The sequence below is a fragment of the Sphingomonas sp. genome (assembly GCF_013816785.1).
GTDB lineage: Bacteria > Pseudomonadota > Alphaproteobacteria > Sphingomonadales > Sphingomonadaceae > Sphingomicrobium.
In genome coordinates this window covers 1-56,833 of the sequence record NZ_JACDDV010000001.1, presented here as the reverse complement: position 1 = coordinate 56,833, position 56,833 = coordinate 1, and the positions used below count along the sequence as shown (strand labels likewise).

General features: G+C 64.6%; 55 protein-coding genes (1 of these 55 cut by a window edge). 28 read left to right on the top strand and 27 right to left on the bottom strand.

The features are described 5' to 3' along the window. A protein-coding gene (locus H0W65_RS00275) for a dicarboxylate/amino acid:cation symporter (RefSeq protein ID WP_294002613.1) crosses the window boundary here: on the top strand, positions 1–1,205 show its 3' portion. The gene continues 103 nt to the left of window position 1, outside the view; 1,205 of the gene's 1,308 nt are visible here — the last part of the coding sequence; the start codon falls outside the window, past its left edge; it ends in the stop codon at positions 1,203–1,205. A 3-nt stretch (positions 1,206–1,208) separates the two neighbouring features. Here the strand turns inward: H0W65_RS00275 and H0W65_RS00270 are convergent, their stop codons facing one another. Further along, entirely contained in the window at positions 1,209–2,459 is a 1,251-nt protein-coding gene (locus tag H0W65_RS00270; protein WP_294002611.1) for a Xaa-Pro peptidase family protein, read from the bottom strand. 72 nt (positions 2,460–2,531) lie between these two features. On the opposite strand from H0W65_RS00270, the gene H0W65_RS00265 reads away from it, so the two are divergent. After that, positions 2,532–3,776 carry a multidrug effflux MFS transporter gene (locus H0W65_RS00265; RefSeq protein WP_294002609.1) on the top strand — a complete coding sequence of 415 codons (1,245 nt, stop codon included), beginning with the start codon at positions 2,532–2,534 and terminating at the stop codon, positions 3,774–3,776. 57 nt (positions 3,777–3,833) lie between these two features. Here H0W65_RS00265 and recA read toward each other — a convergent pair whose 3' ends face one another. The 6 genes from recA to dapA form a co-directional block, all read right to left on the bottom strand. After that, on the bottom strand, positions 3,834–4,907 hold the full coding sequence (recA, locus tag H0W65_RS00260) for a recombinase RecA (protein ID WP_294002607.1): 1,074 nt from the start codon (positions 4,905–4,907) through the stop codon (positions 3,834–3,836). 109 nt (positions 4,908–5,016) lie between these two features. Continuing rightward, entirely contained in the window at positions 5,017–5,388 is a 372-nt protein-coding gene (locus tag H0W65_RS00255) for a response regulator (RefSeq protein ID WP_294002604.1), read from the bottom strand. A gap of 39 nt (positions 5,389–5,427) precedes the next feature. Next, positions 5,428–7,767 carry a response regulator gene (locus H0W65_RS00250; protein ID WP_294002601.1) on the bottom strand — a complete coding sequence of 780 codons (2,340 nt, stop codon included), beginning with the start codon at positions 7,765–7,767 and terminating at the stop codon, positions 5,428–5,430. A 147-nt stretch (positions 7,768–7,914) separates the two neighbouring features. Beyond that, on the bottom strand, positions 7,915–8,472 hold the full coding sequence (locus tag H0W65_RS00245; protein ID WP_294002598.1) for a DUF2062 domain-containing protein: 558 nt from the start codon (positions 8,470–8,472) through the stop codon (positions 7,915–7,917). Then, positions 8,465–8,950 (bottom strand): SsrA-binding protein SmpB, encoded by a 486-nt coding sequence (gene smpB / locus H0W65_RS00240; protein WP_294002595.1) that lies wholly within the window; start codon positions 8,948–8,950, stop codon positions 8,465–8,467. Before smpB ends, H0W65_RS00245 begins: the two co-directional genes overlap by 8 nt. Positions 8,951–8,996: 46 nt before the next feature. Further along, positions 8,997–9,869 (bottom strand): 4-hydroxy-tetrahydrodipicolinate synthase, encoded by an 873-nt coding sequence (gene dapA, locus H0W65_RS00235; protein ID WP_294002777.1) that lies wholly within the window; start codon positions 9,867–9,869, stop codon positions 8,997–8,999. Between the two features lie 88 nt (positions 9,870–9,957). On the opposite strand from dapA, the gene H0W65_RS00230 reads away from it, so the two are divergent. After that, complete coding sequence (locus tag H0W65_RS00230; RefSeq protein WP_294002592.1) at positions 9,958–11,949, top strand: lytic transglycosylase domain-containing protein; 1,992 nt, start codon at positions 9,958–9,960, stop codon at positions 11,947–11,949. Continuing rightward, entirely contained in the window at positions 11,949–12,443 is a 495-nt protein-coding gene (gene greB / locus H0W65_RS00225) for a transcription elongation factor GreB (protein ID WP_294002589.1), read from the top strand. Before H0W65_RS00230 ends, greB begins: the two co-directional genes overlap by 1 nt. A 4-nt stretch (positions 12,444–12,447) precedes the next feature. Here the strand turns inward: greB and H0W65_RS00220 are convergent, their stop codons facing one another. Further along, the gene (locus H0W65_RS00220) at positions 12,448–13,218 is read right to left on the bottom strand and encodes a polyphosphate kinase (protein WP_294002586.1); all 771 of its coding nucleotides are present in this window, start codon (positions 13,216–13,218) and stop codon (positions 12,448–12,450) included. Positions 13,219–13,307: 89 nt separating this feature from the next. Next, positions 13,308–15,095 carry an aspartate--tRNA ligase gene (aspS, locus tag H0W65_RS00215; RefSeq protein WP_294002583.1) on the bottom strand — a complete coding sequence of 596 codons (1,788 nt, stop codon included), beginning with the start codon at positions 15,093–15,095 and terminating at the stop codon, positions 13,308–13,310. 116 nt (positions 15,096–15,211) lie between these two features. Here aspS and rnd point away from each other — a divergent pair, with 116 nt between their 5' ends. Both rnd and H0W65_RS00205 read left to right on the top strand, forming a co-directional pair. Beyond that, positions 15,212–16,381: a ribonuclease D gene (gene rnd / locus H0W65_RS00210; protein ID WP_294002580.1), complete on the top strand. Its 1,170-nt coding sequence runs from the start codon at positions 15,212–15,214 to the stop codon at positions 16,379–16,381. A gap of 52 nt (positions 16,382–16,433) precedes the next feature. Continuing rightward, positions 16,434–16,721: an I78 family peptidase inhibitor gene (locus tag H0W65_RS00205; protein WP_294002577.1), complete on the top strand. Its 288-nt coding sequence runs from the start codon at positions 16,434–16,436 to the stop codon at positions 16,719–16,721. Here the strand turns inward: H0W65_RS00205 and H0W65_RS00200 are convergent. From H0W65_RS00200 to H0W65_RS00185, 4 genes are read right to left on the bottom strand one after another with little or no spacing between them, the layout of a single operon-like run. Beyond that, positions 16,718–18,181: a Ppx/GppA family phosphatase gene (locus tag H0W65_RS00200; RefSeq protein ID WP_294002574.1), complete on the bottom strand. Its 1,464-nt coding sequence runs from the start codon at positions 18,179–18,181 to the stop codon at positions 16,718–16,720. The genes H0W65_RS00205 and H0W65_RS00200 overlap by 4 nt on opposite strands. 1 nt (position 18,182) lies before the next feature. After that, a complete protein-coding gene (locus H0W65_RS00195) occupies positions 18,183–20,315 on the bottom strand; it encodes an RNA degradosome polyphosphate kinase (RefSeq protein WP_294002571.1) in 2,133 nt (710 codons plus the stop codon). Then, positions 20,312–20,941 carry a DnaA/Hda family protein gene (locus H0W65_RS00190; protein ID WP_294002568.1) on the bottom strand — a complete coding sequence of 210 codons (630 nt, stop codon included), beginning with the start codon at positions 20,939–20,941 and terminating at the stop codon, positions 20,312–20,314. The genes H0W65_RS00195 and H0W65_RS00190 overlap by 4 nt, the downstream gene beginning before the upstream one ends. Continuing rightward, the gene (locus H0W65_RS00185; RefSeq protein WP_294002566.1) at positions 20,938–22,191 is read right to left on the bottom strand and encodes a heavy-metal-associated domain-containing protein; all 1,254 of its coding nucleotides are present in this window, start codon (positions 22,189–22,191) and stop codon (positions 20,938–20,940) included. The genes H0W65_RS00190 and H0W65_RS00185 overlap by 4 nt, the downstream gene beginning before the upstream one ends. A gap of 26 nt (positions 22,192–22,217) precedes the next feature. On the opposite strand from H0W65_RS00185, the gene purM reads away from it, so the two are divergent. The 3 genes from purM to H0W65_RS00170 all read left to right on the top strand — a co-directional run bounded on the left by purM (position 22,218) and on the right by H0W65_RS00170 (position 24,975). Then, positions 22,218–23,321 carry a phosphoribosylformylglycinamidine cyclo-ligase gene (gene purM, locus H0W65_RS00180; protein ID WP_294002563.1) on the top strand — a complete coding sequence of 368 codons (1,104 nt, stop codon included), beginning with the start codon at positions 22,218–22,220 and terminating at the stop codon, positions 23,319–23,321. Continuing rightward, positions 23,314–24,276: a phosphoribosylglycinamide formyltransferase gene (gene purN, locus H0W65_RS00175; RefSeq protein WP_294002560.1), complete on the top strand. Its 963-nt coding sequence runs from the start codon at positions 23,314–23,316 to the stop codon at positions 24,274–24,276. The genes purM and purN overlap by 8 nt, the downstream gene beginning before the upstream one ends. A gap of 267 nt (positions 24,277–24,543) precedes the next feature. Continuing rightward, positions 24,544–24,975, top strand: a complete 432-nt coding sequence (locus tag H0W65_RS00170) for an SEL1-like repeat protein (protein WP_294002557.1) — start codon at positions 24,544–24,546, stop codon at positions 24,973–24,975. 120 nt (positions 24,976–25,095) lie between these two features. Here the strand turns inward: H0W65_RS00170 and ndk are convergent, their stop codons facing one another. The 3 genes from ndk to H0W65_RS00155 form a co-directional block, all read right to left on the bottom strand. After that, positions 25,096–25,518 (bottom strand): nucleoside-diphosphate kinase, encoded by a 423-nt coding sequence (ndk, locus tag H0W65_RS00165; protein ID WP_294002554.1) that lies wholly within the window; start codon positions 25,516–25,518, stop codon positions 25,096–25,098. Between the two features lie 71 nt (positions 25,519–25,589). Beyond that, positions 25,590–26,027 (bottom strand): DNA polymerase III subunit chi, encoded by a 438-nt coding sequence (locus H0W65_RS00160; RefSeq protein WP_294002551.1) that lies wholly within the window; start codon positions 26,025–26,027, stop codon positions 25,590–25,592. 13 nt (positions 26,028–26,040) lie between these two features. After that, positions 26,041–27,510 (bottom strand): leucyl aminopeptidase, encoded by a 1,470-nt coding sequence (locus H0W65_RS00155; protein ID WP_294002548.1) that lies wholly within the window; start codon positions 27,508–27,510, stop codon positions 26,041–26,043. A 91-nt stretch (positions 27,511–27,601) separates the two neighbouring features. On the opposite strand from H0W65_RS00155, the gene H0W65_RS00150 reads away from it, so the two are divergent. From H0W65_RS00150 to rsmA, 4 genes are all read left to right on the top strand, one after another. After that, positions 27,602–29,896, top strand: a complete 2,295-nt coding sequence (locus H0W65_RS00150) for an LPS assembly protein LptD (RefSeq protein WP_294002545.1) — start codon at positions 27,602–27,604, stop codon at positions 29,894–29,896. Between the two features lie 118 nt (positions 29,897–30,014). Continuing rightward, positions 30,015–31,340 (top strand): peptidylprolyl isomerase, encoded by a 1,326-nt coding sequence (locus H0W65_RS00145; RefSeq protein WP_294002543.1) that lies wholly within the window; start codon positions 30,015–30,017, stop codon positions 31,338–31,340. Between the two features lie 13 nt (positions 31,341–31,353). Beyond that, positions 31,354–32,358 carry a 4-hydroxythreonine-4-phosphate dehydrogenase PdxA gene (gene pdxA / locus H0W65_RS00140; protein ID WP_294002541.1) on the top strand — a complete coding sequence of 335 codons (1,005 nt, stop codon included), beginning with the start codon at positions 31,354–31,356 and terminating at the stop codon, positions 32,356–32,358. Beyond that, entirely contained in the window at positions 32,355–33,173 is an 819-nt protein-coding gene (gene rsmA / locus H0W65_RS00135) for a 16S rRNA (adenine(1518)-N(6)/adenine(1519)-N(6))-dimethyltransferase RsmA (RefSeq protein WP_294002538.1), read from the top strand. Before pdxA ends, rsmA begins: the two co-directional genes overlap by 4 nt. Before the next feature lie 4 nt (positions 33,174–33,177). On the opposite strand, the gene H0W65_RS00130 is transcribed toward rsmA, so the two are convergent. The 4 genes from H0W65_RS00130 to H0W65_RS00115 are packed head-to-tail and all read right to left on the bottom strand — an operon-like array spanning position 33,178 to position 37,220. Continuing rightward, the gene (locus H0W65_RS00130) at positions 33,178–33,675 is read right to left on the bottom strand and encodes a tetratricopeptide repeat protein (RefSeq protein WP_294002536.1); all 498 of its coding nucleotides are present in this window, start codon (positions 33,673–33,675) and stop codon (positions 33,178–33,180) included. Positions 33,676–33,701: 26 nt separating this feature from the next. After that, positions 33,702–34,886 (bottom strand): RsmB/NOP family class I SAM-dependent RNA methyltransferase, encoded by a 1,185-nt coding sequence (locus H0W65_RS00125; protein ID WP_294002533.1) that lies wholly within the window; start codon positions 34,884–34,886, stop codon positions 33,702–33,704. A 3-nt stretch (positions 34,887–34,889) separates the two neighbouring features. Continuing rightward, entirely contained in the window at positions 34,890–36,365 is a 1,476-nt protein-coding gene (gene guaB / locus H0W65_RS00120; RefSeq protein ID WP_294002530.1) for an IMP dehydrogenase, read from the bottom strand. A gap of 39 nt (positions 36,366–36,404) precedes the next feature. Further along, positions 36,405–37,220 (bottom strand): CoA ester lyase, encoded by an 816-nt coding sequence (locus H0W65_RS00115; RefSeq protein WP_294002527.1) that lies wholly within the window; start codon positions 37,218–37,220, stop codon positions 36,405–36,407. 65 nt (positions 37,221–37,285) lie between these two features. Here H0W65_RS00115 and H0W65_RS00110 point away from each other — a divergent pair, with 65 nt between their 5' ends. The 3 genes from H0W65_RS00110 to H0W65_RS00100 are packed head-to-tail and all read left to right on the top strand — an operon-like array spanning position 37,286 to position 40,590. Continuing rightward, a complete protein-coding gene (locus tag H0W65_RS00110; RefSeq protein ID WP_294002524.1) occupies positions 37,286–38,260 on the top strand; it encodes an SPFH domain-containing protein in 975 nt (324 codons plus the stop codon). Continuing rightward, positions 38,260–38,715 (top strand): NfeD family protein, encoded by a 456-nt coding sequence (locus H0W65_RS00105; RefSeq protein ID WP_294002521.1) that lies wholly within the window; start codon positions 38,260–38,262, stop codon positions 38,713–38,715. The genes H0W65_RS00110 and H0W65_RS00105 overlap by 1 nt, the downstream gene beginning before the upstream one ends. A 15-nt stretch (positions 38,716–38,730) precedes the next feature. After that, positions 38,731–40,590, top strand: coding sequence for a DUF885 family protein (locus H0W65_RS00100; RefSeq protein WP_294002518.1), 1,860 nt, complete (start codon positions 38,731–38,733; stop codon positions 40,588–40,590). Here H0W65_RS00100 and H0W65_RS00095 read toward each other — a convergent pair. Both H0W65_RS00095 and H0W65_RS00090 read right to left on the bottom strand, forming a co-directional pair. After that, complete coding sequence (locus H0W65_RS00095) at positions 40,587–41,009, bottom strand: hypothetical protein (RefSeq protein WP_294002515.1); 423 nt, start codon at positions 41,007–41,009, stop codon at positions 40,587–40,589. The genes H0W65_RS00100 and H0W65_RS00095 overlap by 4 nt on opposite strands. A gap of 63 nt (positions 41,010–41,072) precedes the next feature. Next, a complete protein-coding gene (locus H0W65_RS00090; protein ID WP_294002513.1) occupies positions 41,073–42,707 on the bottom strand; it encodes a phosphoenolpyruvate carboxykinase in 1,635 nt (544 codons plus the stop codon). Between the two features lie 167 nt (positions 42,708–42,874). Here H0W65_RS00090 and H0W65_RS00085 point away from each other — a divergent pair, with 167 nt between their 5' ends. The 9 genes from H0W65_RS00085 to H0W65_RS00045 are packed head-to-tail and all read left to right on the top strand — an operon-like array spanning position 42,875 to position 49,266. After that, positions 42,875–43,603: a response regulator transcription factor gene (locus H0W65_RS00085; RefSeq protein ID WP_294002511.1), complete on the top strand. Its 729-nt coding sequence runs from the start codon at positions 42,875–42,877 to the stop codon at positions 43,601–43,603. Beyond that, positions 43,572–45,146, top strand: a complete 1,575-nt coding sequence (locus H0W65_RS00080) for a HAMP domain-containing sensor histidine kinase (RefSeq protein WP_294002508.1) — start codon at positions 43,572–43,574, stop codon at positions 45,144–45,146. Before H0W65_RS00085 ends, H0W65_RS00080 begins: the two co-directional genes overlap by 32 nt. Further along, positions 45,143–45,583, top strand: coding sequence for an HPr kinase/phosphorylase (locus H0W65_RS00075; RefSeq protein ID WP_294002506.1), 441 nt, complete (start codon positions 45,143–45,145; stop codon positions 45,581–45,583). The genes H0W65_RS00080 and H0W65_RS00075 overlap by 4 nt, the downstream gene beginning before the upstream one ends. 2 nt (positions 45,584–45,585) lie before the next feature. Continuing rightward, a complete protein-coding gene (rapZ, locus tag H0W65_RS00070) occupies positions 45,586–46,533 on the top strand; it encodes an RNase adapter RapZ (RefSeq protein WP_294002504.1) in 948 nt (315 codons plus the stop codon). Beyond that, positions 46,534–46,941, top strand: coding sequence for a PTS sugar transporter subunit IIA (locus H0W65_RS00065; protein ID WP_294002501.1), 408 nt, complete (start codon positions 46,534–46,536; stop codon positions 46,939–46,941). Next, positions 46,938–47,210 carry an HPr family phosphocarrier protein gene (locus H0W65_RS00060; protein ID WP_294002498.1) on the top strand — a complete coding sequence of 91 codons (273 nt, stop codon included), beginning with the start codon at positions 46,938–46,940 and terminating at the stop codon, positions 47,208–47,210. Before H0W65_RS00065 ends, H0W65_RS00060 begins: the two co-directional genes overlap by 4 nt. Next, positions 47,210–48,013: an RNA methyltransferase gene (locus tag H0W65_RS00055; protein ID WP_294002775.1), complete on the top strand. Its 804-nt coding sequence runs from the start codon at positions 47,210–47,212 to the stop codon at positions 48,011–48,013. Before H0W65_RS00060 ends, H0W65_RS00055 begins: the two co-directional genes overlap by 1 nt. 23 nt (positions 48,014–48,036) lie before the next feature. Next, entirely contained in the window at positions 48,037–48,852 is an 816-nt protein-coding gene (locus tag H0W65_RS00050) for an META domain-containing protein (RefSeq protein WP_294002495.1), read from the top strand. Next, the gene (locus H0W65_RS00045; RefSeq protein ID WP_294002492.1) at positions 48,853–49,266 is read left to right on the top strand and encodes an META domain-containing protein; all 414 of its coding nucleotides are present in this window, start codon (positions 48,853–48,855) and stop codon (positions 49,264–49,266) included. A gap of 88 nt (positions 49,267–49,354) precedes the next feature. On the opposite strand, the gene H0W65_RS00040 is transcribed toward H0W65_RS00045, so the two are convergent. Continuing rightward, complete coding sequence (locus H0W65_RS00040; protein WP_294002490.1) at positions 49,355–50,737, bottom strand: DNA recombination protein RmuC; 1,383 nt, start codon at positions 50,735–50,737, stop codon at positions 49,355–49,357. Positions 50,738–50,842: 105 nt separating this feature from the next. Here H0W65_RS00040 and H0W65_RS00035 point away from each other — a divergent pair, with 105 nt between their 5' ends. Beyond that, positions 50,843–51,226: a four-helix bundle copper-binding protein gene (locus tag H0W65_RS00035; protein WP_294002487.1), complete on the top strand. Its 384-nt coding sequence runs from the start codon at positions 50,843–50,845 to the stop codon at positions 51,224–51,226. On the opposite strand, the gene def is transcribed toward H0W65_RS00035, so the two are convergent. Together def and recR are read right to left on the bottom strand one after the other, a co-directional pair. Then, positions 51,223–51,765 (bottom strand): peptide deformylase, encoded by a 543-nt coding sequence (gene def, locus H0W65_RS00030; RefSeq protein ID WP_294002485.1) that lies wholly within the window; start codon positions 51,763–51,765, stop codon positions 51,223–51,225. The genes H0W65_RS00035 and def overlap by 4 nt on opposite strands. Before the next feature lie 45 nt (positions 51,766–51,810). Next, positions 51,811–52,407, bottom strand: coding sequence for a recombination mediator RecR (gene recR, locus H0W65_RS00025; protein ID WP_294002482.1), 597 nt, complete (start codon positions 52,405–52,407; stop codon positions 51,811–51,813). Positions 52,408–52,460: 53 nt separating this feature from the next. Here recR and fmt point away from each other — a divergent pair, with 53 nt between their 5' ends. Both fmt and truA read left to right on the top strand, forming a co-directional pair. Continuing rightward, the gene (fmt, locus tag H0W65_RS00020; RefSeq protein WP_294002479.1) at positions 52,461–53,360 is read left to right on the top strand and encodes a methionyl-tRNA formyltransferase; all 900 of its coding nucleotides are present in this window, start codon (positions 52,461–52,463) and stop codon (positions 53,358–53,360) included. Beyond that, complete coding sequence (gene truA / locus H0W65_RS00015; RefSeq protein ID WP_294002477.1) at positions 53,357–54,097, top strand: tRNA pseudouridine(38-40) synthase TruA; 741 nt, start codon at positions 53,357–53,359, stop codon at positions 54,095–54,097. Before fmt ends, truA begins: the two co-directional genes overlap by 4 nt. On the opposite strand, the gene H0W65_RS00010 is transcribed toward truA, so the two are convergent. Next, positions 54,094–55,311 (bottom strand): pyridoxal-dependent decarboxylase, exosortase A system-associated, encoded by a 1,218-nt coding sequence (locus H0W65_RS00010; protein ID WP_294002474.1) that lies wholly within the window; start codon positions 55,309–55,311, stop codon positions 54,094–54,096. The genes truA and H0W65_RS00010 overlap by 4 nt on opposite strands. Further along, positions 55,308–56,780 (bottom strand): AMP-binding protein, encoded by a 1,473-nt coding sequence (locus H0W65_RS00005; protein WP_294002472.1) that lies wholly within the window; start codon positions 56,778–56,780, stop codon positions 55,308–55,310. The genes H0W65_RS00010 and H0W65_RS00005 overlap by 4 nt, the downstream gene beginning before the upstream one ends. Between the last annotated feature and the right edge of the window lie 53 nt (positions 56,781–56,833).

The following is a 56,833-nucleotide window of genomic DNA, read 5'->3' as shown; positions in this document are numbered from 1 at the left end:
CCGAGCGGTTGAAGCAAATCGCCGAGTATCTGAGCATCGTCACCACGTTGTTCCTCCGCCTGATCAAGATGATCATCGCACCGCTGGTCTTCTCGACGCTCGTCGCCGGCATCGCCCATATGGGCGACATCGCCGCGCTCGGCCGTGTCGGCCTGCGCTCGCTCGGCTGGTTCATCGGCGCGACCTTTGTCTCGCTCAGTCTGGGCCTGGTGCTCGTCAACCTCCTCCAACCCGGTGTCGGCCTCGGCCTGCCGATCCCGCCCGTGACAGCGGCCAGCGGCATTGAAACGGCCGCGTTCAACCTCAAGGATTTCGTCAGCCACCTCGTTCCCGCGTCGATCTTCGAGGCGATGAGCAGCAACGAAATCCTGCCGATCGTCATCTTCTCGATCTTCTTCGGGGTCGCGCTGACCGCCGTTGGCGAGCGGGGCAAGCCGATCGTCCGCGGAGTCGAGTCGCTTGTGCAGGTGATGCTCCAACTGACCAATTACGTCATGCGCTTCGCGCCCTTCGCGGTGTTCACCGCGGTTGCCAGCGCGATTGCCGAGCGTGGACCGGAAATCATCGCGACCTTCGGCAAGTTCGTCGGCAGCTTCTACCTCGGCCTGGCCCTCCTGTGGGCGATCCTGATCGGTGCCGCCTTCGTCATCGTCGGCTCGCGGACGCGGCACCTCGTCCGCTACATCCGCGATCCTGTCGTGCTCGCCTTTTCGACCGCGTCGAGCGAGGCCGCCTACCCGCGGACACTCGAAGCCCTCGACCGGTTTGGAGTGCCGTCGCGGATCGCCAGCTTCGTCCTGCCGCTCGGTTATTCGTTCAACCTCGATGGCTCGATGATGTACATGACCTTCGCGTCGATCTTCATCGCCCAGGCCTACGGTATCGACCTGACGTTGGGGCAGCAAATCACCATGCTGCTAGTGCTGATGATCACCTCCAAGGGCATGGCCGGCGTACCACGCGCATCGCTGGTGGTGATCGCCGCTACCCTGTCGATGTTCAAGATCCCCGAGGCCGGCCTGCTGCTGATCCTAGCCGTCGACCACTTCCTCGACATGGGCCGATCGGCGACCAACGTTGTTGGCAACGCCGTGGCGTCCGTGGTCGTGGCCCGCTGGGAAGGAACGCTCGACTCCGAAGAGCCAGTCGACATCGAGCCGCCGCACGCGCCGTCGCATCGTCCAGCCCCGGCGCCGGAAACCTGATCGTCAGCCGAACGGCTGATCGATCGACGGCGGCGGGACGCTGAACCACTTCGGCGCCGCGTCGGTCATGTGGAAACAATCCTCGAGCCGGATGCCGAATTTGCCTGGAGTATAGATGCCCGGCTCGTTGGAAAAGCACATGCCGGCGGCGAGCGGGGTCGTCTCTCCATGGACCAGATTGACCGGCTCGTGCACTTCCATGCCGATGCCGTGGCCGGTGCGGTGCGACGTGCCGGGCAGTTTGTAGCGCGGCCCGTATCCCCAGCTTTCGTAGGCGCGGCGCACCGAATCGTCGACGCTGCCCGCCGGCGTGCCGAGTTTGGCCGCCGCCAATGCGATCTGCTGCCCGCGATGTACCTGATCCCAAACTTTCCGCTGCGCGGCGCTAGCATCGCCAAACACGAAGCTGCGTGAGATATCCGCCTGATAGCCGTGAACCGAGCAGGTACAATCCAACAGCACCACCTCGCCGCGCCTGACGACTTGCGGTTTATGGCTGCCGTGCGGATAGGCCGACGCTTCGCCGATCAAGACCAGGCCGCCGTCATAAGCCGATCCCATCGCCTCATGCGCGGCTGCGATCATCGCATCGATGTCGGCCGGGATCATGCCCTCGCGCGTGCGCTCGCCCGCATAACGGAGCGCCGTCACCATGATGTCCGCGGCGGTCTGCATCAAGGCCAGCTCGGCGGGCGACTTGATCATCCGTAGCGCGCGCACGACGGGGTTGGCACTAACGATCACCGCCGAGGGCATCGCCTGCTTCAGGCGGTCCATCAGGAAGAATCGGTTGGTCTCCTCGAATGCGACTGGCAGATCAGCAATCTTTCGCTCTCTCAAAAAGTCCGCGACCAGCTTCAGCGGCTCGTCATCCTCCTGCCAGACGCGGATTTCGGCGGGCACGCCGAGCATTTCCTTGATCGACGGCTGTTCGAAAAAAGGCGTGACGACGATCGGATCGCCGTCAACGGGGATGACTACGCCGGTCAGCCGCTCGCTGCGCCGCCACTGGATCCCCGTGAAATAATCGAGGCTAGGCCCGGCTTCGACGAGGATCGCACCGAGGCCGTGACGTTTCATTAGACTGCGCGCGCGGGCGAGGCGGTCGAGCCGCTCGCCGCGGCCGATTGGCGGCGGCAAGGCAACTGGCTTCAGGTCCGACGCACCCTGTGTCGCCGCGCGGGCGAGTCCGGTAAGGGGCGTGGCGGCGAGGGTGGCGCTGGCGGCGAGGAAATGACGGCGGGCAAGTCGCATGGCAGCTCCCTTTTGTCGGCTTTCGTGCCGTCATGTGTTGCATGATGAAACTCATTCCGCCAGCAGGCGCGGATGATCGAACACCACCCCGCATCCGGCAAGCGCCGCCTGAGCGAACGAGAAAGTGTCGCCCTCCTGGCTGGGCTAATGGCGCTCAATGCCTTCGCCATTGACGCGATGATCCCGGCATTGCCGGCAATCGGCGCGGATTTGGGCGTGGTCGCGGAAAATCAACGGCAATTGGTAGTCGTCGCCTATTTCTTCGGGTTCGGGGCAACCCAGCTGATATGGGGCCCGCTCGCCGATCGGTTCGGACGAAAGCCGGTGCTGGCCGCCGGCATCAGCCTTTACGCGGTATTCGCTCTGCTGTGCTCGCTAGCTACAACCTTCCCACTGCTAATCGCCGGGCGAGTTTTGATGGGCGCCTCGGCGGCGGTCACGCGGGTGCTGGTCGTGGCGATGGTGCGCGACTTGTTCGAAGGCGAGGCGATGGCGCGAGTGATGAGCCTAGTGTTCATGACCTTTATGCTGGTGCCGGTGCTGGCGCCGAGCCTCGGCCAGGCGATCCTGCTGATTGCGCCGTGGCGCGCAATCTTCGGCGTCCTTACCGCGTACGGGATTGCGATGCTGATCTGGTCGTGGCGACGACTACCCGAGACGCTACACTCGGAATATCGGCGTTCGCTCAATTGGCGGGAGATTGGGTCGGCAATCGGCGCGACGCTGAACGAGCGCCAATCGCTCGGCTATACGATCGGGTTGACCGCCGTGTTCGGCGGGCTGACCGCCTATATCGCGTCGATCCAGCAGATTGTGTTCGACGTGTTTCACGCACCCGATATGATCGCGCTTGTCTTTGCCGGCGTCGCAGCGCCGATGGCGGTCGCAAGTTACGCCAATTCGCGGGTGGTCGGGCGGTTTGGACTGAGGCGGGTCGGGCATAGCGGGCTGATCGCGTTCGCCGTGCTCACGGCCGGTCACGCATTGATCGCATCCACCGTCGGCGAAGATTTGATTGTCTTTTCCCTGATGCAGGGGCTGGTGATGGCCGCCTTCGCCTTCACATCGGCCAATTTGGGAACGTTGGCGATGGCCCATATGGGTCCCATTGCCGGAACCGCATCGTCGGTTCAGGGCGTGATCGGGACGATTGGCGGCGCCGTTATCGGCCTGGCGATCGGCCAGAGCTTCGACGGGTCTCAAATTCCATTTGTCGCCGGGCTCGCGGGGTGCGGGGTGACGGCGTTGCTGTGCGTGCTGGTGACCGAGCGCGGACGGCTGTTCGGCGCGAAAGATGCGCCGTTGGACCAAGGCTAGAAAAAGGGCGCCCCGTTCGGAGCGCCCTCAATATTTGTCGAAAGATCGAACCGCGGCCTATTCCGCGTCGACCTCGTCGGGGCCGACCATCAGCGCTTCGCCGACTTCCTCGGTCTTGCCGCGAATGGCGTTTTCGATCCGCTGCGCCATCTCAGGGTTTTCCTTGAGATAGGTCTTGGCGTTCTCTCGGCCCTGACCGATGCGGATCGAATCATAGCTGAACCAGGCGCCCGACTTGTCGATCAGCCCGGCCTTGACGCCGAGGTCGAGAATTTCGCCCATCTTGCTGACGCCCTCGCCATACATGATGTCGAATTCGACCTGCTTGAACGGCGGCGCGACCTTGTTCTTGACGACCTTGACCCGCGTCGAGTTGCCGACAATGTCATCGCGGTCCTTGATCTGACCGGTACGGCGGATGTCGAGCCGCACACTGGCATAGAATTTGAGTGCATTGCCGCCGGTGGTGGTTTCGGGATTGCCGTACATCACGCCGATTTTCATGCGCAGCTGGTTGATGAAGATGACGATGCACTTGGACCGGCTGATCGAGCCGGTCAGCTTGCGCAGCGACTGGCTCATCAGCCGCGCCTGAAGGCCGACATGGCTGTCGCCCATCTCGCCCTCGATTTCGGCGCGCGGAACCAGCGCGGCGACCGAGTCGATTACCAGCACGTCGATCGCGTTGGAACGCACCAGCGTGTCGACGATCTCGAGCGCCTGCTCGCCGGTATCGGGCTGAGACACGATCAGATTGTCGATGTCGACGCCCAATTTCTTGGCATAGCCCGGGTCTAGCGCATGTTCGGCGTCGACGAAGGCGGCGGTCCCGCCGACCTTCTGTGCCTCGGCGATAACGTGGAGCGCGAGGGTGGTCTTGCCCGAGCTTTCGGGTCCATAGACCTCGATCACCCGGCCACGAGGGAGGCCCCCGACGCCAAGCGCGATGTCGAGCCCGAGCGAACCGGTAGAGATGGTCTCGATCTCGATCTTTTCGCGACTGCCAAGCTTCATCGCCGAGCCCTTGCCGAACGCGCGGTCGATCTGCGCTAGCGCCGCTTCCAATGCCTTTTCCCGATCAGTACTCACGCTGTCTCCACCTGTGCCGACGACCTTTAGCTGCGCTGCCATGCCCTTCATCCTCTCGTCAATGGGAAGGCGTCCCGCCCCCTTGGATGAGCTAGGCGTATCCTATTTGTTCCTTGGGAACAAGAAGAGAACAGTTGGCGATTGAAGAATGTTATGCCGCTGCGTTGGGCCTGGCCAGCGCAGCCGCGATGATCGGCGTCACCCGGTCGATCGTATAGGGTTTTTCGATCATCGGCACGTCGGCGAATTCGGGCGGCGGCGGGTCGACATGACCGCCGCTGGCGAGGACGAACGGTATTCCCTGACTGCGCAGGGCGGTAGCCACCGGCCAGACGCTCTTCCCCTTCAAATTGACATCGAGGATGGCAAGATCGAATCCGCCCTTCGCGACCTCGTCGAGCGCGGACGCGACGCTGTCGCAGGTACCGCTGACTCCGTGCCCCAGCGAGAGAATGAAATCTTCCAGCATCATCGCGATGAGCGGTTCGTCTTCGACGATCAAGATGTTACGCGACCCCGACATGCGTTCTGCAGATAGCAGCCGTTTCGGCTAAGAAAAGAGTTATTTGTCGGCCAGGGCCGCGCGGACCGCCTCGGCCAGTTCCTTTACCGAGAAGGGCTTGGGCAGGAACGCGACGTTGGCGATGTCGATCGATTTTCGCAATTGCTCCTCGGCGTAGCCCGACATGAACAATATCGGCAGCTCGGGCCGCGACTTGCGCGCTTCGCGAACCATGGTCGGCCCATCCATCAACGGCATCACCACGTCGGAAATGAGCAATGCAATGTCATCACCCCGCTCGACGATCTCCAGCGCCTCCTCGCCGTTGGCGGCGGTCAGCACATGATAGCCGTGGCGCGTCAGCGCGCGCTCGGCGACGGTGCGGACCATCGGCTCGTCCTCGACCAGCAGGATGGTCCCGGTCCCCCACAATTCACTCTCGGCCTCGGCTCGAGCGGGGCGGCGCACCGCCCGTTCCTTTTCGATGGCGTGGACCGGCAGGTAGATGGTGAAGCGGGTCCCCTCCCCGACCTTGGAGTCAGCAAAGATGAAACCGCCCGATTGTTTGACGATGCCATAGACGGTCGACAGGCCCAGCCCGGTGCCCTTGCCGACTTCCTTGGTGGTGAAAAACGGCTCGAACACCTTGCCCAGAATCGAAGGCGGAATACCGCTGCCGCTGTCGGCGATCGATAGCGCCGTATAGTCGGCGACCGGCAGAATGTCGCTGCCGAGGTCGGCGACCTGGTCGGCGCGGATCGAATAGGTCTGAATCGTCAGCGTCCCGCCGCCGTTGCCGAGCATGGCGTCGCGCGCATTGACGGCCAGGTTGACGATCACCTGCTCAAGCTGGCCCGGGTCGGCGCGGATCGCGCCGAGGTCACGGCCGTGCTTGACCGAGAGATTGACGGTCTCACCGAGCAGGCGCTTCAACAAATGCGACACTTCGCTCACAACATCGGGCAATTGGAGCAGTTGGGGCCGCAGCGTCTGCTGGCGGGAGAAGGCGAGTAGCTGGCGGGTCAAGCCCGCAGCGCGGTTCGAGTTCGACTTAACCTGTTGGATATCGTCATAATCGCTGTCGCCGGGGGTGTGCCGCATCAGCATCAGGTCGCAATGGCCGAGGATCGCCGTCAGGATATTGTTGAAGTCATGAGCCACGCCGCCGGCAAGTTGGCCAACCGCCTGCATCTTGGTCGCCTGCGCGACCTGGCGCTTGAGCTTGGCCTCCTCGCTATTGTCCTTGAGCAGCAGCAGTACCGCGGCGTCACCCAGCCCGCGCAGCCCGGCAACGGTCAGCGCGACCGGCTCCGCCGGCTGGTGGCGGAGGCGGACCGGAATGTCGCCCGACATCGACGGGCCACGCGCATTGCGCCGGATAGCATCGGCGACCGGCCCCTTGTCCTCCTTGACGACCAGGTCGCCGGGATAGGCCGGCATTTCCGCTCCGCCGAGGCCGCCGGCGACGTGGAATGCCTTGTTCATGGTCAGGAAACGACCGTCGCGATCAACCAAGGCCAGCCCGATCGGCAGCATTTCCAACAGCACCTGGACGTTGGTCGAACTGGCCAGTCCGGCGCCTTCGTGGAAGTCGAACATCAGGAGCGTGCCTGCACCGTCTTCGCGGCCGGCATCGAGCGGGACATGAACCCCGCGAAGATCACGCGCTCCCTCGCCCTCGGCAATCAGGCGAAGGTGGCCGTCGGCGGTCGTGTCGACCAGGTCGGTGAACAGCGGCGACCGGTCATGGCCGTGGTCGCCGGCGAGCGCGCGGTCGGCAAATAGCTTGTTGGCGGCCAGCAGCCGCCCATCCGAATCGATCAACGCGGCAAGCACCCCGGCCGACGCGAACCGTTCGCCGGTGGCACCAGCAATCCGCTTGGCGGCGACCAGCAACGGGTCGGGCGCGTCGGCATTGCCCAACCGCCACAGCAGGAGGTCGTTGCCGGCCCCAACGCGTTCGACCCGTATCGACATCGGGCTATTGTCGATCACAAGCCCCTGCGCCTCCGCTTCCCCGTCGCGCCAGGCGGTGCTGCGCAACTCGGCGACGGCGGCCCGGGCGCCTGGTTCGGCGAATATCTCGAGCGGAGTGACGCTGGCGCCGAAGCGCGTCCTATATGCTGGGTTGATCGACTTCAGCGATCCGTCAGGGTCGGTCAGCGCGACCGGATCGCTGGCAAGGGCAAGTGACGATCCGATCAGCTGCAAATCGGGCAGAACGATCGGCGCCATCTCGACCGGCGTCCCGCCGCGGCGGTCGATGACGAACACCGCGACCAGCATTGCTACAAAACTGGCGAAAAACAGCCCGGCATAGATCGGCTGAGCCAGCAGGTAGAACAGCAGCGCCCCGCTGGCGGCCGCCGCGGCGACCAACGCCGGCAACAGCCAGCGCATGTCGCCGTCGAGCGACTGCGTTTCAGCGAGATCGAGCTGTTTGTAGAGCAAAGCTCACCACATTCGGACCGGCAGCGCGGAACCCGCCAAAAGTCCAGCCATCCAACTATTCATCAACATTTTCCAATCCCAAAGCCTCAGCGCCACTCAAGTCGCGCGCGCATATCGCTGCCGCCATTTGCGGCCGACCCACCAGCGCCATCCAACGAGCGACACAATATAGCCCACTAGCGCCACGCCAAGCCCGATCAGAAACAATCCCGAGATCAGCGCCGGCGCAGCGTCGGACAGCAGCCAGCGAAGCCACGCGCCGATGCTGGCGTGATGAGTGCGCAGATACTCGAACGCCGCCAGATCCGCGTGAAAACCGAGCCGGTTGCCGACTTCGATCGCCGCGACCAGAAAGAACGGTGTTGTCAGCGGGTTCGACAGGAAGGTCATTGCCGCCGCAATCGGGATATTGGCCCGCATCGGGATCGACATCAGCGCCGCGCCGACGATCTGCAGCCCCGGCACCATCAGGAAAATGCCGACAAACAGCCCGGCGAACACCCCGCGCGGCACCGACCGGCGGGTGAAACGCCACAGGTCGGAGCGCTTGACCCGCTCGCCGAACGGACGCAGCCAGCGGCTCTCCATCACTTCCTCGCGCGACGGCGCGTGGCGCTCCATGAAGCGCGACCAGAAACCGGCGTTTTCAACCATTATTGTGCCTCAACAAGCGGCCCTGTTCCCGTTTCCACTCGCGTTCTTTGATCGTCTCGCGCTTGTCATGGACCTTCTTGCCGCGCGCCAGCGCCAGCTCGATCTTGGCCCGGCCGCGGGTGTTGAAATAAATCGACAGCGGAATGAGGGTCAGCCCCTGCCGGGTGATCGCGCCGTGCAGCTTGGCGATTTCCCGCCCGCGCATCAGCAGGCGGCGTCGGCGGCGAGGTTCATGGTTCATGCGGTTGCCGTGGCTATATTCGGGGATCGACGAGTTGATCAGAAATACTTCGTCGCCGTCGACCAGCGCATAGCTTTCGGCGATCGACCCCTCGCCGCCGCGCAGCGCCTTGACCTCGGTGCCCATCAGCTCGATCCCTGCCTCGAACCGTTCCTCGACGAAATAATCATAGCGCGCGCGCCGGTTCTCGGCGACGATCTTGGCTTTGTCGAAAGGGGACACGGGGGGCTTGGACACTCGGGTGCCTTAGACGGTGCGCAGTGCCCTGCAAAGCATAGAGCGCTTAGGCCAGCCCGGCATGCACCAATGCCGCGTCGACCGCCGCCCTCGACGAGGTAGACGGTTCGGTCATCGGCAGGCGAAGCTCGGTCGGGAAGCCGGGGCGAACCTTCGACAGCGCATGTTTGGCCGGACCGGGCGAGGCATCGCTGAACAATGCGGCGTGGAGCGGGTAGAGTTTGTCCTGAAGCGCCAGCGCGTCGTCCCAGCGGCCTTGCCGCATGGCCGCCTGAAACTCGGCGCACAGCTTGGGCGCGACGTTGGCGGTGACCGAGATGCACCCCACCCCGCCCATCGCGTTGAAGCCCAGCGCCATATCGTCGTTGCCGCTCAGCTGAATGAACTCCTCGCCGCAGGCGAGCCGCTGGGCGGTGACGCGGGCGAGGTTGCCGGTCGCGTCCTTGACGCCGATCACGCCCGGCAGGCGCGACAGCCGCCCCATCGTTTCGACCGAGATGTCGGTGATTGTCCGCGACGGCACATTATAGAGGATGATCGGAATATCGAGATCGGCGACCGCCGCGAGGTGAGCATAAGTGCCCCCCTGGTTGGGCCGGTTGTAATAGGGGGGCACATGGAGCGCCGCGTCGGCCCCCGCATCTTTCGCGCTTCTCGTCAGCTCGATCGCATGGGCGGTATTATTCGATCCGCAGCCCGCGATGACCGGCACGCGGCCGCGCGTGACCTCGACCGTAAGGGCGATCACTCGGCGATGCTCGTCGGTCGACAGGGTGGCCGCCTCGCCCGTCGTGCCGCACGGAACCAGCGCCGAAGAGCCCTCGTCGATCTGCCAGTCGACCAGGACTCGGAACGCCGCTTCATCCACTCGTCCTGCCGCAAAAGGAGTCACAAGCGCCGGTATCGACCCGAAAAACATAGATTTTTCCTTCACCCGGACTCATGGAAAGGGTTAACGCCCGCACGATGCGGCGAGTTGTTCAGCGATTGATAAGGACCGAGGCGGCATGAAGTCCAGCATGAGGCGGATCGGGATTTTCATTCCATTGTTCTTGGCCACGTCGGCGAGCGCGGCGGTGCAGCAGTGGACGCCTGCGGCCCCGCCGTCCTACGCTGCGCAGCCATCGGTCCAGCCCGCCTATTCCGACGTCGGCTACGCGCTCAACGACTGGCGCCGCCTTAGGCAGAGTGAGGGCTATGCGTTCGCCGATTATGCCCGTTTCGTCACTGCCTATCCTGGCTGGCCGGGCGAGAGCGGCCTGAGAAAAAGTGCCGAGAAAGCCATGCGGCCAGGTGAAAATCCGCAAACGGTGATCGCATTCTATCGAACCTCCAAACCGGCTACGGGCAACGGCTGGGCGCGGCTGGCCGAATCCTATGCGGCGTCAAGCCGGCAAACCGAGGCGCTGGCGGCGGCGCGCAGTGCCTGGGCCTCTGGCGATCTGTCGGCCTATGACGAGGCGGCGCTGTTTTCGCGCTTTGGCAGCCAGTTCACGCCGCAAGATCATGACAAGAGGGTCGACGCGCTGCTGTTCGCCAAGAAGGCGACCGACGCGCAGCGGATGATGCCATGGTCCAGCGGGGCACGCCGTCCTTCCCTGTCCGCGCGGATCGCCATGCAGACCCGCTCGCCCGAGGGCAACGCCCTCTACAATACGGTCGCGTCGCAGGTTGCCACCGATGCCGGTTTGTTGATGGATCGGGCTCGTTACCTCAACGATTATGGCAGCGACAGTGCGGCTCGGCAGCTGTTCGCCCGCCCCCATTCGTTCGTCGAACAGCCGGCCAGCCCCGAACGATTCGTCGAGATGCTGCTCGTGTTGACGCGAAGCGCGATGGCCGACCGCCAATATCAGGCCGCCTATGATATCGCCCGCCAGGTCGACGATGCATTCGCGCCGGGGACGGACATTTCCGCCCAAAGCTATTCGCTGCGCGATAATTATACGTCGCTGACCTGGACCGCCGGACTGATCGCCTATGAGCGGCTCGGCCGCTACGGCGACGCGATGGTCCTGTTCGACAAATATGCCCGCGGCGGCAAATCGCTGCAGGTGGCGACTAAAGGCTGGTACTGGGCCGGGCGCGCGGCGCTCCAGGCCCGCAACCTCGGCGCAGCCAACAGTCATTTCGAGCAGGCAGCGCGCACGCCGGAACTGTTCTACGGCCAACTCGCGCTGGAACGGCTCGGCCGCACCGTCCCGACGCCGCCCGGAATGCCGTCGTCGCAGGTGACCGACGTGCAACGGCAGGCGTTTCAGCGAAAATCGATGGTCCGCGCGATCCGCACGCTTGGGTCGCAAGGCCGGCGCGACGAGCAGACGTTGTTTGTGCGGGCGCTGGCCGAGGCGCTCGATAATGACGGCGACCGGCTCCTCGCGACCGAGCTTGCGCCCAATGTCTACCGGCAGGATTTGGCGGTGTGGACCGCCCGCGCCGCGCGCAACAACGGGTCGGCCTTTTACTACAAGTCAGCCTTCCCGACCCATGTCGGCTATGCCGGATCGGGGCGGCTGTGGTCGCTGGTCAACGGCATCACCCGGCAGGAGTCGAGCTTCGACCGCGCCGCCATCTCGGGCGCGGGGGCGCGCGGTCTGATGCAGCTGATGCCCGGAACGGCGCGCGAGCAGGCGGACAAGATGGGCATCGGCTACGACTATGCCCGGCTGACGACCGAACCGAGCTACAACGTCATGCTTGGCAGCGCGTATTTCCAGCGGCTGCTCAATAACTGGGACGGCAGCTATCCGCTGGCGGTCGCCAGCTACAACGCCGGTTCGGGCAATGTCCGCAAGTGGATCAACGCCTATGGCGATCCGCGTACATCGAGCATCGACATGATTACCTGGATCGAGCGCATCCCGTTCACCGAGACGCGCGGCTACGTCCAGCGGGTGCTCGAGAATAGCGTCGTCTATGACCGACTCAACCCGTCGCTGCCCGGCCCGCAGCCGGTGCATATTTCGGCCTATCTCGGCAAGACGTCGCGCCCCGGCTGATGGCCGACGCGGACGGCCGGCGCTCGCCACGGTTCATCACGCCCGAGGGATTCGCGCGCGTCCGCGCCGAATATGAGCAATTATTCTCCATCGAGCGGCCCGGCCTGGTCGACACCATTTCATGGGCGGCGGGCAATGGCGACCGCTCGGAAAACGGCGACTATATCTACGGCCGCAAGCGATTGCGCGAGATCGACCGGCGACTGTCCTATCTCTCCACGGTGATGAAACAGGCCAAAATAGTCGACTCGGCCGCCCAGGTCGAGCGCGACTCGGTCCGCTTTGGCGCGACGGTCGAGCTGGCCGACGAGGAGGACGCGCGGCGCATTCTGACATTGGTCGGCGAAGACGAGGCCGACGCCACTGCCGGGCGAATCAGCTGGGTCGCGCCGATCGCCCGGGCACTGGTCGGGGCGCGGGTCGGCGACGAGCGGGCCGTGCGGCTGCCCGCGGGCGAGAAAAGCTCCGAGGTGATCGCGATCAGCTACCCCTGATAGGTTAGCCGCGCCTCAAATTGGGAAATTGGAGGACGGTTTCGCCCTCGACTGGCGGCTGGGCCGGCATGGCTTTCTCAAACGCCCCGGCGATCGCGGTCAGCGCGGCGACGGTGCCCGAAACCTCGTCATTGCCGTCGATCACCTGCCACGGCGCCCAGCGGGTGTCGGTCAGATTGAACATGCCATGCAAAACCTCGATCGTCCGCTCGCGCTGGCCGAGGCCGGCGAAATCCTCTTCGGACAAGAGATGGCGGCGCCATTCATCCTGTTGCCTCTCGCGCAAGGTAGCCAGCTGCCGGTCAGCGGCGACATGGAAGAATAGTTTCACGACCAGCGTGCCATGGTCGCGCTGCTGGGCTTCGAATTCGTTGATCTCGTCGCAGGCGCGCGCCCAGCGCTTATCGTCCATGCGGCCAGCGACCCGTTCCTCCACGATCCGGCGGTACCAGCTGCGATAAAAGACGCTGGTCTCGCCCGCCGACGGCAGGCTGCTCCAAAATGGAGCGAGCCAGTGGCGCTCGTCGTCCGCTCCCTCGGCACCATCGACGCTGATGACTTGGACATGGGACGGGTCCCACGCGCCGACCAGGCGGCGCAGAGCGGCCTTCTTGCCCGCCCCGATCCAGCCTTCGAGCAGGACGATGGCGCGGCGGCGATGGACGATCTGCGCGACCTGAAAGCGCGCCAAGCGGTCTTGCAACGCCCCCAGCGCCGCATCCGCATCTCCGTCGAACGAGCCTCCCCGTTCAAATTTCGTTAAATCGATCGGCACCCGCGAGGCGTATCCGAATCGGGTGAACCCCGCAATTGGCTTGCCGCGACGGCTCGTCCTGTTGTGGCACGGGTGCCGCGAGCCGTTGATCAGGCCTTGGGCGCCCCGTCGGCGATGATGCGGATCGACAGTTCCTGCAATTGCTGGGGCAAGACCCCGGCGGGAGCGTTCATCATCAAATCCTCTGCCTTCTGGTTCATCGGGAAGACGATGACTTCGCGGATGTTGGGCTCGTCGGCCAGCAGCATGACGATGCGGTCGATGCCCGGCGCCGAGCCACCGTGCGGCGGCGCGCCGAATTTGAATGCGCCGATCATGCCAGGGAAGTTGGAATCGACTTCCTCGCGCGTATAGCCGGCGATCTCGAACGCCTTGTACATGATGTCGGGACGATGGTTACGGATCGCGCCCGAGCTCAGCTCAACGCCGTTGCAGACGATGTCGTACTGCCACGCCAATATGTCGAGCGGGGCTTTGGTTTCGAGCGCTTCCATGCCCCCCTGCGGCATCGAGAAGGGGTTGTGGCTGAAGTCGATCTTCTTCTGGGCGTCATCATATTCGAACATCGGGAAATCGACGATCCAGCAGAAACGGAACGCATTTTTCTCGATCAGGTCGAGGCTCTCGGCGACGCGGGTGCGGGCCGCGCCGGCGAGCTTGGCAGCGTCGCATTCCGGCCCGGCTGCAAAGAAAATGCCGCCGTCGGGGCCGAGACCCATCGCGTCGGCGAGCTTGTTCATGCCTTCGATACCGTGGTTCTTGGCTATCGGACCGCCCCATTCGCCACCCTTGCGGGTGGCATAGCCGAGGCCGGCAAAGCCCTCGCTCCTCGCCCAGTCGTTCATCTCGTCAAAGAATTTGCGGCTCTTGTCCGCGGTGTTCGGTGCCGGGACTGCGCGGACCACCATGCCCTTGTCGACCAGCCCTGCGAACAAGCCGAATCCCGATCCCTTGAAATGATCGCCGACGTCATGGACCAGCAGGGGATTGCGCAGGTCGGGCTTGTCGGTGCCGTATTTGAGTAGCGATTGCTTGTAGGGAATGCGCACGAACTCACCCGCGGGCGTGACCGATTTGCCGTTAGCGAATTCCTCGAACAGACCGGCGAGCACCGGCTCGATCGCCGCGAACACATCGTCCTGGGTAACGAAGCTCATCTCGAAATCGAGTTGGTAGAATTCGCCTGGGCTGCGGTCGGCCCGGGCGTCCTCGTCGCGGAAGCAGGGTGCAATTTGGAAATAGCGGTCGAAGCCGGCGACCATCAGCAATTGTTTGAACATCTGCGGCGCCTGCGGGAGCGCGTAGAATTTGCCCGGGTGAACCCGGCTGGGGACGAGATAGTCGCGCGCGCCCTCGGGGCTCGAGGCGGTCAGGATCGGAGTCTGGAACTCGGTGAAGCCCTGGTCGATCATGCGCCCCCGGATCGAGGCTATGACCTTCGAACGGAGCATGATGTTGGCGTGCAAACGTTCGCGGCGGAGGTCGAGGTAACGGTACTTGAGGCGGATGTCCTCGGGATAATCGGCCTCACCGGCGACCGGCATGGGCAGTTCGGCCGCCGAGGATTGGACCTCGACCGACGCGGCGACGACCTCGATGTCGCCGGTGGCGAGCTTGGCATTGACTGCCCCGCCCTCGCGACCGACGACCTCGCCGGTGATCGTCACCACGGATTCCGCGCGCAGCGAATCGAGAATCCGCAGCGCCTCGCTGCCGGTGCGCGCAACGATCTGGGTCAGGCCGTAATGATCGCGCAGATCGACGAACAGCACCCCGCCATGGTCGCGCTTGCGGTGAATCCAGCCCGACAGGCGGACAGTCGATCCGACATCGGCGGCGGACAAGTCGGCGCAAGTGTGCGTGCGGTAGGCGTGCATGGATAATAAGCTCGCTGAGGAAAAGGCAGTTCGCAGGTGCGAAATTACGTGCCGCCGCTTCGCCTTTCGGGAAGCTCTTTGTCAAGGAGCGCGGACCTCGCTATGGCGCGCGTCACATGAAGATTCATCCGCTGATCACCAAGTCCGACGATCTCGCCGCCCTGATGTCCCGCATGTCCGCCCACGACTTCGTCGCGGTCGATACCGAGTTCATGCGCGAGAATACCTATTGGCCGATTCTGTGCCTGCTGCAGATCGCGACCCCCGATGAAGCCGCGGCGATCGATCCGATGGCCGAAGGCCTCGACCTTGCCCCGTTGTTCGATCTGCTGGTGCGCAATCATGACGTGCTCAAGGTGTTTCACGCCGGCGGACAAGACCTCGAGATCATCCACAATCTGACAGGCAAAATTCCCAACCCGCTGTTCGACACCCAAATCGCGGCGATGGCCTTGGGCTACGGCGAGCAGATCGGCTATTCGAACTTGGTCGAGAGCATTCTCGGGCATAACCTCGACAAGGGTGCGCGCTTTACCGACTGGTCGCGGCGCCCGCTCGACAAGCGCCAGATCGACTATGCCATCGCCGACGTCACCCATCTGGCGACGATATTCCCCATGCTGGTCAACAAGCTGATGAAAACCGGGCGCGGTGCGTGGCTCGACGAAGAGATGGAGCGGCTCGCCGATCCCTCGAGCTTCGCGTTCGAGCCGGCAGATGCGTGGAAGCGCCTGAAACTGCCGAGCCGCAACCCGCAGGTGCTCGGTCGGCTGAAAGCGCTCGCCGGTTGGCGCGAGAGTGAGGCGCGGTCGAAGAATCTTCCGCGCGGTCGCATCGTCAAGGATGACACGCTCAACGACCTCGCCGGCCACCCACCCAAAACCCAGGAGGATCTGGGCAAGGTTCGCGGGCTGTCGTCGGGATGGCGCAACAACGACATCGGCGCGCGGATGATGGCGGCGCTTGCCAAGGCGGCGCCGCTCGGCGCCGACGAGCTGCCGGACCGCGAACCGCGTGGCCCCGGGCTGACCAAGGACGCCGCGCTGGTCAGCGACCTGTTGAAGCTGCTGCTCAAGATCCGTTCCAAGGAAGCCGGCGTGGCGGCCAAGCTGATCGCCCGCTCGAACGAACTCGAACTATTGGCGGCCGGCGTTCGCGACCAGCTCCACATCCTGTCGGGCTGGCGGTTCGACGAGTTTGGCCGCGATGCGCTCGACCTTGTCGAAGGTCGGATCGGCTTCGCCACGGAGAATGGCAAGCTGAAGCTGAGCCGCATCGAGAACTGATTGAGGAACCTGTCAGCGCTCTTGGCGCCTGATGACATAGAAGGAATCACCGATGCGTATGTTTCTTGCCCTTGCCGTCTTGCCGTTGACCGCCTGCGCCACCGCCGAACCACCGATGACGGGGGCAGTGTCGGGCAACATCTGCAAGGGCGATTCGCTTCAATCATTCGTCGGGCAACCCGCGGGACAGGAACTGGGCGCACGGATGCTCGCCGCCTCGGGCGCGCGGATGATCCGCTGGGTCGCCAAGGACATGTTGATCACTCTGGAGTTCAGCGAGCAGCGGCTGACCGTTTATCTCGACGGCTCCAACCGCGTCGAGCGCGCCGCCTGCGGCTAACCGAACCGCACTTCGCCGCCCCGGCCCAGAGCCTTGGCGAGTTGCTGGAGCCGGCGTTCGACCGCATCGGCATAGATGTCGCGATGCCTGGCGGGAATGGTCAGCACGACCTTCCTGGGCTCGAGCGCGATGCTGGTCTTGCGCAACAGGCTCTCAGTCCCGCCGCTAAGCCGTTGCGCCAGCCGAAGCGCCTTGCCCCAGGTGCTGACCCGCTCCTCCTCGCCGGGCCTGAGCAGGGCGCTGAGCTTGGAACCGAAGCCGCCGTCGCCACCGAATGCCGTGCACAAGGCGCGGCCCAGCACCGCTCGCCCATGCGTGTCGATGCCGACCCAATTGCCGTGGATCGCCATGTCGACCGCACGTTCGGCGCGATAATCGGGATGAGCGTTCCAGGCGATGTCGCCCAGCAGGCACGAGGCGAGCCGCAGCCGCTGCATGTCGGCGCCCTCGTCGGGGAACAGCGGGTCCATCCACTGATCGAGCGCCGCGCCGTGATCGCCGAAGCGGCCCAGCCGTTCGCCGACTTCCAGCGCCGCGGCGAGGAGGGGATCTTGGGAACGGGTCGCTTCGCCGAGGTCGCGGTACAGCAACCCTTCGCGAAGGCCGAAGGCGGAGACGATCGTGCGGCGGGGGCCGAGCTCCTCGACCATAGCCTCGAGAATCGTCACCGCCGCCGGCAGTGTCGGCAGGCGCGACGTCGAGATGCCGGTCAACGACTTCAGCTCATCCTGACCGAGCGACTCCAGGATCGCCCGGAGGTCGGGCAACCGATCGTCGGCGATGCGGTGGTGGTGGACGATCGGCAGCGGATGGCCGAGCGTCTTCATATCGAGCAGCGCCAGCGCTCGGAACGAACCGCCGACTAGGTACAGGCCGTGGCTGCGCGCCGCATCCTTGAGACGGCTGCCCTTAAGACCGTCACGAATCGCCTTGGCGATTGCGGCAGGGTCCGGGTGAAGGCCCACCCGCAGGACCCCAAGGGGGAGCGAAATCCCCTCGCCCGCCGCGCCGCGCGCGACCCCGATCAGCTCCAGGCTGCCGCCCCCCAGGTCGGCGACAATGCCGTTGGCGCGCGGGATGGCCGAGACAACACCGAGGCCCGATAGCTCAGCCTCCTCCTCACCCGAAAGGAGGCGCGGCCTCAGCCCGAGCGCGGCAACCTTTTTCAAAAACTCCCGCCCGTTTGCAGCGTCGCGAACCGCGGCGGTGGCGACGGTGTGAAGCGTCTTGAGGCCGATCTCGCGTCCCAGCTGACGAAAGCGGGCAAGCGCCTGAAGCGTCTTGGCGACCGCTTCCTCGTCGAGACGGCCGTCGCGCGCGACTCCGCGGCCCAGCGCCGCCATCACCTTTTCGTTGAACAGCACCGAGGGCACCCGGGCCGCGCCGCCATAAGCGACGAAGCGCACCGAGTTCGACCCAATGTCGATGATCCCGACCGGACCGAAGCGGGACGCCGCCATTTTAGCCGCGCTGCGTCAAATGAAGCTTGGGCACCGCCTTGCCCGCCAGCGACTGGCCACGACCGGAAAGCGACGGGTTGGTCATGAAATAATGGTGCAGGTTGAATTGCCGTTTGCCGGGCCGGACGCGGACGTAGCTGCCGTCGGGCCGCAACATCCAGCTTTGCTCATTGTCGATCAGGTTGGCGATCATGACTTGATCGAGCACCTGGGCATGAACCGTCGGATTTTCGAGCGGCAACATATATTCGACCCGCCGGTCGAAGTTGCGCGGCATCCAGTCGGCGGACGATATATAAACCCGCGCCTTGCGATGAGGCAGCCGGCCGCCGTTGGCGAAAACGAAAATCCGGCTATGTTCGAGGAATCGTCCGACGATCGACTTGACCCGGATGTTCGCTGACAGGCCGGCAACGCCGGGCCTGAGGCAACAGACGCCCCTCACCACCAGGTCGATCGAGACACCCGCCTCGCTCGCTTCATAGAGTTTGTCGATGACGACGAGGTCGACTAGGCTGTTCATCTTGGCCCAAATGGCGGATGGCAGGCCGGCCTTGGCATTGGCGATCTCTCCGTCGATCAGCGCGAGAATTTTGTCGCGCAAGTCTCGCGGGCTGACGGTCAGCAATTCGAGCCCCTTGGGCTGAACATAGCCGGTAATCAGGTTGAACAGCTTAGCGGCATCGCGCGCAGCGCGGCGCGAGGCCGTAAAGTAGCTGAGATCGGTGTAGATGCGCGCCGTCGTCGGATGATAATTGCCGGTGCCGAAGTGGCAGTAGGTGCGCATCACCCCGCCTTCACGGCGAAAGACCATCGACACTTTTGCATGGGTCTTCCATTCGACGAAACCGTAGATGACTTGTACCCCGGCGCGCTCGAGCCGGCTCGCCCAGAGAAGATTCTGCTCCTCGTCGAAGCGGGCCTTCAGCTCGACCACCGCGGTAACCGACTTACCCGCCTCGGCCGCGGCGACCAGCGCGTCGATGATCGCCGACTGCTTCCCCGCGCGGTAAAGTGTCTGCTTGATCGCGACGACATCGGGATCCTCGGCTGCCTGACGCAGGAAGGCGACCACCACCTCGAAACTTTCATAGGGATGGTGAATGACCAGATCCTTGTCCCGGATGGCGGCGAAGCAGTCGCCGTCATGCTCCAGAACCCGTTCTGGAAATCGTGGCGAGTAAGGCGGAAATTTTAAGTCGGGCCGGTCAACCTCGACCAGCTCTGCAAGGTGGGCGATGCCGATGAAACCGGCGCTTTCGGCGACCAGCGCGCGGTCGGCGCCAAGCCCGGTGCGGACCATGTCTTCGAGATTGGCCGGCGTGTCGGCGGCGAATTCGAGGCGGATGACCCGCCCTCGGCGGCGGCGCTTGATCGCGCTGCGGAAGTAGCGAACGAGGTCCTCAGCCTCTTCCTCGACCTCGATATCGCTGTCGCGGAGCACCCGAAACGCGCCGGCGCCGGCCTGAACGAAGCCCGGAAAAATCCACTCGAAATGAGCGCGGATGACGGTCTCGATAGCAACGAACCGCAACGCCGGGCCGGGCAGGCGAATGAAGCGCGGCAAGGTGTTGGGGATCATCAGCAGTTCGATGACCGGCTCCGCTTTCCTGCCGCGGCGAAGGTCGAACACCAGGCTGAATCCGCCGTTGGGTATGAATGGAAACGGATGCGCCGGGTCAATCGCCTGCGGAGTCAGCACGGGGAGAATCTGCTCGCGGAACTGGGCTTCTATCCAGACCCGCTCCGCAGCGTCGAGCTCTTCGGCGGTGACGACCTGCAGCCTTTGCTCGTTGAGCAGTTCGCGCAGTATGATCCATTCGGCCTGCTGTGCGACTACCAGCGCGTCGGCCTCCTCGGTAATCGCCTCGAGCTGTTGGGTCGCAGTCAGGCCGTCGACCGAGAGATTTTCGATCCCGCGCAACTGCTGGCCCTTGAGGCCGGCAACCCGAACCATGAAGAACTCGTCGAGGTTGGAACCCGATATCGACAGGAAGCGCAGTCGCTCCAGCAGCGGATGCGCGACGTTGGTCGCTTCCTCGATCACCCGGCGATTGAACGCGAGCCAGCTGAGCTCGCGGTTGAACAGCCGCCGACCGTCGTCGGCCGCGGCGGTGCGTTGCCGCCCGCTCATGCCGCGCCCCGTGCATCGATTATTCCGGCCTCGGCCAGCGCCCGGCGAACGGTCGGCATGGTCAGTCGCGCGCGCTCGGCTATGGCGAAGCGGTCGATCGCCTCGACCACGCGCTCGGCGGTCCAATAGCTGCGCTCGGCCCGCTGTGAAACCAATGTCAGCGCGTCTTCCGGGATATGCAGTCCGCGCTCGGCGAACAGCAATCGGACGATCGCGCGAAACAGCTCGTCATCGGGCTGCTCAATTCGCGCGATCGGCGTGATCGCAAGCCGAGTGCGCAGGTCCGGCAGGGCGACCTCCCACGCCGGCGGCACTTCGTCGACGACCATCACCAACGGCCGCCCGCTGTCCTGCGCCGCGTTCCAGGCGTGAAACAATTCTTCTTCGCCATGGTGTTCGGCGCGGTCGATCAGATGGCCGTCAACTCTCGTGGCAAAAGCGCGGGCGAGCAGCGACCGGCCCGAACGACGCGGACCAGTCAGCAGGCTGGCCTTGACCGGCCACAGAGTCCAGTTTCGGAAGTGGTCAAAGGCGGCACGGTTGGCGTCACCAAGAATGAAACGGCTGTCGTCCTCCGCCTGGGGCCAGTCGAGCGGTAGCGCGATCTGGTCCGCCGCGGATTTCACGGCGATGGTGATTGCTGCTGGGGCGCTGCAGGACCGGCTGGCGCGCTATTGAGTCGCACCGTGCCGCCGTCGACACTCGCCGCCAATCCCCGAGCGACAAGCTGGTCGCGGAACGATTGAGGCGTGCCCAGGTAAGCTACCGTCACCCGGTTCGCCCCGCCGACGGCGAAGCTGGTTTCGCCCGATATGCGGACCCCCCGGATCGATCGGATCACCGCCAGGCCGTAGTCGAACCATGCGCCGTTGGGCGCGGTGATCAGGACCGAGATCGGGCCTTGGCGAACTTCGACCGGTTTTTCCTCCTCGACCACCGGCGGTGGCGGCTGGATGATCAGGTCGGGATCGCTGCGAACGATGCCCGCAGCCAGCGCCTGGACGAACAAGTCATCCATCCGCTGCACACCCTCGGCCATCATTCGCGGCAGGTCGTTGCTGTCTTTCGCGGTCAGATCGAAGCTGCCAAGCGGGGTTCCGTCGGGGCCGAATCGGGCGACGAACGTCGCCTTGGCCGGACCGCCAGGATAAAGCCTGTCGAGCCGCACTTCGGCGACCAGGATGTTGGCCGCGCCGTAAAGGTCGAGGACATTGCGCCACCAGCCGCGCGCCGGACGCCGCGATTGCGCGGCGTTGATCAGCAGCGGATCGACGCCCAAGCCGCTGACCCGGACATAGTCGACCGGGCTTTGCGCGGTGCGGAACTGAGCCCAGGCGCGCTGCCACGGGTTCTTGAGCTCGACCGTCGTCGCCGTCCCGCCAGACACCAGCACTGGGATCAGCAGCATTGGCGCCGATCGGCTGATCTGGCCCGGAATGCCAAGCAGCTCACCGGCCCGGGTCCGGTCGAACAACACGCCAAGCTCGGCGATGTAGCGATTGGGGCCAATCTGCTCGCGACCGACGACGATCGAGCTGACCAGGCCGTCGAGGGTCGAGTCCGACAGGTTGGGTGCCTCGGAAATCGGCCGCTTGTTGGTTTTGGCCCACAGCGCCTTGAACCCTTCGCGCTGGGCGATGCGCCAGCCGGCGTAGCGCGCGCTGTCGGCGTCCTTACCACCAACATCGACCTTGATCCCGGTGATTTCCAATGTGCCGCTGCTATCGATCGGCAGAATACCGCGATCGGCGCTTTCCATTTGCGCGAGCAGTGCCCCGCCTGCCCCGAAGAGCATCAGCAAGGCAGCGGCGATCAGGGCGGAGGGCCGGCGAAACAGCATCAGCGCGCTTTTGGCGACAATGGCGTGGAATTCCAAGCGCGTTATGGTTAGGCGGTCCGGCCATGAGCAACAAGACGCCGCAAAAGCCGCTCACCTACGCCGATGCCGGCGTCTCGATCGCCGCCGGCAACGCGCTGGTCAAGGCGATCGGCCCACTCGCCAGATCGACCGCGCGGCCCGGCGCCAACGCCGAGCTGGGCGGATTCGGCGGCTTTTTCGACCTGAAGGCGGCGGGCTATGATGATCCCCTGCTGGTCGCGGCCAACGATGGTGTCGGGACCAAGCTCAGGCTGGCGATCGAGGCCGGTAAGCACGACGGGGTCGGCATCGACCTGGTCGCGATGTGCGTCAACGATTTGGTCGTCCAGGGCGCCGAGCCGCTGTTTTTTCTCGACTATTACGCAACGGGCAAGCTCGACAACGACGTTGCGGCGGCGGTCGTCGCGTCGATCGCCGACGGGTGCCGACAAGCGGGCTGCGCACTGATCGGCGGCGAGACGGCGGAAATGCCGGGTATGTACTCAGCGGGCGATTACGACCTCGCCGGATTTTGCGTCGGGGCGGTCGATCGGGCCAAGGTTCTGACCGGCAATCGGGTTGAGCCGGGTGACGTCATTTTGGGCCTCGCCAGTTCGGGCGTGCATTCGAACGGATTTTCGCTCGTCCGCCGCCTCATCGAGGTCAATGGCTGGAAGCTCGACCAGGCCGCCCCGTTCGATCAAGCGCGCTTGCTCGGCGGTCTGCTGCTCGAGCCGACCCGCATCTATGTGAAGTGCCTGCTGCCGCTGGTCCGCGCGGGCCGGATCGCTGCCCTGGCGCACATCACCGGCGGCGGCCTGCTCGAAAATATTCCCCGCGTCCTGCCTGGAGGCGCCCATGCAGTGGTCGACGCCGACCTCTGGCCGCTGCCCAAGCTATTCGCCTTCCTCCAGGATGGCGGCGCGATCGAGCCCGCGGAACTGTCGCGGACCTTCAATTGCGGAATCGGCATGGTCGCCATCGTGCACGAGGACGAAGTGGAAGCCGTAACCGCCGCCCTGACGGCGATGGGCGAGACACTGCACCGAATCGGCCGCATCGAGGCCGGCGAGAAAGGCTGCACGGTGCAAGGCAACGCAGGGACGTGGAGCGCGAGCGAGGCTTGGTCGGCCGTGCACCGTGGCTGAGCGCAAACGCATCGCCATCCTGATTTCCGGGCGCGGGTCGAATATGGCCGCGCTGATCTACGCCGCTCGCGCCGACGATTGCCCCTATGAGGTCGCGCTGGTGACCGGCGACAAAGACGACGCGTCGGGCCTCGCACTCGCCCAAGCGGAGGGGGTTTCGGTGTCCAGACTGGACGCGAAGAAGCTCGGCGCATCCTATTGGCATGTATTGGAAAAGACACTCCGCGAGACCGATATCGATGTGATCGCGCTCGCGGGCTTCATGCGCATCCTCCCCGACACATTCGTTGCCAACTGGCAGGGGCAGATCGTCAACATCCACCCTTCGCTCCTGCCCAAGCACAAGGGCCTGAAGGCGCATGACGCGGTGCTGGCGGCGGGCGAGGACGTCACCGGCGCAACCGTCCATCTCGTCACGACGGCTCTGGACGATGGCCCGGCGCTCGGACAGGTCGAAGTGGCGCTGATACCGGGCGACACGGCGGAGACGCTAGCCGAACGCGTCCTGATCGCCGAGCATCAGCTCTATCCGCGAGTCCTCGCCGAGTTCGCGTCCCGCGAAACTGATCCCGACTGGATCGTGGCCAAGGTTGGGGAACTGACGCTGAAGCTGCCCGAGACCCATGCCAAGACCTCGCACGGTTCGCCAGGATGGAGGGTGGGCAGTGAAACCTCGGGCAAATTCTTCGCCTATGTCTCAATCCGCCATCATGGCGAGGCGCCGATCGCCCTGTTGGTCAAGACCAGCGGCCCCGACGAAATGGCGGCGCTGATCGAGGCCAAGCCCGACCTATACTATCGCCCCGCCTATTACGGCGCGTCAGGCTGGATCGCGCTGCGGCTCGACGGCCGGCAGGTCGATTGGGACCATGTCGCGGAGTGGCTCGAGCGGAGTTGGCGGCTGCTTGCACCAGCGCGGCTGACGAGATTGATGAGGGCTGCGGACGAGTTCTAAAGGTCCGCTTTCGACCCAAAACGGGCATGTGGAGGGTCAATGCGTTGGCCGACCTGTCGCCCGGAGTATCATCGCACCTAGGATCAGAACGCTACGCTGGTTTCGCCGATGGGCGGATCTGCCGTTGGAATCTGACAGCCGGCACTCCTGCACCGGATTAGGCATCGGAGGATGCGCTTCTGGTCCGATGCGATCAGATCGGCCCGCATGACCGGCGGGCAGCGGCGGCAATTCGACCGACGAAACACAACAGGGGAGAATATTTAGATGCGAAGTTCATTGCCGGCGGCGCTCCTGATCGCCGCTGCGGCTCTCAGCCTGAATGCCTGCGTTTCTTCCGCGCTACCAGGCATCCCGTCGCAGCCAGGCGCTGCCGATCCGCAGCTCCAGTTGCTCGCGAAGCAGGCGATTCGCTATCAGGATAAGCAGGCACAGCTCGCGCTTGGCATCCGCTACGAATATGGCCGTGGTGTCCCGCTCAATTGGAAATATGCGGCGCAACTCTACCTCGTCGCCGCCAAAAGTTCGGGCGGGGGTAATTTCTCAATGGGTGCCGGGGGGAAGTTGTCGCATGAGGTTGGGCCGCCCCGCCGCAAGGGCCTTCCAGAAGCCAAGGCGCGCTACGAAGCGCTTAGCGCCAAAATGAAAGCCGCTGGCTACCGCTGCACCGGGGCCGGCTGGAGCATGCTCTTCTGTTAAGTTATCTCACAGACAGCAGGGGAAGCTCGCTGCAAGTCCAAGCATAAGCGGCAACGTCTCGCGCGGAGCAGCCGCAATATTCCAATGCTGCTCGATCCTTTGGCGGCGAGCAGCTCGCGCTCAGCCGACGATCTCTTCTTCCTTGAAGAAGTAAGCAATCTCGGTCGCCGCATTCTCATCGCTGTCGGAGCCGTGGACCGAATTGGCCTCGATCGATTCGGCCAGTTCCTTGCGGATCGTGCCGGGTTCGGCATTGTCGGGGTTGGTCGCACCCATGATGTCGCGGTTGCGCTTGACCGCGTCTTCGCCTTCCAGGACCTGCACCACCACCGGGCCCGAGATCATGAAGCTGACGAGGTCGTTGAAGAAAGGACGCTCGCGGTGGACGGCGTAGAAGCCCTCCGCCTGGTCCTGGCTCATATGAATGCGCTTCGAGGCGACAACGCGGAGGCCGGCTTCCTCGAGCATGCGGGTGACCGCGCCGGTCAGGTTGCGGCGGGTGGCGTCGGGCTTGATGATCGAAAAGGTGCGGGTGACCTCCATGAGACGCTCCAAATTTGGGTGGGATCGGGATTGGCCGCGCCCCTAGCCGGAGCGGGTGGGAAGGGCAAGGCTCAGGCTTTTTTCGTCCAGCGCCCGGCGTCTAGTGCCCAGTAGTTGCGCTCGACTCCTTCGCGGCCCGACAGCAATTTCCACGCCAGCCTGGCCGCTTCTAGCGTGGGATCATCGAACAGGAAAAAGGCGCGGTCATACCCCAGCGCCGCGTCGCGCCATTCGCCATCGGCGATAAGCATGTTGCGCGCGAGGTTCGGCGCGTCGGTGCCGGTCGACAGCAACACCGGCTGTGCCGCGTCGTCAGCCCCGCCCGCGAGGCCATGCGGAAGGAAGCTCGCCGCGCCCTGATCCCACAGCATTCGGTCGAGCCGGGCGAGGAGCGCATCGTCGGCGGCGACGATCAGCAGGCGTTGGCCATCTTCGAGCAGCTTGCCGGCGAGCGTGGCGATGATGCCCTCGGGCGGCGCGGCGCCGAGCTGGTAGAAATCAACCCGCACCGGCTCCGCTCGATCAGCCTTCGACTGAGTCGGCGATATATTGGTCGAGCAGGCGCACCCCGAACCCGGTCGCGCCCTTATCGCAGGTCGCGCTCGCCTTGTCCGACCAGGCCATGCCGGCGATGTCGAGGTGGGCCCAGGCGACGCCGTCATCCACAAACCGCTTGATGAACTGCGCCGCCGTAATCGATCCGGCCTCGCGCGGGCCAACGTTCTTCATGTCGGCGATCGGTGAATCGATCAGTCGGTCGTAGGCCTCGCCCAGGGGCTGGCGCCACAACAGGTCGCCGCTGGCATTGGCCGCCCTGATCAGGTTTTTGGCGAGCGACTCGTCGTTGGAAAAAATGCCGGCCATCTCATGGCCAAGGGCGATCACCATCGCTCCGGTCAGCGTGGCGAGATCGACGATAACCTTGGGCTTATATGCTTTTTGCGCCCAGGTGATCGCATCGCACAGCACCAGCCGCCCCTCCGCATCGGTATTGATTACCTCGACCGTCTGGCCTGACATGGTGGTGACCACGTCTCCCGGACGCTGGGCATTGCCGTCCGGCATGTTTTCGACCAGCCCGCACACGCCGATGACATTGGCCTTGGCCTTCCTGCCGGCGAGCGCAAGCAGCGCGCCGGCGACCGCGCCGGCACCGCCCATGTCCCACTTCATCGATTCCATATTTTGTGCCGGTTTGATCGAGATGCCGCCGGTGTCGAAGGTGACGCCCTTGCCGATGAACACGGTCGGCGTGTCGCCTGCCTTGCCGCCGCTCCATTTGAGGACCAGCAACTGCGGTTTGCGGACCGAACCCTGCGACACCCCAAGCAGCGCGCCCATGCCGAGCTTCGTCATCTCCTCGAGCCCTAGCACCTCGAGTTCAAGTCCGCTGTCCTTGACCTCCTCACGGACCCGGGCGACGAAACTCTCAGGGTAAATGATGTTGGCCGGCTCGGTCACCAGTTCACGGGTGAGCGTGACGCCGGAGACGATCGCAGCGTAACGGCTGGCGTAGCGCTCTTCCGCCCCGGCCTTGCCGCCGACGACGGTAATTTCGATCAGCGTTGGCTTCTGCTTGTCCTTGAGGCGCGTGCGATAGCGGTCGAAGCGCCAACTGCGCAACGCCGCGCCGAGCGCCACTCGAGCGGCGGCGTCGGCGTCATAGTTGAGGCCAGTGAGGTCGATCACCGCGTGGCTCTCGCCCGATGTTTGCAACTTCGCCACGGCCGTGCCGCCGAGTTTTTCGGCCGCATCGGATGCGCTGGTGTCGGCACCCGTTCCGACCACCAGCAAACGGCGACCGGAATCGCTTTCGACAAAATGTTCGACCGTTGCGCCGGATTCGCCTTCGAAGCGGCTGCGCTTCAACGTTGCCTCGACCGCAGCCTTGCTCGTTCCCAAGCTGTCGAGCCCGGGTTGTTTCGATCCGGCGGCGGGAAGCACCAGGGCGAAGTCGCCCGCGGGGCGCGTGTCGGCGAAACGGATCAGCATGGGAGTTCTCAATCGATAGTGGGCGCGAAGGTTGCGTCCACTTAGGACGGGCATCGCGTCATGGCAAAGGGGCGGCTGGTCCAAAGGCGGATTGCCGCGTGCCGGTCAAGGTGCAATAGGCTGGGGCCTCAACCATTTGAAACCGGGCGGGACGTTGCGGGCAATAGGATCGATTGGCCTGAGCCTGACGGCGTTGCCGCTGTGTCTGGCGTTTGCAGGACCGGCTTGGGCGCAGCCGACCGGCACCGTTGCGGTCGCGCCGCCGGCCGGGGCTGAGCCGCAGATCGACTTCGCCGCCGACCAGGTCATCTATGACAGCCAGCCCGATATGGTCACCGCTTTGGGGCAGGTACGGATGTCGCGTGACGGCAATTACCTTGCCGCTGACAAGGTCAGCTGGGACCGCAAGAGCGGAAAGGTCGTTGCCGAAGGCAATGTCATGGTGGTCAACCCAGAAGGCGACAAGTTGATCGGCGACCGTGTCGACCTGACCGATTCGCTCAAGGACGGGACGATCGATAATCTGCTGATCGTGTTGGAAAGTGGGGGACGCATCGCCGCGGTGCGGGGAACGCGAAACGGCAATCAGACCGATTTGACCAACGCCGTTTATTCGCCCTGCCCGGTGACAACACCGGCCGGCTGTCCCAAAAACCCCAGTTGGAAGATCACCGCGGCGCGTGTCGTGCACGACAAAACGACCGGGCGCGTTCGCTTTGCCGGCGGGCGGCTCAACATCCTCGGCTTGACCCTGCCGCTGCTGCCGATTTTCAGCGTCGGCGACGGTTCGCAGAAGGGTGGTACGACCGGTGCGCTGATCCCCGGCATTCGCCTCGACAGCAACAACGGGCTGGAGCTCAGCCTGCCCTATTACTGGCGGGTCGATCGCAACCGCGACCTGACCGTAACGCCTCACATCTACACCAACTCCGCGCCAGCCATCGAGGCGCAGTGGCGGCATTTGACCTCGATCGGTGCCTACCAGCTGGGCGGATTCGTAACCTACGGCGATATCGAGGATCCCGACTTCAACGACCTCACCGCCAATTCGAACAAGGGCGTTCGCGGCTATTTCGAGGGGAATGGTCGGTTTCAACTCGATCCGCTGTGGACCGTGACCAGCGCCTTTCGCGTCGCCACCGATCGCACCGTTACGCGCCGCTATGACATCACCCGCGACGACCGCCTGCGCAGCTTTGCCAACGCCGAACGGATCAGCCTCGACAGCTATGTCTCGATCGCCGGCTGGGCGTTCCAGGGGCTTCGCACCGACGATGTGCAAAAGCGCATTCCGATTGCCCTGCCCGCGGTCGATGCCCATTTCCGGCTCGCTGACCCGCTGCTCGGCGGCAAGATCGAGCTCCAGGCTAACAGCCTCGCCATTCTACGCCGGGACGGACAGGACACGCAGCGGGCCTTTGCGAGCGCCCAATGGAATTTGCGGCGAGTGACGCACTGGGGCCAGGAAGTGTTGCTGACCGCCTATGGCCGCGCCGATGCTTATCATACCGACGATTCGGCAAGCACCAGCGTCGTCAGCTACCGCGGCGAGGACGGTTGGCAATTTCGTGGAATCGGGGCGCTCGCGGCCGACGCGCGCTGGCCCCTGATCGGCGCGCTGTGGGGCGGTACTCAGCGACTGACGCCCCGGGTGCAGCTGGTGCTGACGCCGCCGACGCCAAATCTGAAGATTCCCAACGAGGATGCGCGCTCGGTCGACCTGGAAGACAGCAACCTGTTCGCCTTGAACCGCTTCCCAGGCTACGACCGGTGGGAGGACGGATCGCGCGTGACCTATGGCGTCGAATGGGCAGTCGACCGGCCCAACCTGTCGATCCAGACCGTGATCGGCCAAAGCTATCGCTTGACCCGGCGCGAGAATATTTTCCCCGACGGTACCGGCCTGACCGATCGCCTGTCGGACGTCGTCGGCCGCACCAGGGTCCGGTTCGGCAGCTTCATCGACTTCACGCACCGTTTCCGGCTCGACAAGGATAATTTGGCGATCCGGCGTAGCGAAGTCGATTTGACCGTCGGCACCGACCGCACCTATGCCCAAATTGGCTACCTTCGCCTCAATCGCGACATTTCGACCGCGATCGAAGATCTTCGTGACAAGGAAGAGTTGCGGCTGGCTGGGCGGTGGCAATTTCATCGCTTTTGGGCAGTGTATGGATCGACTGTACTCGACCTGACCGATGCCGCCGAGGATCCGCTGAGCCGGGCCGACGGGTTCGACCCAGTGCGGCATCGTCTGGGCGTCACTTATGAGGATGACTGTCTGGAGCTTGGCGTGGCGTGGAAGCGCGACTATGAGCGCCTCGGGCAGTTTCGCAAGGGCAGCACATTTTCGGTCAATTTCGCGTTGAAAGGAATTGGCCGCTAAGCTGCGGTTCAGGCCGCAAGCGTAAAGGCTTTTTTCCCAAAGCGTTGGCGACAAAAGGATTCCCGGGGTGGTATTGAAGCAGATTGAAGCGAAGGGCCGACCGGCCCGGTACATCCCGTTGGCTATTGGTCTTGCGATGACCGCCACGGCGGTGTTGGCGGCGCAAGGCTCCTTGCCCCCCACGGCCGAGCCGCAAGTCGACTCGACCGCGACCCTCAAGCTACCCGAAAATCCGCAGGTGTTCGGATCGGCGATGCCATCGGTGTTCAAGGCCACCGCCATCGTCAATGGCGAGGTCATCACCCAGACCGACATCGACCATCGCCTCGCCTTGCTCGCGATCGCCAACGGCGGACAGATTCCCGCCAACGAGATCGATGCCCTGCGCCAACAGGTGCTTCGCAACCTGATAGACGAGACGCTGCAGATTCAGGCCGCCAAGTCCGAGGAAATCGAAATCAAGGACGCCGACGTCGACAAGACCGTCGCACGCGTCGCCGGCAACGTGAAGCAAACGCCCGATCAAATGGCGTCTTACCTCAAGTCACGCGGGTCCTCGATCCGCTCGATCCGCCGCCAGATCACCGGCGAAATCGCCTGGCGCCGCCTCCAGTCGAAAAAGATCGAATCCTCGGTCAACGTCGGCGACGAGGAGGTCCAGGCGGTCGTCAAAAAGCTGGAGGCCTCGAAGGGCACCGAGGAATTCCGGGTCGGCGAGATTTTCCTGCCAGCCAACACCGCCAATGCGCAGCAGGCGGAAACCAACGCGGCCAAGATTTTCGCTGCGCTGCAGCAGGGCGGGTCGTTCGTGGGCTATGCCCGTCAATATAGCGAAGCATCGACCGCGGCTGTTGGCGGCGACCTGGGCTGGGTTCGCCCCGAACAGCTGCCCGACCAGCTGGCGACCATCATCCGAACGATGCGCCCCGGCCAAGTGTCGCAACCGATCAGGCTGCCAGGCGGCTATTCGATCATGGCTGTTCAGGATGTCCGCAAGATTGGCACTGCCGATCCGCGCAGCGCGTTACTGACGTTGAAACAGATTTCGATTACCCTTCCCAAGGGCACTACCGCTGCCCAAGGCCAGCCGATCGTCGCGAGGTTCGCCCAAGGGGCGCAGACCATCGGCGGGTGTGGCGGGGCCGATAAGCTGGCAGCCGACCTTCATGGCGAAGTGATCGAATCGGATCAGGTGAAGATGCGTGACCTCCCGCCTGCTCTGCAAGAAATGATGCTGCAAATGCAGGTTGGCCAGGCGACTCGTCCATTCGGCTCGATCGACGAGGGCATTCGCGTCCTTGTGCTGTGCGGGCGCGATGAGGTGGACGCGACCGCGCCGACCTTCGACCAGGTTTACGCGCAGATGAACGAGGAGCGCGTCAACCTTCGCGCGCGGCGCTACCTGCGCGATCTGCGCCGTGACGCGGTGATCGACTTCCGCTAGAGCGGAAGCCATAATGGCATCAAGGCATCGTCCGCTCGCCGTCTCTCTCGGCGACCCCGCCGGGATTGGGCCTGAAGTCGTCGGCAAGTGCTGGGATAATCGCGACCGGTTCGGCTTGATGCCATTTATCGCTATCGGCGACCCGCGTAGTCTGGCTGCGGTGTGGGACGGGCCGATCGCCGCGATTGATGATCCCGACGAAGCCGACAGCGCGTTCGATGTCGGCCTGCCGATCCTTGCCATTCCGGCGCCCGAAGCTGATATTCCCGGCCACCCGAGCATCGCTGGCGCGCATTGTTCACTCGACGCGCTGGAGCTCGCGGTGGGTCTTGCGCGGTCGGGGTCAGTCGGAGCGATGATCACCGGGCCGGTATCCAAACAGCAATTATACGCGATCGGGTTTTCACACCCGGGACAGACGGAATTTGTCGCCGAGCGGTGCGGAATTTCGCCGGGCAATGTCGCGATGATGCTGGCCGGGCCGACGCTGAGAACGGTTCCGGTCACGACCCACATCCCGCTTGCCCAGGTCGCCGATGTGCTGACCGCCGCGCTGATCGAAGCGCGCGGCCGGGCTGCGCTCCGCGGTCTTCAGCGCAATTTTGGAATCGCCGAGCCGCGGTTGGCGGTCGCCGGGCTCAATCCCCACGCCGGCGAAGGCGGATCGCTAGGCCGTGAGGAAATCGAAATAATCATCCCGGCGATCGAGGCGCTACGCGCCGAGGGGTGGCGGGTAACCGGGCCCCACGCCGCGGACGCGATGTTCCACGGCGCCGCGCGTGGGCAATATGACGCGGCGCTGTGCATGTATCATGACCAGGCGCTGATCCCGTTGAAGACCCTGCACTTCGAGGAAGGCGTCAACATCACGCTCGGGCTGCCGATTGTGCGCACCTCTCCCGATCATGGCACCGCTTTCGACATCGCCGGGCAGGACCGCGCCGATCCGCATGCCATGGCCGCCGCGCTCCGGATGGCGGCCGATGCCGCCTATGTCCGCCAGTCGGCCTGCCCATGAGCGACGGCGCCGAGCCGCTGCGTGACGTCATCGCCCGCCACGGGCTCCAGGCGACCAAGGCGCTGGGCCAGAATTTCATTCTCGACCGCCAGCTGCTGGCGCGGATTGCCGCGATCCCCGGGCCGCTCGATGGCAAGACCGTTTATGAAGTGGGTCCTGGCCCGGGCGGGTTGACCCGCGCCCTGCTCGATACCGGCGCCCGTGTCGTTGCCGTGGAGCGGGATCGGCGGTGCCTGCCCGCGCTGGCCGAGCTCGAGCAGGAGGCCAAGGGTCGGTTGCGGACCATCTCCGGCGACGCGCTCGACATCGACGAGCGCGCCGAGATTGGCGATGGCGCCCCTATCGTCGCCAACCTTCCGTATAACGTCGGGACGGCCCTATTGCTGCGCTGGCTCGGCGGGTCGTGGCCGCCATGGTGGTCGTCCCTGACTCTGATGTTCCAGCGCGAGGTCGCCGAGCGGATCGTCGCCAAACCCGGCGGCGAACATTATGGCCGTCTGGCGATCGCGGCCCAATGGCGGGCGGTTCCGAAAATCGCCATGTTGGTCCATCGCTCGTCGTTCGTGCCGCCACCCAAGGTCGCTTCAGCGGTGATCCACCTCGTCCCTGCTCCGCAGCCGGAGGGGGTAGATCCAGCTGTGATCGAGCGCCTGACTGCCGCCGCATTCGGGCAGCGCCGCAAGATGCTGCGGTCGAGCCTCAAGGCCATGCCCGGCGCGCTTGAAGAGCTTGAACCGCTCGGCATTGACCCGGAGCGTCGCGCCGAGACGCTCAGCATCGACGACTATGTCGCGCTGGCTCGAGCCCTGTCGTAATCGATTAGTTGGATTTGGGCGTCGGGGCCGGCTTGACCGCAGCTAACGCCGGGCCGCGACCGATCGCGGTCGATAGCAGCGCAACTTCGGCGCAGCCCTTGGGGCCGCACAGTTTCTGCAGCTTGGCCAGCGTTTCGCGAGCCCGCGGCAGCGCACCCAGCTCGACCATGGCCTCGCCCTGCACTTGCAGCGCGGAACGATCAGTCGGCTCCAGCGCCAGCGCCTTGTTGGTCATGCGGATCGCCTGACCGAACAACTGCTGCTTGATCGCCACCCGCGCGAGATCGACAAATGCAGCGCGGTTCTTAGGATCGACCGCCAGCGCCGTTTCGAGACTTTCGTCGGCCTCCAGCAGCTTGCCTTGCGCGATCAGGGCCTCGCCCTTCTTCAGCAGCGCGACCGATTGCGGCGCGATCTGGTCATCGGGCCGCTGTCCGATCAGGACCCCCGGCATGGTCGAAGCGGCAAGGCCGAGGCACAGAACAAGCGGGGTCAGGCGCATTACAATCTCCAACCAGTCGCGACCGCCTAGCACGGCCTGCCGAAGCGCGCGACGAAAAAGCCGTCGGTGGCGTCATGCGCCGGAGTCAGCAACCGCCCCGGTCCATCACGTCGTCCGCCTCCCGCAACGAATAAATCATCCTGCGCGATCCAAGATGAACGGCGGCCTAAGAAGCTGGCCGCCTGGTCGGCGCCTTCCGCCGATAGGATCGAACAGGTCGCGTAAACCAGCGCGCCGCCGGGCTTAACCAGCGGCGCGGCGAGGTCGAGCAGATGCGCCTGGACCTCGACCAGCCGGGCGAGCCGATCCGGCGTCAGCCGCCAGCGCCCTTCGGGGGTCCGGCGCCACGTGCCCGACCCACTGCACGGCGCATCAACCAGAACGACATCGCATTGACCGTCGAGATCGGCCAGCTGCTCGGCCTCGCGGCCGCCATCGAGCAGGCGCGTCTCGATCGTCGCCCCGGCTCGCGCGGCGCGGGGCGCAAGCTGCGACAAGCGGGCGCGGTTGGTGTCGCTGGCGATGATCGTCGCACCGGGCGCGGCGGCGGCGAGCGCCAACGCCTTACCCCCAGCCCCAGCGCACAAGTCGAGAATGCGCATTTTATCGGCCGGGGCGCAGGCGAGCGCGATCAGCTGACTACCTTCGTCCTGGATTTCGACGAGGCCATCGATGAAGGCGGGGTGAGCGTCGATGCGATTGTCCGGCGGGAGGCGCAGGCCCCATGGGCTAAGCTTGGTCGGTGTTGCGCCCTCGAACGCCGCCACCATGGCGTCGCGGATGGTTCGCGCTCCATTGATGCGCAAATCGAGCGGAGCGCGGCCGAGCAGCGCTGGCCGTTCGTCGGCGGTGATGAGCGACGACAGTTGTTGTTCAATCCAGTCGGGAAATAACGCCGGATTGGCGGGCCGTTCCCCGTCTACAAGGGCGCGGGGACCATGCGGCGAGTCGTCAAACAGCAGGCCCAGTTCGTCATCGGCCGAAGCCAGGCCGAGCATAGCCGAGCGCCCGCTGACAGGGCGCTCTCCTGCCCGCCGGATCGCGCGATAGGCAAGCTCGCGCACAGCGCGACGGTCCTTCGATCCGGCATAGCGACGCATCTTGAAGTAACGATGGACGATGGCATCGGCCGGCGGCCCGTCGGCGATCGACGAGGCGATCACTTCGTCGAGAATCTCGATCGCCGCCTGAACGCGGGCAGAAGGCGTCATGAGTTAGCGCGTTGGGTAATTGGGAGCCTCGCGGGTGATGGCCACGTCGTGGACATGGCTTTCCGACAACCCGGCGTTGGTAATCCGCACAAACCGTGCGCGCCGTTGCAGCTCGGGAATCGTCTGCGATCCCGTGTAGCCCATCGCCGCCTTAACCCCGCCGACCAGCTGATGGACGATGTCGCGTACCGGACCCTTGTAGGGCACTTGGCCCTCGATGCCTTCAGGGACGAGCTTGAGTTGGTCCTTGATGTCCTGCTGAAAATAACGGTCGGCCGATCCACGAGCCATCGCGCCGACGCTGCCCATGCCGCGATAAGATTTATAGGCGCGGCCCTGATAGAGGAAGGTCTCGCCCGGCGCCTCCTCGGTGCCGGCTAGAAGCGAACCAACCATCACGGTCGAAGCGCCCGCGGCGAGCGCCTTGGCAATGTCCCCCGAGGTGCGGATGCCGCCATCGGCGATTACCGGTATGCCCTGCTCCGCCGCCGCCTTCGACGCGGCCATGATCGCCGAGAGTTGCGGCACGCCGACGCCGGCAACGATCCGCGTGGTGCAGATCGACCCGGGACCGATGCCGACCTTGATCGCATCGGCCCCCGCCCCGGCCAGCGCCCGCGCCGCCTCGGCGGTGGCGATGTTGCCGGCGATCACCTGGACGCTGTTCGACAGTTTCTTGACCCGCTCGACCGCGCGCGAGACGTCATGGTTATGACCGTGCGCGGTGTCGATGACGATGCAGTCGACCCCGGCGTCGATCAGCGCCTCGGACCGCTCGAATCCATTGTCGCCGACCGTCGTCGCCGCAGCGACGCGGAGGCGGCCCTGCGCGTCCTTGGTCGCGTGGGGGCTGGCGACCGCTTTCTCGATATCCTTGACCGTGATCAGCCCGACGCAGTGATGCGCCTCGTCAACCACCAGCAATTTTTCGATCCGCCGCTGATGAAGCAGGCGCCGGGCCTCCTCCTGGCTGGTGCCGAGCGGGACGGTGGCAAGATTGTCGGCGGTCATCAGTTCGCGCACCGGCTGACGCGGGTTCTCGGCGAAACGGACGTCGCGATTGGTGAGGATGCCGACGAGCTTGCCCGACGCCTCGACGATCGGGATGCCCGAGATACGGTGAACCTTCATCAGGTCGAACGCTTCGGCCAGCGTCTGATCGGGAGTCATGGTGATCGGGTTGACGACCATGCCGCTTTCGAACCTTTTGACGGCGCGCACCGCCGCCGACTGCGCGTCGAGATCGAGATTGCGGTGGAGCACGCCGATTCCGCCAAGCTGGGCCAGCGCGATCGCCATGTCGGCCTCGGTCACCGTGTCCATCGCCGCCGACAGCAACGGGATGTGGAGCGGAATATCGCGAGTGAGGAAAGTACGGGTGTCGGCACTAGAGGGGAGCACACCGGATTCGAGCGGCTGCAACAGCACGTCGTCGAAGGTCAGCCCGAGAGGAATGTCATCGTGGAGGAGGTCGGCCATGCGGGCCTTTGGCAGGGTCGGCGCGATTCGCCAACCCCGTCAGTGGGGCGACCGCGCCAGCAGTCGCCGCGCGGCAGCGACGTGCATTGTCTCGACCATCGCCCCTTCGAACCGTTCGGCGCCACCGCCAGCCGCCTCGATCAGACGGCGGGCGCGGGCGATTTCCTCCGGCGTCGGAGCGAAGGCCGCTTGGCAGGCGGCGATCTGGTCGGGGTGGATCAGCGACTTGCCGTCGAACCCAAGACGGCGCGAATCGGCGCATTCGGCCGCGAGCTCATCGGGATCGTCTAGCCGATTGAAAACTCCGTCGAACGCGGCGACGCCCGCCGCGCGCGCCGCCAGCACCACCGTCTGCAACGCCATCTGCATCTGTTGGCGACCGGCGCCAGACGGCAGGCGAAGATCGGCGGCCAAATCGTTAGTTCCCGCGATCAACGCCTGAGCGACGCGCGCGATTCCCGGCGCGGCAAGCACGCCAGCAGCTGTCTCGATCATTGCCAGTACCGGTTTGCCGGTTTGCGCCGCCACTCGTGCGACACCGTCGACGCCTTGCGTCCGGGGGGTGACGACCATGGCAGCGGCGGATTTCGCGACCGCCGCGACATCGGCGTCGAACCATAGGCTTGCGACCCCGTTGATGCGGATCGCGACGGGCATCGGCCATTGCTCGGCTACTGCCGCCACTGCCGCCTCGCGCGCCGCCTCCTTGTCGTCCGGCTTCACCGCATCCTCCAGGTCGAGGATGACGAGGTCGGCGTCGCTGGCCCGCGCCCTGGCGATGGCACGCGGATTGCTGGCCGGGAGGAACAGCAGCGCCCGTTTGTCGAACAGGTCGAGCGGGCTTTCTTTGTTCATTGGCCGAATTTTCCTTCCACGAGGCTCAAAGCCGCTCCATCATGGCGGCCGAAAAGGGGAGAGTCATGATCGAAATATTCATGGTCGCGTTTGTCGTCCTAGTGCTGTTGCTGGTGATGTCGGGCGTCAAGATAGTCCATCAGGGCTATCGCTACACGATCGAGCATTTCGGGCGGTTCACGCGGGTAGCCGAGCCGGGGATCAACTTCGTCATTCCGTTCGTCACCCGCGTCGGGCGCAAGATCAACATGATGGAGCAGGTGCTCGACATCCCGGGGCAGGAAATCATCACCAAGGACAACGCCATGGTGGCGGTCGATGGCGTGGTATTCTTCCAGGTGCTCGACGCGGCCAAAGCGGCCTATGAGGTCAGTGATCTCTATACCGCAATCATGGCCCTTTCGACGACCAATTTGCGCACCGTCATGGGGTCGATGGACCTGGATGAGACGCTCTCCAAACGCGACGAGATCAACGCCCGGCTGCTCGCGGTGGTCGATCATGCCACCGAAAGCTGGGGCGTGAAGATCACCCGGGTCGAGCTGAAGGATATTCGCCCGCCAGCGGACATCGTCAACGCCATGACACGGCAGATGAAAGCCGAGCGCGAGAAGCGTGCCGCGATCCTCGAAAGCGAGGGCATGCGCCAGTCCGAAATCCTGCGCGCCGAGGGCGAGAAGCAAGCCCGAATCCTGCAGGCCGAGGGGCAGAAGGAAGCCGCTTTCCGCGACGCCGAAGCCCGCGAGCGGGCAGCCCAGGCTGAAGCCAATGCGACCAAATCGGTCAGCGACGCGATCGCCGGCGGCAGCGCCCAGGCGATCAATTATTTCATCGCCCAGAAATATGTCGAAGCGCTCGGCAAGTTCGCAACCTCGCCCAACTCCAAGACCATCCTCTTCCCGCTGGAAGCGACCCAATTGATGGGCACGCTGGGCGGCATCGGTGAACTGGCGCGCGAAGTATTCGGCAAAGACGGTGCCGTCACCGTCCCGGTTCGGTCCAAGACGAGTGGTAGCGGCCTGCCCAAGGTCGAGAGCTGATGTTCAAGGGGATCGAACCCGGTTGGCTGTGGGCGATCGGGGGGGTCGTCCTGCTGATTGCCGAAGTGCTGGCACCGGGGTTTTTCCTGCTGTTCATCGGCGCCGCGGCCGTTGCAACCGGGTTGTTCACCCTGCTGTTCGATCTCAGCACGGTGCCGCAACTCGTGCTGTTCGCCATCTACACCGCGCTGGCGGTGATGATCGGCAAGCGCTGGTATGCGCAGCCCAACACCCCTGACCAGAATCTGCGCCTCAATGATCCAGGCAGTCGGCTGGTCGGCAAGTCGGTGGTGGTCGTCGATCCGATCGACGAACATGGCGGGCGGGTGCGGGTCGGCGACGGCGAATGGACTGCGCGCGGCGGCCCGGCGGCGGTCGGCGATCGGGTTACGATCACTGGGGTCAAGGGCAATTGTCTGACCGTCGAGCCGATGCAGTTCCTTCCCCCTGAGTAATTCGGAGCGTTCAATATGACTGACCTCGGTTTTTCACGCCGTCAGGCGCTAGGCACACTGTCGGCGGGGGTCGCCGCGGTTGCCCTGCCCGGCTGCATCACGCTGCCAGCCAGTCGATCCGGCAGGCGCCCAATCGGTGCGGCCGAGGCGGGATCGCTGATCGAATCGCTCGGCGACAATCTGCTGGGGCTTTATCCCGAGTCCGCGACCAGCCTCGCGCTCGACATCGGTGCTCGTGCCCCGCTGCGCTCGCTGCTCACCGACCGTTCGCCGGGTGGGCAGCGCCATATCGCCGACGTCGTCCGCGCCGATCTCGCTCGCGCCGAATCGGTGAACACCGCCGCGCTCGACCATTCGACCGCGACGAGTTTTGCCGTCGTCCGCTCCGCCTATCGTACCGCGCTCGAAGGCTTCGCCTTTCCATACGGAGACGTCGCGGTCGGAGGCTATCGCAACACGCCTTATGTGGTGATCCAGAATGTCGGCGCGTTCATCGACGTCCCGCGTTTTCTCGACACCGACCACCCGGTCAAAAACGTGGCGGATGCCGAGGCTTATTTGACTCGTCTCGGCAGCTACGCCGGGCAACTGGACGGGGAGACCGAGCGGCTCCGTTCAGCCACGGCGCAAGGCGTCATCCCGCCAGCTTTCCTGCTCGACAAAGCGATCAAGCAGCTTGGCCTCAGCCTCAATGGCGCGCGCAAGGGCGGCGGATTGGTCGATAGCCTTACCGGGCGGACGAAAAACATCGCCGGCGACTGGCGCGGCCGCGCCCTGGCGATCGCCACCGGCCAGGTCGCACCCGCGCTCGAGCGGCAGCTTGCCGAGCTTCAACGCCAGCGCAACCGCGCGACCACAGACGCCGGCGTGTGGGCACGGCCGATGGGCGAAGCCTATTATCGCTGGGCGCTGAAGGCCTCGACCACGACCAGCCAGTCGCCCGAGGAAATCCACCAGCTAGGCCTCGACCAGGTGCGCGCATTGCAGGCGCGGATGGACCCGATCCTCCGCAGCTTAGGATATACCAAGGGCTCGGTCGGAGCGCGTATGAACGCGCTGGCCAAGGATCCGCGTTACAAATTCAGCGATGGCGACAAGGGCCGCGCGGAGATTTTCGCTTTCATCCAGGAACGATTGCAGATCATTCGCGGCGTGTTGCCCCGCGCCTTCCGTACGCTGGTCAAGGGCAATTTGGAGGTTAAGCGCTTGCCGCCCGAGGAAGAACCCGGCGCTCCCGGTGCCTATGGCGGCGCGGGCTCACCCGACGGCACGATCCCCGGCAAATTCTGGATCAACCTGCGCTCGACCGACCTGCACAGCAAATATAGCCTGCCCGACCTTGCCGCGCATGAGGCGATTCCCGGCCATGTTTGGCAGGGCGAATATGCCAACCAGCTACCGGTGATCCGCACCCTGCTGGCGTTCAATGCCTATTCCGAAGGCTGGGCGCTTTACGCCCAGCAGCTGGTCGACGAGTTGGGCGTCTATGATGATTTGCCAGTCGCTCGATTGGGCTATCTGCAGTCGCTCAATTTCCGCGCCTGCCGCCTGGTGGTCGACACCGGTCTCCACGCCAAGCGCTGGACGCGCGAGCAGGGGGCTGCCTATTTCGTCGAGGTCAACGGCTCCAACCCGCTCGAAGTCGCCAATGAGGTCGACCGCTATTGCAGCTGGCCCGGCCAAGCCTGCGGCTACAAGGTCGGCCACAACGAGATCGGCCGCCTGCGCGGGGTGGCCCAAGCCGCGCTCGGACCCAAATACGACCTGCGCGACTATAACGACGCGGTGGTCAAGGGCGGGAACGTCCCGCTCGACGTCCTGGCAAAGAACGTCGACGACTTTGTCTCGAAGGCGAAGGCGGCGGCAGCTGTCTAGGGCAACGCCGCTAGATCCGGTGGTACGAATCCCCGCCTGGCCTTCACCGAGAACAGGCGCTCAGCGCTGTAAAATCGCAGCGGCCAGTCGCGGCGGCCCATGGGGGAGAGCAGCAGCTCGTTGACCAGTTCGTGCAGCGGGTCGTCGGGATCGGCCTCCGTCAGAAATAGCCGCACGCCATGCAGGAACATTCGCGTAATCGTGTCGTGATAGCCCTGCTTATCATCGTTCACGCCGCCCACGCTCTCGTTGTAGCCGCGAATGATGGCGGGAAGCTGGACATCCAGATCGATGTCCGGGCGGCGGGTAAGGAGATAGGTCGTGGCGGCGAGGTGCGCCTCGGTGCGTCCAGTCGGCACGCGGCAATGTGCATGCAAGGAGGCCTTCGCCGATCCGCTCGATGCCGGCGTCGTCGCCAAATAGTCTGGGCTTGCAGTCGGTCATTGAACGGGCTTCCTTTCGGGCCCGAACAATGACCGGGCCTAAGCGGATGAAGTCTGCGTTTGTTGCGTCTGGACTTGCGTTTGCGTAGGGCCCGATTGTCGGACGCCTTCGTCAACATGTTCCGCGAATTCGGCGAAATTGGCGACGAACAAATCGACCAGCTTGGCCGCCGTGGCGTCGTAATCATCCTTGTCGGCCCAGGTCGAACGTGGGTCGAGAATGGCATTGTCGACCCCCGTCACTGCGACCGGCACTTCGAAGCCGAAGTTCGAATCCTTGCGGAACTCGACGTTGTTGAGGCTGCCGTCGAGCGCGGCGTTCAAGAGCGCGCGCGTTTCCTTGATCGGCATGCGTTTGCCGGTGCCGTATTTGCCGCCGGTCCAGCCGGTGTTGACCAGCCAGCAGGTGACGCCGCCCCTTGCAATCCGTTCCTTGAGCAAATTGCCATAGACCGACGGGTGGCGCGGCATGAACGGCGCGCCGAAGCAGGTCGAGAAGGTCGCCTCCGGCTCGGTCACGCCGATTTCGGTGCCGGCGACCTTGGCGGTGTAGCCCGACAGGAAGTGATACATCGCCTGGTCGGGGGTCAGCCGCGCGATCGGGGGCAGCACGCCGAAGGCGTCGGCGGTCAGCATGATGACGTTTTTGGGCACCGGCCCCATGTTCCGCTCGGACGAATTGGGGATGAAGTCGATCGGATAGACGCCGCGGCTGTTCTCGGCGAGGGTCGCATCGTCGAGGTCGAGCTGGCGCGTTTCCTCGTCCATCACGACATTTTCGAGCACCGTGCCAAACCGCTTGGTGGTCGCGTAAATCTCGGGCTCGCTGTCGGGCGACAGGCGGATCATCTTGGCGTAGCAGCCGCCCTCGAAGTTGAACACGGCGGTGTCCGACCAACCATGCTCGTCGTCGCCGATCAGCGTACGCGCCTTATCTGCCGACAGCGTCGTCTTGCCGGTACCGGAGAGGCCGAAGAAGATCGCGGTATCGCCTTCGGGTCCGATGTTGGCCGAGCAGTGCATCGGCATGATACCCTGCGGCGGCAGGAGGTAGTTCAGCAGGCCGAACACCGACTTCTTCATCTCGCCGCCATATTCGGTGCCGCCGATGAGGATCAGTTTCTCGGTTAGATTGACCGCGATCACCGTCTCGCCGCGGCAGCCGTGGCGCGCGGGATCGGCACGGAAGCTCGGCAGGTCGATGATCGTGAATTCGGGAACGAAGCCCGCGAGTTCCTCAAGTGGCGGGCGCACCAGCATCGTGCGGATAAACAGGCTGTGCCAGGCATATTCGTTGATCACTCGCACCCTGACGCGGTGCTCGGGCTGCGAGCCGCCGTAGAGATCCTGCGCGAACAAGCTCTCTTTGCCAGCCAGAGCTGCCAGGAAATCAACCTTGAGATTGGCGAAATGCTCCGGGCTGATGGGCTTGTTGGACTTGCCCCACCACACACTGCTCTCGGTGGTCGCATCGCGCACCGTGAATTTGTCCTGCGCGCTGCGGCCGGTGTGCGTGCCGGTCTTCACGACCAGCGGGCCATCCTTGGCGAGCTTGCCTTCGCCGCGCGCCACCGCCAGCTCGACCAGCGGAGCGGTCGTCAGGTTCCAGTGGACCTTGGCCCCGGTGTTGATTCCCTGTGCATCCAGCCGGTGCGCGGGGCTACGCTCGCTCAAGTCAATTCTCCTTGAATTTTCAAAGGCAACACCTCTTCAGATCGTCGCCGCCTTGGTATGCGACGGGCCTATACAGACGGTCCGGCCCGCGGTCAAAGCTGCTCCCCTGCCCTTGTTTCGCTGGGCCGGGCTGTCTATCGCCAACCGCGCCAGACTGAGGAGCCGGCATGAGCCATGTGATCGCGCTCGTCGATGACGACCGCAACATCCTGACATCGGTGTCGATAGCGCTTCAGGCTGAGGGTTTTCTGACCCGAGTCTACTCCGACGGGGTCACGGCGCTGAAAGCCTTCGCCGACAATCCGCCCGACCTTGGCGTGTTCGACATCAAGATGCCGCAGATGGACGGGATGGAGCTGCTTCGCCGGGTGCGCGAAATACAGGGCGGGACGGGCACGATGCCGGTCATTTTCCTGACCAGCAAGGACGATGAGATCGACGAAGCGCTCGGGCTGGCGATGGGCGCGGACGATTATATTTCGAAGCCTTTCTCTCAGCGGTTGCTGATCGCCCGCATTCGCGCCCTGCTCCGCCGCCAGGATCTCGCGCGCGGCGTCGGCCAGGCGGCAGGAGAGGCCGAGGGCGAGGAGGTGCCGTTGATCGAGCGCGGTCGGCTGGTAATGGACCCGGCGCGGCACAAGGTGCTGTGGGACAACAAGGAGGTCACTCTGACCGTGACCGAGTTCCTTATCCTCGAAGCGCTCGCTCAGCGGCCGGGCGTCGTTAAATCGCGCAACCAGCTGCTGGACGTCGCGTATCAGGACGATGTTTATGTCGATGATCGCACCATCGACAGTCATATCAAGCGGATCCGCCGCAAGTTCCGCGGTGCCGACCCCCAGTTCGATGCAATCGAGACCCTGTATGGCGTCGGATATAAATTCGGAGAAGAATGACGAAGCGGACCTCGTCCTGGCCTGGTCGGGACGATGGACGCTGACCCACCGCATCCTGGCGGTGAACGTGTTGACGCTCGTCCTGATCGCGCTGTCGATCATCTACCTCGACAGCTATCGCAACCGGTTGGAGAAAGAGCGAGTGAGGAAGGTCGCGTCGGAGGCGACCATGGCCGCGATCGCGCTGACCCGGGTCGAACCAGGCGAGCGCCAGACGCTGCTCGCGGCGCTGTCGAAGCAAAATCAAAGCCGGATGCGGCTATACAGTGCCGACGGCAGGCTGCAACTGGACAGCTGGCGAGTCGAAGGGCCGACGTACCGGCTGCGCGATCCAACCACCCAATCGTGGAAAAAGGATATCGCCCGCGCCCTCGACCGCGGCTTCAACGCCTTGGTCGGCGAGGATAATCCCCAGGACTTCACCGAGCCGGCTCTCGATCGGGCGGACGCCTGGCAAGAGGTAGTCGCGTCGCGCGAAACCGGAGTGACCGAGCCGCAGATTCGCCAGGCGCCCGAGCTGACCCCGGTCTTCTCGGCCGCAGCACCGGTCGGCGACGGATCGACCCTGCTGGTGACCGACAACGACCGCGCTTTTACGCGCACCGTTCGCAAGCAGCGTGGTTCGCTCAGCATGGCACTCGGCGCGGTAGCGATCCTGTCGATCCTTCTGTCGCTGTTCTTGGCCCGGACGATCGTCCGCCCGCTCCGCCGAATCGCGTTTGCCGCGCACCGCGTCCGCCTCGGCCGGGCGCGCGAGGTCAAGGTTCCTCGCCTGCCCTCGCGCCGCGATGAGATCGGCCTGCTGGCCCGATCGGTCAGCGACATGAGTCAATCGCTGCGGCGCCGGATCGACAACATCGAGGCGTTCGCCGCCGACGTCACGCATGAACTTAAAAACCCACTCGCATCATTGCGGTCGGCGGTCGAAAGCCTTGAGCGGGTCGAAGATCCGGCCTTGCGCAAGCAATTGATCGACGTGATTCGCCAGGACGTGGCGCGCCTGGATCGGTTGATCGGCGATGTCGGCGAAGCGGCTCGGACAGATGCCGAGTTGGCGCGAGCGCGGTTTGAGCCGGTCGATCTTGGCATCCTCATTGGCCAACTGGTCTCGGCGTGGGAGACCCGGCGGGAGACCGGCGACGTCCGCATCGCCTTCGCCCGACCGCGCCGCGCCAGCGCGACGGTCATGGGCGAACCCGGTCGCCTGGCCCGGGCAATCGACAATATCATCGACAATGCGATCAGCTTCTCGCCGCCCGGCGGGCTGGTCGAAATCGCCGCGACTCATGTCGGCGATGAAATCCTCATCCGCATCGACGATGAAGGCCCCGGCGTTCCGCCAGACCTGCGTGAGGCGATTTTTAACCGCTTCCATTCAGTGAGGCCGGAGGCCGAAGGTTTCGGCCGCCATTCGGGACTCGGCCTTGCGATCGCCCGCGCAATCGTTGAGGGCCATGATGGGGAGATTGATGTGGCCGACCGCGACGACGCGCCTTCGGGTGCCCGCTTCACGATCAAGCTGAAGGCCGGCGACCGAACATGAGCTCGGCCCGCCTCAGCTTCGAGAATCTGCACGCCTCGACCGTTTCGATGGATGGCCGCGCAGTCCTTATCCAAGGCCCGTCGGGGTCCGGCAAGTCCGACCTGGCGTTGCGCTTGCTCGACCGCGGCTTCATCCTGGTCAGCGATGACCGCACCATCGTCCGCAAGGATGGCGAGCGGCTGATCGCTTCCGCGCCCGAGCAGATCAAGGGCAAGCTGGAAATTCGCGGGGTGGGAATTGTGGACATGCCGGTCGTCGAGAATCTGCCGGTTGCCCTGCTGGTCGAACTGACCAGCGAAATCCAGCGCCTGCCGGACGACAGTCGCGAACGGTTGGTCCTGGGGATCAAGGTGCCGTTGATCAGGGTCGACGCGATGACCGCTTCGGCTCCGTCCAAAGTGGCTCTAGCGCTCGATCGTTTCGGCCTCAGCATTTAATCATGGCGGCGCGGCAAACCTCGCTGCCGCGCCTCTTGTTGGTCACCGGCATGTCAGGGGCCGGCAAATCAACCGTGCTCGACGCGCTTGAGGACATGGGCTGGGACTGCGTCGATAATCTGCCGACCGCGCTGCTCGACCTTTTCGTTCATGGCGAGCGCGACGCACGCCAAGCGATGCCGGTGGCGGTCGGCATGGATGTGCGCAGCCGCGGCTTCGATCCGCAGGCGCTGCCTGGCCTAGTCCGCTCGATCAAGGGCGTTACGCCCGAAATTCTCTACCTAGATTGCGCCGGAAGCGAGCTGATGCGCCGCTACGGCGAAACCCGCCGGCGTCATCCGCTGGCACCGGATCGGCCGGCCGAGGACGGCATTGCCCGCGAGCGCAGCACCACCGCGCCGATCCGCGCGATCGCCGATACGGTCCTCGACACTACCGACCTTTCGCCGGCCGCGCTGCGCGACGAACTCAGCCGCCGTTACGGCGGCGAGGTCGACCAGCCGGTGATCACCATCGCTTCGTTCGGCTTCGCCCGCGGCGTGTCGCGTACCGCCGATCTGATGTTCGACATGCGCTTCATCGCCAATCCCCACTGGGAGGACGGATTGCGCCCGCTGACCGGCGAGGATTCGGCGGTACAAGCCTATGTCACAGCCGATCCGGCCTGGGCGCCAACCATGGAACAGATCGAGACCCTGTTAACCAGCCTTATTCCCCGCTATTGGGCCGCCGGCAAAAGCTATTTGACGGTGGCGTTCGGCTGCACGGGGGGTCGGCACCGGTCGGTGGTGGCGGCAGCCGAGATGGCGAACCGGTTGCGCGCCGCGGGTTTTTCCCCGATTGTCCGCCACCGTGACCTCACTTCTGCGCCGAGCGATACGATAGAGGGACAACCTGCGGATTTTGGCCGCGAGCCAGAACCGCCAGGACGAGACGAAGCGAGTGAGTGAATGATCGGATTAGTGCTGGTGACCCACGGCCGTCTGGCGGCCGAATTCATCACCGCCATGGAACATGTCGTCGGGCCACAGCAGGCCATCGAAGGCATCTGCATCGACGCTGACGACGATATGGAAGCGCGCCGCACCGACATTGGTAACGCGATTCAGCGCTGCGACCAGGGCAAGGGCGTGATCATTCTGACCGACCTGTTCGGCGGCACCCCGTCGAATCTGGCGATAAGCCTGATGAAAAGCGAAAATATCGAGGTTATTGCCGGGGTGAACCTGCCCATGCTGATCCGGCTGGAGGGCGCGCGCAAGGCGATGACCGTCAAAGCTGCCGTGGCCGCGGCGCGCGAGGCGGGGCGCAAATATATTTCGGTCGCCTCGGAAATCCTCGGCGAGGCAGCGGCTTGAGCGCCCATCACCGCGTCATCGAAATCACCAACCGCCGCGGGCTCCACGCCCGGGCGAGCGCGAAATTCGTCACCGTCGCATCAACACTCTCGGCCAAGGTCGAGGTCGAAAAGGACGGCAACCGCGTCTGCGGTACCTCGATCATGGGGCTGATGATGCTCGGCGCTGCGATGGGCGATACGATCGTCATTCACTGCGAAGGCGACGGCTGTATCGAGGCGATCGACCAGCTGACAGCACTGGTCGAGGGACGGTTCGGGGAAGACTGATTCCTCGCCTGATCGCCTCTTTCTCGAACGAAACGGTCAAGCGAATCCGGGCGCTGCGGGACAGGAAGGCGCGTCGCAAGGAAGGGCTGTTCCTGGCCGAGGGGCTGCGCATCCTGGCCGAAGCACGCGACATGGGGCACCTGCCCGAGATCATCGCCTTTTCGGGCAAGGACGGAGTTCTCCCGCTGGCCGCCGAGATCATCGCCGCGACCGAAGCGGCCGGCGGCGATGTCATCGAGACCAGCCCCGACATATTGTCCAAAATGTCGGGCAAGGATAACCCCCAGGCGATCCTCGGCGCCTACCGCCAGCCCGACGTCAGCCTCGCCGCCATCGACCGCACCGCTTCGCCGCTATGGATCGTCGCCCAAGCGCTGCGCGATCCGGGCAATATCGGCACCATCCTCAGGACCGGCGATGCGACCGGCGTCGGCGGGCTGATACTGCTCGACGACAGCGCCGACCCCTTTTCCGTCGAAGCGGTGCGCGCGTCGATGGGGGCCATCTTTACTCAGGCCGTGGCGACCGCACGGTGGGAGGAATTCTTGCCCTGGCTGCGGTCCGGACCGGGCCAATTGGTCGGGACCAGCCTTAATACGAACCAGGACTATCTCGAGGCGGTTTATGAGCGGCCCTGCTTCCTCCTGATCGGCAACGAGAGCCAAGGTCTGCCCGCAGCCTACGAAACCGAGTGCGACCTGATCGTTAAAATGCCTATGCTGGGCCGCGCCGACAGCCTTAATGCGGCGGTCGCGGCGGCGGTGATGGCCTACCAGGTACGGGCCAGTTGGAGGAACCGCTGAACGGTTCGCGGGTTTGTTCCGGCATGAAAACGATCTTCGCTCTGCCGCTGCTCATCCTCGGTCTCGCCGCTTGCCAGACCTATCCGGGCGATTCTAATTATCCTGGCCAGGGATCAGCTGGATACCCCGACCCCGGCCCCTATCCGCAGCCCTACCCGCCCCAGCCATATCCGCCCCAACCCTATCCCGGCCAACAGGGCAATTATCGGGCGATCGGAACCGAGCCGTTCTGGGATCTGACCATCGGCCGGGATATGATATTCACGGACCGCGGCACCAACCTTACCGTGACCGAGCGGACGCCGCCGGTGCGGAACGGGTATGCCGGCGAAATCTACCAGGGCCGCCGGATCAACGTGAACATCGTTCATTCGCGCTGCAGCGACGGAATGAGCGACCGCACCTACCCCGACCAGGTTCAGGTTCGGGTCGACGGCCGTGACTACCGCGGCTGCGGCGGCGCCGCGTCCTTCTTCGCGGCCCCGAACGAAGGCGCTTATCAGTCTACGCCGCAGGGCGTCTTCAACCTGTCGAATACCAATTGGCGGGTGGTTTCGATCAATGGTCAGCCAGTTCCCCGAAGCGGCTTTTATTTGAATTTCATGGCCAGCCGGATGTCGGGCAAGTTCGGCTGCAACTCTCTTAACGGCAGCTATCGCGTCAATGGCAGCACCCTTACCGCCAGTGCACTGGCGATGACCAAGCTGGCCTGCCCAAGCGGCAGCTTCGAGGCGCAGGGCGTGGCGATTGTGGGCCAACCCGTCACCCTGATCGAAAGCGGCGACCGGCTTACCCTGTCCAATCGCCTTGGCGCGATTGAGCTGACCCGAGCGCGTTAAATGCGCGGGCTGGTATCGATACTGCTGCTGTCCCAGCTTCTTGCCGGCTGCGCGACGCAGTCGCCGCCAACTGATGTGACGATCGACCCGCGCGGACAATGGACAGTCGTAGCGGTGAACGGTGAGCCCACCGGTGGCGGTTCACGCTTCAACTTTCTGATCAATCCACCTTCGGGAAGCGCCCAATTCGGCTGCAATCGAGGCGGCGGCGGCCTCAGCGTCGAACGCGGATTGGTGGCGCCGACGAGCAACTGGGCCGCCACCCTCTTAGGCTGTCTCCCCCAAGAACAAATGCGGTTCGAACGGCGCGGATTCGAAATCGCTTCCCAACCAATGGCGATCGAGACCCCGCCGGGCGGCGGTATCCGCCTCCGCAACCGGATCGGCTCCATCGATCTGGTTCGCGCGCCGTAGTGGCGCTCACCGCCACCATCCCGACCCCGAAAGCTCGCGCTTGGACAGACCAAGCGGGTCGATTAGTTTCCTTCGCACGCGCTGACGGTCACGCCGCTGCGTCATCCTCATTGGCCGAAGGGGGCGGCAGAACCTTGTCATCGCCGTAGCGAGCCAGCGCCTCGACCGGCGGGACATCCTCGATTTCGCGCGCACTCGGCTCGATATTAAGATCGCGAAATTTGCGCGCGGTGACCAGCGATCGACTCTCGAAACTCGATACGAAGCTGTTGTAATTGTTGACCGCGCTCGTCAGGCCCGAGCCGACCTTGCGCAATTCGCTCGCCGCCTTGGCCAGGCGGTCGTAGAGTTCCTTGCCGAGCTCCCCGATCTGTCGTGCTTCCTTGGCCAGCTTCTCCTGCCGCCACACCGCCGCGACCGTGCGGGCGATGGCGATTAAATTGGTCGGGGTGGCGAGCAGCACGCGCCGATCGAAGGCATAGTCCCACAATTTGCCATCCTCCTCCAGCGCAGCCGAGAGGAAATGCTCGCCCGGGATGAACATTACGACATAGTCCGGGGCATCGACGAACTGGGCCCAATAAGCCTTGTTTCCGAGCGTGTTGACGTGCGCCTTGATCGCTGTAGCGTGAGCGGCGAGATGAAGCTTGCGCGCGACCTCGTCGACCGCGCCGAACGCATCTTGATAGGAATTGAGGCTGACCTTGGCGTCGATGACAAGGCTCTGTCCGCCCGGAATGCGGACAATGACGTCGGGGCGGATGCGCCCACCGTCCTCGTCTGACCGACTGACCTCGGTGGCGAAATCGGCATGTTCGCTAAGGCCGCAGCTTTCGAGCACGTTGCGCAACTGTTGCTCGCCCCAGCGGCCCCGCGCCTTGGGCGCATTCCTGAGGGCGTTGACCAGCTTGGCGGCCTCGGCCGAAACCCGCTCGGTGCCGCTCTTCATCGCCTCGATATGACCGGTCAAAAGGCCGAACGCGTCCTTGCGCTCATTCTCGACCTTGGCCACCGTCTCCTCATATTTCTGCAACCGCTCGTGAACCGGCTGCAGCAAGGCCTTTAGATTGTTTCCCGACGTCGCCTCGCTTTCCTTGAAGCGCTGGTCGGCCCGCTCGAGGAATTGTTTCTGCGCGCTGTCGAGCAGCTTGCCCCCGACCTCGGCGAATTGAGCGCCCAGCGCTTCCTTGGCGGCCACCAACTCGGCCAGCCGCTGCTCGAACCCGCGCTCGCGCTCCTCCTGCGCTGCGGTGGCGGCGGCGTGGCGCGACGAAAGCTCGTGATGCTCGGTCCTGAGCGCCTCGATCGACCGGGAGTGGACGTCCCGCTCCTCGCGCACCGCGTCGAGCTGAAGTCGCAGCGATTCGGCCACGCCTTGCCCGGCCGTGCTGCCACGCGAACCGACCAACCAGCCGAGCAGCACGCCGAGGGCGAGCGCAACGAGTGTGAGGATGATCAAGGTCGCGTCCAACTGGTCCTCCTTACGCGGAACGAATAGCGAACTTAGCCAAGCCACCGCCCTTGCTCAAGCGGAACCTTGCGCCCATGCTGGGGTTCACGAGCAACAGGAGATTCCATGTCCATTCGCAAGATGATCGCGCTTCACCCCAAGGACAGCAACAACCGGGCACTGGGCGATGCGGTGCATCACCTAATGTATTGCGCGAAAATGTGCATGAGCTGCGCCGACGCGTGCATGGCCGAGCCGATGGACATGAAGCAGTGCATCCGCCTGTGCCTCGATTGCTCGGACATCTGCGAGGCAACGGCTCGGCTGGGGGCGCGGCGGACCGGCGACGACCAGCCGATGCTGCGTGAGCTGCTCGAGCTTTGCGCACGGATGTGCGAGCAATGCGCGGCCGAGTGCGAGAAGCATGACATGGAGCATTGCAAACTGTGCGCGCAGATCTGCCGCGAATGCGCGACCGATTGCCGCAACGCGGCGGCGTCGCTCGCTTAGAGGATTGCGGCCTTTTCCCGGTCGCGCCGGGCCTTGACTACCTTGCGCACCACCATGTCGCGCTTGAGCCGCGAGAGATGGTCTATGAACAGCACGCCGTTCAGATGGTCGACCTCATGCTGGAGGCAGACCGACATGAGGCCGTCGAAGTCGCCTTCACGCGGCTTGCCCTTCTCGTCGGTCCAGCGGGCACGGACCCGGTCGGGGCGCTCGATCTCGGCATATTGGTCGGGGATAGACAGACACCCTTCATTGTAGATTTTGGTCGTGTCGGACCACTCGACGATCTCGGGGTTGATAAATACGTGGGGGCGCTTCACGGGCTCGCCGTCTTCTTCCTCCGGATCCTGCAGATCGATTATCAATAGCCGCCGAGGGACCGCGACCTGGACGGCGGCGAGCCCTATGCCCGGAGCTTCGTACATCGTTTCGAACATGTCGGCGATGAGTCGCGCGACCGCATCGGTGAGCGATTCGACGGGTGCCGATTGGGCACGGAGCAGCGGGTCGGGAACCTCGATGATGGGCAGAAGCGACATGGGCGCGATTTAGTCGGCGGCTATCCTCCCGGCAAGGGAGGGAAATCACGCCACCGGCCGCCGCGCGCGCAGCGCCTGGGCGAGCGTCCCTTCGTCGAGATAATCGAGCTCGCCTCCGACTGGAAGGCCGTGCGCCAACTGGGTGAGGCGAATAGGAAACTTTTCCAAGCGTTCGGCGAGGTAATGGGCGGTGGTCTGGCCCTCCAGCGTTGCGTTCATGGCGAGAACTACCTCGTCGATGCCGCCAGCAGCGATGCGGGCGACGAGTTTGTCGATCGACAAATCTTCGGGACGAATGCCTTCGAGCGCGGAAAGCCGGCCGCCGAGCACATGGAAGCGGCCTGGAAACAACCGTGAACGATCAAGCGCCCACAGGTCGGCGACTTCCTCGACTACGCACAGCAGACGCTCGTCGCGACGCGGATCGCGGCAGATAGCGCAGGGGTCAGCGGTGTCGAGGTTGCCGCAGGTCGAGCAAATCGACAGGCTTTCCGACACCGATTTGAGAGCGGCCAGCAGCGGGTCGAGCGCCGCCTCGCGCTTCTTCATCAAATGAAGCACCGCGCGCCGTGCTGAGCGCGGGCCGAGCCCGGGAAGGCGGGCGAGCGCTTGCGTCAGCGCTTCGATCTGCTGAGATGCCATGCGCGAGACATAAGTGGATTGGCGGGCCGCGCAAGCCGCGCCATAGGGCGACCATGCGGATCATCTTCATGGGATCGCCGGAGTTCGCCGTGCCGACGCTCGATGCGTTGGTGGACGCTGGGCATGAGGTCGTGGTCGCCTACACTCAGCCGCCTCGCCCGGCTGGGCGGGGCAAGGCCGAGCGGCCGACGGCGATTGAAGTGCGGGCGGGGGAGATGGGGATCGAGGTGCGGTCGCCGCGCTCGCTCAAGGGCGAGTTGGAACAGGTGGAGTTTGCCACCCTGAAAGCCGATGTGGCGGTCGTCGCCGCCTACGGATTGATTCTGCCGCAATCCATCCTGGATGCGCCACGGCTCGGCTGCCTCAACGTCCACGCCTCGCTGTTGCCGCGGTGGCGCGGAGCCGCGCCGACCCAGCGCGCCATCATGGCGGGAGACGAGGCAACCGGCGTGACCATCATGCAGATGGAAGCTGGCCTCGATACGGGCCCCATGTTGCTTAAGCGCGAGTTGACGGTCGGTACGAGCAACAGCGCCCAGCTAGCGGAAAAATTGGCGAATCTTGGCGCGGCAATGATAATCGAGGTGCTATCCGAGCAACCCAAAGCGACGCCGCAACCCGACCAGGGTATCACCTATGCGGCCAAGATATTGAAGGAAGAAGCGCGGATTGACTGGTCGCAACCGGCGACAACTGTTCAGCGCCAGGTCCAGGGACTGGCCCCCTTCCCCGGCGCCTGGTTCGAGCATGGGGGAGACCGGGTCAAGCTGCTCGCCGCCGGTCTGGCCGATGGGCTTGGCGAACCAGGCGAAGTGATCGACGAGCGACTGACGGTGGCGTGCGGCGATGGTGCGGTGCGGCCGCTACTCCTCCAGCGCGCGGGGCGGTCGCCGATGGGGCTCGACGAGTTTCTACGCGGCTTTCCCATTGTTTCGGGGACTGTGCTCGCATGACGCGCTGGAGACTCACGGTCGAGTTTGACGGCGGGCCCTTCGTCGGCTGGCAGCGGCAGGTCCTTGGCGAGTCGGTCCAGGCGACGATCGAGCAGGCGCTGGCCCAGATGACCGGCGAGCAAATCACGGTGCACGGTGCGGGGCGGACCGATGCCGGGGTGCACGCGCTGGCGATGGAGTCGCATGCGGACATATCGAAGCCGCTCACCGAGCATCGACTGCGCGAAGGGATCAACGCGCTGGTGCGCCCGGCGCCGGTCAGCGTGACGGCGGTCGGGCATGTCGCGGACGACTGGCACGCGCGTTTTTCGTGTACCGGGCGGCGCTATCTCTATCGCATCCTCAACCGGCGGGCGCCGCCGGCGCTGGAGCGCAGCAAGTTGTGGCATATCGCCGAGCCGCTCGAAGTCACTGCGATGGTCGAGGGGGCAGCGCTTCTGGTCGGCCACCACGATTTCACCACCTTCCGCTCGGCCCATTGCCAATCGGCAAGCCCGGTCAAGACGCTCGACACGTTGACGGTCGAGCGGGTCGGTGAGGAGATTCACATCCGCGCCGCAGCGCGCAGCTTCCTCCATCACCAGGTGCGGTCGATGGTCGGATGTCTGGCGCTGGTCGGGCGCGGGCGGTGGGCGCCTGACGATATCGATGCCGCGCTGAAAGCAAAGGATCGAGCCGCGCTCGGCCTCAACGCACCGCCCGACGGGCTTTATTTTGTCGAGGCAATCTACCCCTAGACCAGTACTTCAGCGGCCGGCGGCTGGCCGAGGAAGCCGGTCGGGCTCGCAGTGAGGCCGTAGGCGCCGGCGCAGAAGATGGCGACGAGATCGCCGACGTCGGCGTGAGGCAACATCGCCTCGTCGGCTAGCAGGTCGAGCGGAGTGCAGAGGCAACCGACTACGGTCGCTTCTTCCTGCGGCTCGGCGGCAAAACGCGTGGCAATCGCCACGGGATAGTTGCGTCGCAAAAGCTGGCCGAAATTGCCCGACGCGGCGAGCTGGTGGTGAAGGCCGCCGTCCGTGACGAGAAAGGTGCGGCCCCGGCTGATCTTGCGGTCGACGATTCGGGTCAGGTAAACCCCAGCCTCGCCAACCAGCCAACGGCCAAGCTCGATTGCGAATATGGTAGGCGCGAGATTTTCCGATCTGTTTTTCAAGGTCTTGAAAAGTGCAGCTCCGACGGCATCGAGGTCGAGCGGTTCGTCCCTGGCGAAATAGGGAATGCCGAAACCGCCGCCCAGATTGACGTGCGGCGGGCTGGCGCCGGCCTCTTCGGCAATGACCCCGGCGAGCGCAACGGTTTCGCATTGAAGCTCAATCAACGCGTCAGCGTTGAGCGCCTGGCTGCCGGCGTAAATGTGCAATCCCTGCCAACCGGCGCCGGCGTCGAGCAAGCGGCGGACCAGCGCCGGGACCCGGTCGTGGTCGATTCCGAATTGCGAGCCGAGACCGCCCATCTTCATTCCTGCGCCTTTGAGGCCGAACGGCGGATTGACGCGGATAGCGAGGCTTGGGGTTTGGCCGAGGCGAGCGGCGGTGGCGAGCGCACGATCCGCCTCGCCTTGGCTTTCAAGGTTAAGGGTCACCCCGGCGCGGATCGCTGCCTCCAGTTCTTCGTCGCGCTTGCCAGGGCCGGCGAAGCTGATCGGCAGACGAAGGCCTGCGACCCGTTCCAGCTCGCCTGCCGAGGCGACATCGAAGCCGTCAACCAGTTTTGATATCACGTCGAGCAATGGCGCGTAAGAATTTGCTTTTACGGCATAATGAAGCTTGGCTTCGGACGGGAAGGCAGCCCGAAACCGGGCGACCTGATCGGCGATGCGCGCCGTGTCGTAGACGAACAGGGGGGTGCCGTTCTGGCTTGCCAAATATTCGGCGGACCGGCCCCCGATCAAGAGATGCCCACCCTCGTCAGCGGTGAAGCCGGGTGGGATTGGGCCGAGCGGCTTCACGCGAGTTCCGCCTTGAGCGCGGCGCGGTCGAGCTTGCCGGTGGCGCCGATCGGGAGCGCTTCCTTCCACATGATCCGCGAGGGCTGCATGTGCGCCGGAAGCTCGCGGCGGAGGTGAGAACGCAGGGCTTCCTCGTCGCCCCCGCCGACCACGATCAGGACAATCGCCTGGCCGAGCCGGTCATCCGGGATGCCGAGGGCGGCAGCGTCGCGCACTGCGCCGCTGGCGAGCGCGGCCTCCTCGATTTCGGTCGGGCTGATTCGGTTGCCGCTGACCTTGATCATCGCATCGTCGCGCCCGCGGAAGCGGAGCAGGCCGTCGTCGCCCTTGACGACGGTGTCGCCCGACCAGACTTCGAGGCCACCGCCGGTCGCGGGGCGGAAGCGTTCGGCGGTGCGCGCGGGGTCGTTCCAATAGCCTTTCGCGACCAGCGGACCCGAGTGGACCAGCTCGCCCTCCTCTCCCGGCGCGGCTTCGCTGCCGTCGGGTCGGACGACGCGCAGGTCGGCGAAGGGGATGGCGGTGCCGATGCTGTCAGCGTGCGCGTCGACCAGCGCCGGGTCGAGGCTCGACGAGCGGAAGGCTTCGGTGAGACCGTACATCAGGTGGAGCTTCGCCTGCGGGAATAGGGCGCGCAAGCGGCGGACGAGCGGGTCGGGCAGATGGCCGCCACTGTTGGTGAGGGTCCGCAGGCTCGCCCCCGCCTCACCCCATTTTTGTTCGGCCAGCTGGAGCCACAGCGGGGGGACGCCCGCGAGGGCCGTGACGTCATGACGCCCCACCGCGCGGACCACGTCGCGCGGCAGGAGATAGTCAAAGGCGATCGCGCAACCGCCCGATGACCAGGCGGCGAGCAACTGGTTCTGGCCATAATCGAACGCCAATGGCAGCACGCATAGGGTGCGGTCGTTGGAGGCAAGGCCGAGATAATGAGCGACACTGATCGCGCCCAGCCAGAGGTTGGCGTGGCTGAGCATCACCCCCTTGGGGCGGCCGGTCGAGCCGGAGGTATAAAGCAGCGCGGCGAGATCGTTGGGATCATGGTTAGATGCTGGCAGCACATGCTCCGACTGCCGCCAGTCCTCGAGCGCAACCGCCTGACCATCGGCGAGATCGCCAGGATCGAGCGTCGCTAAGCGGGCGCGATTGGCAATTAGGAGGGCCGCGCCGCTATCGGCGAGGATGTGCGCGGCCTGGGCGCGTTTGAGGACGGGATTGATCGGCACATGGACCAGTCCGGCACGTGCCGCGGCCAGCGGGAGAATGCAGGATAGGCGGGTCTTGCCCATCCAGCTGGCGACACGGTCCCCCGGCGCGCGGCCGTCCGCCAATTGAGCGGCTGCACGCCCTACGGCTCGATCGAGATCGGCATAGCTCAGCGTTTCTCCCTCGACCACCAACGCCGGATCGTCCCACGCGCCGCGCAGGGTCAAATGGTCGAGTGGATAGGGCGTCGGATCCAGCCTCACGCCGTCGGGCCTAGCGATGGTCGTCCGGGGGTGCAAAGCTTGCCTCCCTCCAA

Bases quoted from the DNA above. Each gene is read 5' to 3' on its own strand.
- H0W65_RS00155 (WP_294002548.1), bottom strand. From the start codon at position 27,510: ATGCTGATCCGTTTCGCCGACACGCGCCCCGCGGGCGACTTCGCCCTG.
- recA (WP_294002607.1), bottom strand. From the start codon at position 4,907: ATGGCAGCGCAGCTAAAGGTCGTCGGCACAGGTGGAGACAGCGTGAGT.
- rapZ (WP_294002504.1), top strand. From the start codon at position 45,586: ATGGCGGCGCGGCAAACCTCGCTGCCGCGCCTCTTGTTGGTCACCGGC.
- rnd (WP_294002580.1), top strand. From the start codon at position 15,212: ATGAAGATTCATCCGCTGATCACCAAGTCCGACGATCTCGCCGCCCTG.
- H0W65_RS00130 (WP_294002536.1), bottom strand. From the start codon at position 33,675: ATGCGCCTGACCCCGCTTGTTCTGTGCCTCGGCCTTGCCGCTTCGACC.
- H0W65_RS00170 (WP_294002557.1), top strand. From the start codon at position 24,544: ATGCGAAGTTCATTGCCGGCGGCGCTCCTGATCGCCGCTGCGGCTCTC.
- H0W65_RS00200 (WP_294002574.1), bottom strand. From the start codon at position 18,181: ATGGCGGCGTCCCGCTTCGGTCCGGTCGGGATCATCGACATTGGGTCG.
- H0W65_RS00065 (WP_294002501.1), top strand. From the start codon at position 46,534: ATGATCGGATTAGTGCTGGTGACCCACGGCCGTCTGGCGGCCGAATTC.
- ndk (WP_294002554.1), bottom strand. From the start codon at position 25,518: ATGGAGGTCACCCGCACCTTTTCGATCATCAAGCCCGACGCCACCCGC.
- fmt (WP_294002479.1), top strand. From the start codon at position 52,461: ATGCGGATCATCTTCATGGGATCGCCGGAGTTCGCCGTGCCGACGCTC.
- def (WP_294002485.1), bottom strand. From the start codon at position 51,765: ATGTCGCTTCTGCCCATCATCGAGGTTCCCGACCCGCTGCTCCGTGCC.
- H0W65_RS00085 (WP_294002511.1), top strand. From the start codon at position 42,875: ATGAGCCATGTGATCGCGCTCGTCGATGACGACCGCAACATCCTGACA.
- H0W65_RS00050 (WP_294002495.1), top strand. From the start codon at position 48,037: ATGAAAACGATCTTCGCTCTGCCGCTGCTCATCCTCGGTCTCGCCGCT.
- dapA (WP_294002777.1), bottom strand. From the start codon at position 9,869: ATGTTTTTCGGGTCGATACCGGCGCTTGTGACTCCTTTTGCGGCAGGA.
- H0W65_RS00265 (WP_294002609.1), top strand. From the start codon at position 2,532: ATGATCGAACACCACCCCGCATCCGGCAAGCGCCGCCTGAGCGAACGA.
- H0W65_RS00245 (WP_294002598.1), bottom strand. From the start codon at position 8,472: ATGGTTGAAAACGCCGGTTTCTGGTCGCGCTTCATGGAGCGCCACGCG.
- H0W65_RS00230 (WP_294002592.1), top strand. From the start codon at position 9,958: ATGAAGTCCAGCATGAGGCGGATCGGGATTTTCATTCCATTGTTCTTG.
- aspS (WP_294002583.1), bottom strand. From the start codon at position 15,095: ATGCACGCCTACCGCACGCACACTTGCGCCGACTTGTCCGCCGCCGAT.
- H0W65_RS00080 (WP_294002508.1), top strand. From the start codon at position 43,572: ATGGCGTCGGATATAAATTCGGAGAAGAATGACGAAGCGGACCTCGTC.
- H0W65_RS00255 (WP_294002604.1), bottom strand. From the start codon at position 5,388: ATGTCGGGGTCGCGTAACATCTTGATCGTCGAAGACGAACCGCTCATC.
- H0W65_RS00105 (WP_294002521.1), top strand. From the start codon at position 38,260: ATGTTCAAGGGGATCGAACCCGGTTGGCTGTGGGCGATCGGGGGGGTC.
- H0W65_RS00195 (WP_294002571.1), bottom strand. From the start codon at position 20,315: ATGAGCGGGCGGCAACGCACCGCCGCGGCCGACGACGGTCGGCGGCTG.
- rsmA (WP_294002538.1), top strand. From the start codon at position 32,355: ATGAGCGACGGCGCCGAGCCGCTGCGTGACGTCATCGCCCGCCACGGG.
- H0W65_RS00110 (WP_294002524.1), top strand. From the start codon at position 37,286: ATGATCGAAATATTCATGGTCGCGTTTGTCGTCCTAGTGCTGTTGCTG.
- recR (WP_294002482.1), bottom strand. From the start codon at position 52,407: ATGGCATCTCAGCAGATCGAAGCGCTGACGCAAGCGCTCGCCCGCCTT.
- guaB (WP_294002530.1), bottom strand. From the start codon at position 36,365: ATGGCCGACCTCCTCCACGATGACATTCCTCTCGGGCTGACCTTCGAC.
- H0W65_RS00115 (WP_294002527.1), bottom strand. From the start codon at position 37,220: ATGAACAAAGAAAGCCCGCTCGACCTGTTCGACAAACGGGCGCTGCTG.
- H0W65_RS00270 (WP_294002611.1), bottom strand. From the start codon at position 2,459: ATGCGACTTGCCCGCCGTCATTTCCTCGCCGCCAGCGCCACCCTCGCC.
- H0W65_RS00075 (WP_294002506.1), top strand. From the start codon at position 45,143: ATGAGCTCGGCCCGCCTCAGCTTCGAGAATCTGCACGCCTCGACCGTT.
- H0W65_RS00250 (WP_294002601.1), bottom strand. From the start codon at position 7,767: ATGCGCTGGCTGTTGCCGGCGTTGGTCGCCGCGGCGGCCGCCAGCGGG.
- H0W65_RS00035 (WP_294002487.1), top strand. From the start codon at position 50,843: ATGTCCATTCGCAAGATGATCGCGCTTCACCCCAAGGACAGCAACAAC.
- greB (WP_294002589.1), top strand. From the start codon at position 11,949: ATGGCCGACGCGGACGGCCGGCGCTCGCCACGGTTCATCACGCCCGAG.
- H0W65_RS00100 (WP_294002518.1), top strand. From the start codon at position 38,731: ATGACTGACCTCGGTTTTTCACGCCGTCAGGCGCTAGGCACACTGTCG.
- purM (WP_294002563.1), top strand. From the start codon at position 22,218: ATGAGCAACAAGACGCCGCAAAAGCCGCTCACCTACGCCGATGCCGGC.
- H0W65_RS00125 (WP_294002533.1), bottom strand. From the start codon at position 34,886: ATGACGCCTTCTGCCCGCGTTCAGGCGGCGATCGAGATTCTCGACGAA.
- truA (WP_294002477.1), top strand. From the start codon at position 53,357: ATGACGCGCTGGAGACTCACGGTCGAGTTTGACGGCGGGCCCTTCGTC.
- H0W65_RS00205 (WP_294002577.1), top strand. From the start codon at position 16,434: ATGCGTATGTTTCTTGCCCTTGCCGTCTTGCCGTTGACCGCCTGCGCC.
- pdxA (WP_294002541.1), top strand. From the start codon at position 31,354: ATGGCATCAAGGCATCGTCCGCTCGCCGTCTCTCTCGGCGACCCCGCC.
- H0W65_RS00045 (WP_294002492.1), top strand. From the start codon at position 48,853: ATGCGCGGGCTGGTATCGATACTGCTGCTGTCCCAGCTTCTTGCCGGC.